At 35.3% G+C, this 57,671-nt stretch carries 58 protein-coding genes, 2 pseudogenes and 1 other annotated feature (2 of these 61 cut by a window edge); of the genes and pseudogenes, 17 read left to right on the forward strand and 43 right to left on the reverse strand.

Features of this window, described 5'->3' with window-relative positions; translation table 11 throughout:
• The 6 genes from ABH966_RS07575 to ABH966_RS07600 all read right to left on the reverse strand — a co-directional run.
• Nucleotides 1-479: the 5' portion of a flavin reductase family protein gene (locus ABH966_RS07575; RefSeq protein WP_370077260.1), read on the reverse strand. The gene continues 130 nt to the left of window position 1, outside the view; only the first 479 of its 609 coding nucleotides appear in the window; the start codon lies at nt 477-479; its stop codon lies beyond the left edge, outside the window.
• Between the two features lie 14 nt (nt 480-493).
• Entirely contained in the window at nt 494-1,432 is a 939-nt protein-coding gene (locus tag ABH966_RS07580; protein WP_370077262.1) for a ring-cleaving dioxygenase, read from the reverse strand.
• 79 nt (nt 1,433-1,511) lie between these two features.
• Nucleotides 1,512-2,105 (reverse strand): NADPH-dependent FMN reductase, encoded by a 594-nt coding sequence (locus ABH966_RS07585; protein WP_370077263.1) that lies wholly within the window; start codon nt 2,103-2,105, stop codon nt 1,512-1,514.
• Between the two features lie 369 nt (nt 2,106-2,474).
• A complete protein-coding gene (locus tag ABH966_RS07590; RefSeq protein WP_370077265.1) occupies nt 2,475-2,999 on the reverse strand; it encodes a GNAT family N-acetyltransferase in 525 nt (174 codons plus the stop codon).
• Nucleotides 3,000-3,084: 85 nt separating this feature from the next.
• Nucleotides 3,085-3,588 (reverse strand): O-methyltransferase, encoded by a 504-nt coding sequence (locus ABH966_RS07595; protein WP_370077267.1) that lies wholly within the window; start codon nt 3,586-3,588, stop codon nt 3,085-3,087.
• Between the two features lie 167 nt (nt 3,589-3,755).
• Entirely contained in the window at nt 3,756-5,036 is a 1,281-nt protein-coding gene (locus ABH966_RS07600) for an MDR family MFS transporter (protein WP_370077269.1), read from the reverse strand.
• A 101-nt stretch (nt 5,037-5,137) separates the two neighbouring features.
• Here ABH966_RS07600 and ABH966_RS07605 point away from each other — a divergent pair, with 101 nt between their 5' ends.
• On the forward strand, nt 5,138-6,865 hold the full coding sequence (locus tag ABH966_RS07605) for an SgrR family transcriptional regulator (RefSeq protein WP_370077271.1): 1,728 nt from the start codon (nt 5,138-5,140) through the stop codon (nt 6,863-6,865).
• A gap of 275 nt (nt 6,866-7,140) precedes the next feature.
• Entirely contained in the window at nt 7,141-8,607 is a 1,467-nt protein-coding gene (locus ABH966_RS07610) for a serine hydrolase domain-containing protein (RefSeq protein WP_370077273.1), read from the forward strand.
• Between the two features lie 64 nt (nt 8,608-8,671).
• Here ABH966_RS07610 and ABH966_RS07615 read toward each other — a convergent pair whose 3' ends face one another.
• From ABH966_RS07615 to ABH966_RS07625, 3 genes are all read right to left on the reverse strand, one after another.
• The gene (locus ABH966_RS07615; RefSeq protein WP_370077275.1) at nt 8,672-9,235 is read right to left on the reverse strand and encodes a cupin domain-containing protein; all 564 of its coding nucleotides are present in this window, start codon (nt 9,233-9,235) and stop codon (nt 8,672-8,674) included.
• 100 nt (nt 9,236-9,335) lie between these two features.
• Entirely contained in the window at nt 9,336-9,557 is a 222-nt protein-coding gene (locus ABH966_RS07620; protein ID WP_370077277.1) for a helix-turn-helix domain-containing protein, read from the reverse strand.
• A 12-nt stretch (nt 9,558-9,569) separates the two neighbouring features.
• Nucleotides 9,570-10,208 carry a DUF2975 domain-containing protein gene (locus ABH966_RS07625; protein WP_370077279.1) on the reverse strand — a complete coding sequence of 213 codons (639 nt, stop codon included), beginning with the start codon at nt 10,206-10,208 and terminating at the stop codon, nt 9,570-9,572.
• A gap of 317 nt (nt 10,209-10,525) precedes the next feature.
• On the opposite strand from ABH966_RS07625, the gene ABH966_RS07630 reads away from it, so the two are divergent.
• Nucleotides 10,526-11,365 (forward strand): YitT family protein, encoded by an 840-nt coding sequence (locus tag ABH966_RS07630; RefSeq protein ID WP_370077281.1) that lies wholly within the window; start codon nt 10,526-10,528, stop codon nt 11,363-11,365.
• 196 nt (nt 11,366-11,561) lie between these two features.
• Here the strand turns inward: ABH966_RS07630 and ABH966_RS07635 are convergent, their stop codons facing one another.
• The 4 genes from ABH966_RS07635 to ABH966_RS07650 form a co-directional block, all read right to left on the reverse strand.
• A complete protein-coding gene (locus ABH966_RS07635; RefSeq protein ID WP_370077283.1) occupies nt 11,562-12,470 on the reverse strand; it encodes a D-alanine--D-alanine ligase in 909 nt (302 codons plus the stop codon).
• A 4-nt stretch (nt 12,471-12,474) separates the two neighbouring features.
• Nucleotides 12,475-13,923, reverse strand: coding sequence for a MocR-like pyridoxine biosynthesis transcription factor PdxR (gene pdxR / locus ABH966_RS07640; RefSeq protein WP_370077285.1), 1,449 nt, complete (start codon nt 13,921-13,923; stop codon nt 12,475-12,477).
• Between the two features lie 265 nt (nt 13,924-14,188).
• Entirely contained in the window at nt 14,189-14,692 is a 504-nt protein-coding gene (locus ABH966_RS07645) for a GrpB family protein (protein WP_370077357.1), read from the reverse strand.
• Between the two features lie 21 nt (nt 14,693-14,713).
• Nucleotides 14,714-15,415 (reverse strand): class I SAM-dependent methyltransferase, encoded by a 702-nt coding sequence (locus tag ABH966_RS07650; protein ID WP_370077287.1) that lies wholly within the window; start codon nt 15,413-15,415, stop codon nt 14,714-14,716.
• Between the two features lie 380 nt (nt 15,416-15,795).
• Between ABH966_RS07650 and ABH966_RS07655 the strand changes: the two genes are divergently transcribed.
• Both ABH966_RS07655 and ABH966_RS07660 read left to right on the forward strand, forming a co-directional pair.
• Entirely contained in the window at nt 15,796-16,701 is a 906-nt protein-coding gene (locus ABH966_RS07655) for a PucR family transcriptional regulator (protein WP_370077289.1), read from the forward strand.
• Between the two features lie 84 nt (nt 16,702-16,785).
• Complete coding sequence (locus ABH966_RS07660; RefSeq protein WP_370077291.1) at nt 16,786-17,883, forward strand: ABC transporter ATP-binding protein; 1,098 nt, start codon at nt 16,786-16,788, stop codon at nt 17,881-17,883.
• A gap of 446 nt (nt 17,884-18,329) precedes the next feature.
• Here ABH966_RS07660 and ABH966_RS07665 read toward each other — a convergent pair whose 3' ends face one another.
• From ABH966_RS07665 to ABH966_RS07715, 11 genes are all read right to left on the reverse strand, one after another.
• Nucleotides 18,330-19,205, reverse strand: a complete 876-nt coding sequence (locus ABH966_RS07665) for an ROK family protein (protein WP_370077293.1) — start codon at nt 19,203-19,205, stop codon at nt 18,330-18,332.
• A gap of 118 nt (nt 19,206-19,323) precedes the next feature.
• Nucleotides 19,324-20,337, reverse strand: coding sequence for an SIS domain-containing protein (locus tag ABH966_RS07670; protein WP_370077295.1), 1,014 nt, complete (start codon nt 20,335-20,337; stop codon nt 19,324-19,326).
• 11 nt (nt 20,338-20,348) lie between these two features.
• Nucleotides 20,349-21,287: a 1-phosphofructokinase gene (pfkB, locus tag ABH966_RS07675; RefSeq protein ID WP_370077297.1), complete on the reverse strand. Its 939-nt coding sequence runs from the start codon at nt 21,285-21,287 to the stop codon at nt 20,349-20,351.
• Nucleotides 21,284-22,126 carry a class II fructose-bisphosphate aldolase gene (locus tag ABH966_RS07680; RefSeq protein ID WP_370077298.1) on the reverse strand — a complete coding sequence of 281 codons (843 nt, stop codon included), beginning with the start codon at nt 22,124-22,126 and terminating at the stop codon, nt 21,284-21,286. Before ABH966_RS07680 ends, pfkB begins: the two co-directional genes overlap by 4 nt.
• A gap of 564 nt (nt 22,127-22,690) precedes the next feature.
• The gene (locus tag ABH966_RS07685; protein WP_370077300.1) at nt 22,691-23,422 is read right to left on the reverse strand and encodes a GntR family transcriptional regulator; all 732 of its coding nucleotides are present in this window, start codon (nt 23,420-23,422) and stop codon (nt 22,691-22,693) included.
• Nucleotides 23,423-23,492: 70 nt separating this feature from the next.
• On the reverse strand, nt 23,493-24,671 hold the full coding sequence (gene nagA, locus ABH966_RS07690) for an N-acetylglucosamine-6-phosphate deacetylase (RefSeq protein ID WP_370077302.1): 1,179 nt from the start codon (nt 24,669-24,671) through the stop codon (nt 23,493-23,495).
• Complete coding sequence (locus tag ABH966_RS07695) at nt 24,668-25,333, reverse strand: YesL family protein (protein ID WP_370077304.1); 666 nt, start codon at nt 25,331-25,333, stop codon at nt 24,668-24,670. The genes nagA and ABH966_RS07695 overlap by 4 nt, the downstream gene beginning before the upstream one ends.
• Before the next feature lie 256 nt (nt 25,334-25,589).
• Nucleotides 25,590-27,203, reverse strand: coding sequence for an extracellular solute-binding protein (locus ABH966_RS07700; protein ID WP_370077358.1), 1,614 nt, complete (start codon nt 27,201-27,203; stop codon nt 25,590-25,592).
• A gap of 24 nt (nt 27,204-27,227) precedes the next feature.
• Nucleotides 27,228-28,106 carry a carbohydrate ABC transporter permease gene (locus tag ABH966_RS07705; RefSeq protein ID WP_370077305.1) on the reverse strand — a complete coding sequence of 293 codons (879 nt, stop codon included), beginning with the start codon at nt 28,104-28,106 and terminating at the stop codon, nt 27,228-27,230.
• A 13-nt stretch (nt 28,107-28,119) separates the two neighbouring features.
• Nucleotides 28,120-29,112: an ABC transporter permease gene (locus ABH966_RS07710; protein ID WP_370077306.1), complete on the reverse strand. Its 993-nt coding sequence runs from the start codon at nt 29,110-29,112 to the stop codon at nt 28,120-28,122.
• 18 nt (nt 29,113-29,130) lie between these two features.
• On the reverse strand, nt 29,131-30,282 hold the full coding sequence (locus ABH966_RS07715) for a Gfo/Idh/MocA family protein (protein ID WP_370077307.1): 1,152 nt from the start codon (nt 30,280-30,282) through the stop codon (nt 29,131-29,133).
• Between the two features lie 602 nt (nt 30,283-30,884).
• On the opposite strand from ABH966_RS07715, the gene ABH966_RS07720 reads away from it, so the two are divergent.
• Together ABH966_RS07720 and ABH966_RS07725 are read left to right on the forward strand one after the other, a co-directional pair.
• A complete protein-coding gene (locus ABH966_RS07720; protein WP_370077308.1) occupies nt 30,885-31,661 on the forward strand; it encodes an ABC transporter ATP-binding protein in 777 nt (258 codons plus the stop codon).
• 2 nt (nt 31,662-31,663) lie between these two features.
• A complete protein-coding gene (locus ABH966_RS07725) occupies nt 31,664-33,298 on the forward strand; it encodes a hypothetical protein (RefSeq protein ID WP_370077309.1) in 1,635 nt (544 codons plus the stop codon).
• Nucleotides 33,299-33,316: 18 nt separating this feature from the next.
• Here the strand turns inward: ABH966_RS07725 and ABH966_RS07730 are convergent, their stop codons facing one another.
• The 13 genes from ABH966_RS07730 to ABH966_RS07790 all read right to left on the reverse strand — a co-directional run bounded on the left by ABH966_RS07730 (nt 33,317) and on the right by ABH966_RS07790 (nt 42,680).
• Nucleotides 33,317-33,928 carry an ABC-2 transporter permease gene (locus tag ABH966_RS07730; protein WP_370077310.1) on the reverse strand — a complete coding sequence of 204 codons (612 nt, stop codon included), beginning with the start codon at nt 33,926-33,928 and terminating at the stop codon, nt 33,317-33,319.
• Nucleotides 33,929-34,038: 110 nt separating this feature from the next.
• Nucleotides 34,039-34,416: a GntR family transcriptional regulator gene (locus ABH966_RS07735; RefSeq protein ID WP_370047444.1), complete on the reverse strand. Its 378-nt coding sequence runs from the start codon at nt 34,414-34,416 to the stop codon at nt 34,039-34,041.
• Between the two features lie 358 nt (nt 34,417-34,774).
• Nucleotides 34,775-35,392 carry an ABC-2 transporter permease gene (locus ABH966_RS07740; RefSeq protein ID WP_370077311.1) on the reverse strand — a complete coding sequence of 206 codons (618 nt, stop codon included), beginning with the start codon at nt 35,390-35,392 and terminating at the stop codon, nt 34,775-34,777.
• Between the two features lie 4 nt (nt 35,393-35,396).
• Nucleotides 35,397-36,254 (reverse strand): ABC transporter ATP-binding protein, encoded by an 858-nt coding sequence (locus tag ABH966_RS07745; RefSeq protein WP_370077312.1) that lies wholly within the window; start codon nt 36,252-36,254, stop codon nt 35,397-35,399.
• Between the two features lie 242 nt (nt 36,255-36,496).
• The gene (locus tag ABH966_RS07750; protein WP_370077313.1) at nt 36,497-36,802 is read right to left on the reverse strand and encodes a monooxygenase; all 306 of its coding nucleotides are present in this window, start codon (nt 36,800-36,802) and stop codon (nt 36,497-36,499) included.
• 253 nt (nt 36,803-37,055) lie between these two features.
• Nucleotides 37,056-38,006: an alpha/beta hydrolase gene (locus ABH966_RS07755; RefSeq protein WP_370077314.1), complete on the reverse strand. Its 951-nt coding sequence runs from the start codon at nt 38,004-38,006 to the stop codon at nt 37,056-37,058.
• Between the two features lie 66 nt (nt 38,007-38,072).
• Nucleotides 38,073-38,576, reverse strand: a complete 504-nt coding sequence (locus ABH966_RS07760; protein ID WP_370077315.1) for a GNAT family N-acetyltransferase — start codon at nt 38,574-38,576, stop codon at nt 38,073-38,075.
• Between the two features lie 151 nt (nt 38,577-38,727).
• On the reverse strand, nt 38,728-38,928 hold the full coding sequence (locus ABH966_RS07765) for a helix-turn-helix domain-containing protein (RefSeq protein WP_370077316.1): 201 nt from the start codon (nt 38,926-38,928) through the stop codon (nt 38,728-38,730).
• Between the two features lie 79 nt (nt 38,929-39,007).
• Nucleotides 39,008-39,472 carry a helix-turn-helix transcriptional regulator gene (locus ABH966_RS07770; RefSeq protein WP_370077317.1) on the reverse strand — a complete coding sequence of 155 codons (465 nt, stop codon included), beginning with the start codon at nt 39,470-39,472 and terminating at the stop codon, nt 39,008-39,010.
• Between the two features lie 175 nt (nt 39,473-39,647).
• A complete protein-coding gene (locus tag ABH966_RS07775) occupies nt 39,648-40,223 on the reverse strand; it encodes a GNAT family N-acetyltransferase (protein ID WP_370077318.1) in 576 nt (191 codons plus the stop codon).
• Nucleotides 40,224-40,383: 160 nt separating this feature from the next.
• The gene (locus ABH966_RS07780; RefSeq protein WP_370077319.1) at nt 40,384-40,665 is read right to left on the reverse strand and encodes a CD3324 family protein; all 282 of its coding nucleotides are present in this window, start codon (nt 40,663-40,665) and stop codon (nt 40,384-40,386) included.
• Nucleotides 40,666-41,151: 486 nt separating this feature from the next.
• On the reverse strand, nt 41,152-42,165 hold the full coding sequence (locus ABH966_RS07785; RefSeq protein ID WP_370077320.1) for a DUF4179 domain-containing protein: 1,014 nt from the start codon (nt 42,163-42,165) through the stop codon (nt 41,152-41,154).
• Entirely contained in the window at nt 42,162-42,680 is a 519-nt protein-coding gene (locus ABH966_RS07790; RefSeq protein ID WP_370077321.1) for an RNA polymerase sigma factor, read from the reverse strand. The genes ABH966_RS07785 and ABH966_RS07790 overlap by 4 nt, the downstream gene beginning before the upstream one ends.
• A 378-nt stretch (nt 42,681-43,058) precedes the next feature.
• Between ABH966_RS07790 and ABH966_RS07795 the strand changes: the two genes are divergently transcribed.
• Nucleotides 43,059-44,723 (forward strand): methyl-accepting chemotaxis protein, encoded by a 1,665-nt coding sequence (locus ABH966_RS07795; protein WP_370077322.1) that lies wholly within the window; start codon nt 43,059-43,061, stop codon nt 44,721-44,723.
• Nucleotides 44,724-44,771: 48 nt separating this feature from the next.
• Here the strand turns inward: ABH966_RS07795 and ABH966_RS07800 are convergent, their stop codons facing one another.
• Complete coding sequence (locus ABH966_RS07800) at nt 44,772-46,544, reverse strand: oleate hydratase (protein WP_370077323.1); 1,773 nt, start codon at nt 46,542-46,544, stop codon at nt 44,772-44,774.
• 686 nt (nt 46,545-47,230) lie between these two features.
• On the opposite strand from ABH966_RS07800, the gene ABH966_RS07805 reads away from it, so the two are divergent.
• From ABH966_RS07805 to ABH966_RS07820, 4 genes are all read left to right on the forward strand, one after another.
• Nucleotides 47,231-48,286: a FecCD family ABC transporter permease gene (locus ABH966_RS07805; protein ID WP_370077324.1), complete on the forward strand. Its 1,056-nt coding sequence runs from the start codon at nt 47,231-47,233 to the stop codon at nt 48,284-48,286.
• Complete coding sequence (locus ABH966_RS07810; protein WP_370077325.1) at nt 48,283-49,299, forward strand: FecCD family ABC transporter permease; 1,017 nt, start codon at nt 48,283-48,285, stop codon at nt 49,297-49,299. Before ABH966_RS07805 ends, ABH966_RS07810 begins: the two co-directional genes overlap by 4 nt.
• 15 nt (nt 49,300-49,314) lie before the next feature.
• Nucleotides 49,315-50,127: an ABC transporter ATP-binding protein gene (locus ABH966_RS07815; protein ID WP_370077326.1), complete on the forward strand. Its 813-nt coding sequence runs from the start codon at nt 49,315-49,317 to the stop codon at nt 50,125-50,127.
• A 139-nt stretch (nt 50,128-50,266) separates the two neighbouring features.
• Nucleotides 50,267-51,208 (forward strand): ABC transporter substrate-binding protein, encoded by a 942-nt coding sequence (locus tag ABH966_RS07820; RefSeq protein WP_370077327.1) that lies wholly within the window; start codon nt 50,267-50,269, stop codon nt 51,206-51,208.
• A 110-nt stretch (nt 51,209-51,318) separates the two neighbouring features.
• Here ABH966_RS07820 and ABH966_RS07825 read toward each other — a convergent pair whose 3' ends face one another.
• Both ABH966_RS07825 and ABH966_RS07830 read right to left on the reverse strand, forming a co-directional pair.
• Nucleotides 51,319-51,633: a hypothetical protein gene (locus tag ABH966_RS07825; RefSeq protein WP_370077328.1), complete on the reverse strand. Its 315-nt coding sequence runs from the start codon at nt 51,631-51,633 to the stop codon at nt 51,319-51,321.
• A gap of 261 nt (nt 51,634-51,894) precedes the next feature.
• Nucleotides 51,895-52,136, reverse strand: a binding site (T-box leader).
• Nucleotides 52,137-52,361: 225 nt separating this feature from the next.
• Entirely contained in the window at nt 52,362-52,901 is a 540-nt protein-coding gene (locus tag ABH966_RS07830) for a GNAT family N-acetyltransferase (protein WP_370077329.1), read from the reverse strand.
• A gap of 272 nt (nt 52,902-53,173) precedes the next feature.
• Here ABH966_RS07830 and ABH966_RS07835 point away from each other — a divergent pair, with 272 nt between their 5' ends.
• Nucleotides 53,174-53,686, forward strand: coding sequence for a DUF6609 family protein (locus ABH966_RS07835; RefSeq protein WP_370077330.1), 513 nt, complete (start codon nt 53,174-53,176; stop codon nt 53,684-53,686).
• Between the two features lie 150 nt (nt 53,687-53,836).
• Here ABH966_RS07835 and ABH966_RS07840 read toward each other — a convergent pair.
• Together ABH966_RS07840 and ABH966_RS07845 are read right to left on the reverse strand one after the other, a co-directional pair.
• Nucleotides 53,837-53,965 (reverse strand): annotated as a pseudogene (locus ABH966_RS07840) (ATP-binding protein); the annotation flags it as partial.
• Nucleotides 53,961-54,061: pseudogene (locus ABH966_RS07845) on the reverse strand (response regulator transcription factor); the annotation flags it as partial. The pseudogenes ABH966_RS07840 and ABH966_RS07845, both read right to left, overlap by 5 nt.
• Before the next feature lie 96 nt (nt 54,062-54,157).
• Here ABH966_RS07845 and ABH966_RS07850 point away from each other — a divergent pair.
• From ABH966_RS07850 to ABH966_RS07860, 3 genes are read left to right on the forward strand one after another with little or no spacing between them, the layout of a single operon-like run.
• Entirely contained in the window at nt 54,158-54,751 is a 594-nt protein-coding gene (locus ABH966_RS07850; RefSeq protein ID WP_370077331.1) for a TetR/AcrR family transcriptional regulator, read from the forward strand.
• A gap of 35 nt (nt 54,752-54,786) precedes the next feature.
• A complete protein-coding gene (locus tag ABH966_RS07855; protein WP_370077332.1) occupies nt 54,787-55,023 on the forward strand; it encodes a hypothetical protein in 237 nt (78 codons plus the stop codon).
• Between the two features lie 20 nt (nt 55,024-55,043).
• Nucleotides 55,044-55,292 (forward strand): hypothetical protein, encoded by a 249-nt coding sequence (locus tag ABH966_RS07860; RefSeq protein ID WP_370077333.1) that lies wholly within the window; start codon nt 55,044-55,046, stop codon nt 55,290-55,292.
• A 142-nt stretch (nt 55,293-55,434) separates the two neighbouring features.
• Here ABH966_RS07860 and ABH966_RS07865 read toward each other — a convergent pair whose 3' ends face one another.
• Entirely contained in the window at nt 55,435-56,874 is a 1,440-nt protein-coding gene (locus tag ABH966_RS07865) for an MDR family MFS transporter (RefSeq protein ID WP_370077334.1), read from the reverse strand.
• A gap of 765 nt (nt 56,875-57,639) precedes the next feature.
• Here ABH966_RS07865 and ABH966_RS07870 point away from each other — a divergent pair.
• Nucleotides 57,640-57,671: the 5' end (the start) of a M13-type metalloendopeptidase gene (locus ABH966_RS07870; RefSeq protein ID WP_370077335.1), read on the forward strand. The gene runs 2,323 nt beyond the window's last position; 32 of the gene's 2,355 nt are visible here — the first part of the coding sequence; it begins with the start codon at nt 57,640-57,642; its stop codon lies beyond the right edge, outside the window.

Raw genomic sequence — 57,671 nt, forward strand, 5'->3', positions numbered from 1 at the left:
TGTACGACTTCACCAATAAACAAATCACCTGTCTGTTCGTCACCATTCATTAAAGGAATCGTCTGTACTAAACGGCATTCCATTCGAATCTTTGCCTCTTGAATACCTGGTACAGATATAAGCTCACTATCGGTTAATGTAAATTGAACTCGATCAATTTCACTTTCAGTTACAGGTAATGAAGCTGCCGTTTCATTCACCTGCTTAACATTATCCTCATCTACAATATGCACAACAAATTGCTGATGATGATGGATATGGCGAGCGGTATCTTTTAAGCGCCCATTTGGTCTTTGAACGGCCAGAGAAATCATCGGTGGATTGGAAGACACGATATTAAAAAAACTAAAAGGTGCACCATTGATGACCCCTTGCTCTGACTTTGTCGTAACAAAGGCAATAGGTCTCGGAATAATACTGCCAATCAATAACTTATAATTCTCACGTTCCGTATTTTTCTTAGGATCAATTGAAATCAAACGTCCCATCTCCTTTAATCAAGCGCACGCACTTTGATTGGAATTAATGTTCTTTCCAATTGTTCACGATGCTGTTCGTATTGAGATGGTAACATTAATTGGCTACCCATTGTCTCAGGTGTTTCATCATGAGCGAATCCAGGTGGATCTGTCGCAATTTCAAATAAAATCTCACCGGGTTCACGGAAATAAATCGCATTAAAATAATTACGATCTTTCACTTCAGTTACATGTTGTCCATGATTCATTACATACTCTTGCCATTCTAGATGATCCGCATTATCCTGGGCTCTCCAGGCAATATGATGAACTGTTCCGACTCCCATTTGACCACGCATACCAGGAACAACTTTTAAATCTACCGTATTGCCGATATCTGCAATGGATTTATAACGAGTATACTCGCCTTCCGTTGCTACTTTCTCAAGCCCCATAACTTCGGTTAAGACTTTTGCTGTTTCTTCTGGGTGACTTGAATAAAGTGTTGCACCACCAAATCCTTTAATCGCAACCTCAGGAGTTACCTCACCAAATGTCCATTCATTCAATTCGCCTTCTGTACGTGCAACTAATTCAACATGAAGTCCGTGTGGATCATCAAATTGTATTACTTGTTCACCAAAGCGTTCAGCTTTTTGGAATGGAATACTGAATTTTGCAAGACGATTAATCCAAAAAGGTAGTGCTCCTTCTGGTACAACATAAGTAGTTACGCCAACTTGACCATCACCAATACGTCCTTGATAAGCATTTGCCCATGGAAAGAATGTAATAATTGTACCAGGTTTACCACCTTTGTTACCAAAATAAAGATGATATGTGCCCGGGTCATCGAAATTTACCGTTTGTTTAACTAAACGTAGGCCAAATACACCAGCATAAAAATCAATATTTTCTTGTGGATGCCCAACAATGGCTGTGATATGGTGAATACCCGCAGTATGTTTTTTCATGTTAACAGTCCCTTTCATGATAAATGTCTTTCTCACCTATACTTTATCCAATAACGTTCTACCTCAATCTTTGAACATATTATCGAATTGTATATAAAGCTTTTGACCAAGGAATTAATTGGTCTAACATTTGGTTAACAGAATCTGATTGCACTGCTTTTGGTTTGAAATCAGTACCATTTTCAAAGTCTGTGAATAGTGACAATGCTGGATGCACACGGACATCTGCAATTAAAAGCTCACCCATAATACCACGTAAATGTTCAGCTGCACGTGCACCACCTACAGAACCATACGATACAATACCTGCAGCTTTGTTATTCCATTCTACACGTAAATAATCTAGTGCATTTTTAAGAGCTCCTGTAATAGAGTGATTGTACTCTTGTACGATAAATACAAATCCATCTTGTTTTGCAACGATTTCTGACCAAGCTTGAGCGCCTGAAGCGTCTTGCCCTGGTTCACCTAGTAAAGGTAATTTGTAATCTGCGATATCAATAATTGTATAGTTTGCATCTCCTCGTTGATCTGCGATTTCTTTTACCCATTGTGCTACTTGTGGACTTACACGACCTTCGCGTGTTGATCCGATAATAATTCCGATATTTAATTCTGCCATTGTTTTTTCCTCCTCTTTTTTTGAAGCAAATAATTTATTTAAAAAACCCATATGATTACCTCCTTATGATGAAAAGTAAAACTTTACTTTCTACATGGATTAAAAGGTTCGAATTCATTTATCTTGAATTTATTTATCTTGAATTCGAGATAATAATAACACGATGGTTCAATTTACGTCAACATGTTTGTTTAATGTTTTAAAAAAGCAGAGATGTTATGGTATCAACATCTCTGCTTTTCTTAATTAATATGGCTCATCACTATAACGAGTGGTTGATTTCCGTTCCGACTGGGCGCTTTGTAGCTGACGCTTTGCTTTCGCTACAGAAAACATTTGTTGCTGACGCTTCGCTTTCGCACAGATAAAACACTTGCCGCTGTCGCTTCGCTTTCGCGCAGATAAAACAAACCTATAGTTTTAAAATGGTATGTCATCGATTTTAATGGGCGTTGTGCTACCTAAAATCCAATCATCTTTGATTGCACCATAAACGATACTATCTGTTACAGTACCATCTGCATTTCCCCAAGCATTTCTTAAATAGCCCTCTTTTACAAAACTAGCTTTCGCAAAACATTTCCTCATACCAATATTATCAACTCTCGTATAACCCTCGATACGAATCTTACCTTTTTCTCCAAACAGGTAATCTTGTAACCAAAGAAGTGTTTTTACTCCGTATCCTCTTCCTCTATAACGCGTATCTAAACGGATATCGAATAACGGGATCGTATCGCTTATGTCATGAATTGTAATAATCCCGACCTTTTCTTCATTATCAATTATCCAATGCGTCTCGCGATCGCTGTGATAGTATCCTTCTGCAAATGCTTTTCGAACGGATTCCTCTTTTAGATTTTGGTCGGTATGATAAATCCACTTGTTTTGAGTTAATAATTCCACTAAATCTTCAATTTCATCTTCGAATAGTTTAAAGTTCATTCATATTATCCTCCATCATAAAATTGGGCTCATCACCATAGCGTATGGTTGATTCCCGCTCACAGTTATTTATGAGTATAGCTTCTTACTTCACAACCCTCAAAACAAAACCATCATATCCTTTGCTCCCAACTGTTTGAATGGCTGTAGCATCTATCTGTGATTCCTCAGATAATAAATCTATAAATTGACGAATTCCCTGAACATTTAAATCCTCACTGTCGTCGTCAATAACATGTCCTTGACGAACTACATTATCCCCAATAATAACTGTCCCTGGTCTTGAAAGTTCTATCATCCATTTCAAATAATGGGGATTGTTTTGTTTATCTGCATCGATAAACATAAAATCAAAATAAGTAAAGCCCTTTTCTTTTAGGGTCGGTAATATTTCCAGTGCAGGTCCCACCATTACTTTAATTTTCTTTTCTAAACCGGCCCTTTTTATGTTCTCTTCAGCTACTTTTGCGTGCTTTGCATCAAATTCAAGTGTTATTAGATGTCCATCATCGGGTAATGCTCTCCCTAGCCAAATGCTACTGTATCCGCCAAGGGTTCCGATTTCTAAAATGTTTTTTGCTCCCTTCATTTTAGCAAGCACGTACAACAGCTTACCTTGGTTCGGAGCTACATCAAAGCAGGCAAATCCGCTTCTAAATTCGCTTATAATACTGAATCCATAACATCATCAGAACTATGAAGTTTAGTGCTAAAATAATGATCTATCTCATTCCATTTCTTTGTCTTCATATACCTTCACCTCGAAATTACTTTAGTAGTTAGAATTACTTTACGCTTACTATCACGCTTCATCAGGGCCCATCGAGAAAAGAACATGCCAAGAAAAGCGAAAAGTACACAGACAATCCCAATTCCAATTCCGTTCAATACTTCTCCTACCATGATCCCGAGAACACCAAATATTTTGCCTATTTGAAAGACAAATCCATTAAAAGCCATATAAGCACCTCGACGGGAATCATCTACAATTTCCGCCAGCAAGGATTGCCTTGTAGGTACATACATTAACTCTCCGACTGAAAGCACAACAACACCAATAAATAAAAGCGTTAAATTATTTGAAAAGGCAAGAATTGAATAGCCTAACCCGAATAATAAAAATCCAAAATACATAACTTTTTGAACCGATTTTCCTTTAATCCATTTTGTGAAAACTACTGTAAACAACACAATTATCAATGTATTCTCCACTGTTAATAGACTTAAAAGCTTTACACCGTCCAGTGTAATATTTAAATCCCCTAATAATGTCACAACCCGTGTAAGAAATTCCTTTTCCAATCTTATTGCAATGAAATTGTTACGTTGAAATTCAATTGAAAGAATAGCAATACCTCCGAGCGTAAATAACACAAAGGGCACATTGGTAATAACAGTGCGATAGCTTTGTATAATAGATCTTATGCCATAGGAATCTTCACTTCTTTTTTCCTCACCAGCTGTGACACTGAAAGTTTCTTGGATCAACGACTTCGTCATCCACAATGTTACAAAGGAAATAATCAGCAATGAGATTAACAGTTGAAAAAAGTGCGTTTGGAAAAACCAACCGCCAATAATTAATCCAAGCATCATGGATAAGTTTACAGCCCAGTAATTGATGGAGTACATTAAAGCCCTGTTTTCTTTTGTGCTGACATCAATCAGCATTGCTTCAGCAGCAGGGTTAATAAAGCCAGTAGATATACTCATTACTAACAGCATTAAAAAAGTTACCCAAGCAGATGTAAAGGCTGGTGAATTGGCAACAATCATCCCCGCAAATGCTAGGACTTTCATCCATTCACCAATGACCATCATTTTTTTCCTGCCTATTGAGTCAGCTAAGTAACCCCCATATAAACTTGCGATAAATTGAACAATCAATTGGATTAAAAGAAGAATTCCTGCATAGATAGCATTCAGCTCTTTTGTAAAATAAATAGCCATGAATGGAAAAACCATTGAACCAACAACTCGGCTCATAAAAGATGTATAAATTCTTATTTGAATGTTACGATGTAAATTTTTGAACATTACTTCCACCCCCAGCTCATTATGCTTTGTTCAATAGTGGAAAAAAAGGGTATAATCCAATCATAAATGTCCCCTTTTAAGTGGATAAGGAGAGATTGATGATGAAGAATTATTCTTATTTCCAGATGAGGGCTTTTTTATATCCTAGAGAAGAACAACAGACTGCTGAATGCAAACTTTATGAATTGGAGAGCTTATGGTTTTGTACACAAAAAAGTGTTAAACGTAGGCTAAAACAGTTCGGAGAGGCAGGCAAACTAATCTATGCTCCGGGTAAAGGTAGAGGAAATCCTTCACAAATTGTGTTTTATAAACCCTTTCAACAAGAAATTGAGGATGCCGTAAAACAGCTAGTTCAACGCGATCAATTGGAGGAAGTTATTTTACTATTGCAATTGCCTATTCCAAAAACTTGGATCGCCAATGTATCGCAAGAAATTCAAAGTTTATTCGGCATTCAATCATCCGGGCAACCAAGGGACGTGTTACGAACTGCTCGAACTAGAGAATTAACGACACTGGATCCATTACATACCTCTATTACCTTTGAGACCTTTATTATTTATCAACTAGGAGATACACTCGTAACCTATAATCAAGAACAAGACACAGTAATCCCTCACATAGCACACAACTGGGAAAGTGACAATGAAGGGAAAACATGGACTTTTTACTTAAGAAAAGGAGTCCGCTTTCATAATCAGCACTTATTAACAAGTGAAGATGTGCGCTATACGCTTGATCGTTTTAAAACAAGTTCTTCACCACATTCTTGGCTTGTGGAAGATATAGACCAAATAGAGTGTCTTTCTCCTTTTACAATTCGCTTTAAGCTTTTTAAACCAAATGCACTTTTCCCTAGATTTCTGAGCTTCCACAATCTCGTTATATTGCCTGTCAATGAGCCATTCGACGAAAATAAGTGGATAGGAACAGGTCCTTTTCAAATTAAAAAACGGACGGATAACTTACTCGTCCTCCAAGCGTTCGACAATTACTTTCTTACTAGACCAATATTAGATGAGATTGAAATTTATCGGGTACCAATTGAAACAACTCACTCTGCTATGTATGAAGTGCAAAATCACAATGAAACGATTACAACTTACCAACATAAACAAGACATTGAAGTGGGATTTCGCTTTTTGTCATTTAATTTCAAACGCAATACTATTGTTCATAATGCTGCGTTTCGAGAGGCTATTTATCATCTTATGGATGTACGGAAATTGTGGAAGGATTTAGGTCGAAGTAATCTTCAAGAAGCGTCCAGCTATTTCTTTTGGAAATCTAAGCACCAAACAAAGGATATTCAGCGCGTTCAATCTTTACTAGAAGAGGCCGGATATCAAGGAGAATTAATAACTGTATATACGCTGGACAAACAAAACTGTGTTGAGGAAGCCGAGTGGGTCAAACAAGAAGCTCGTAAATTCGGTCTTCACTTAGATGTTAAAGTCTACTCAATATCAGATTACTACGATCCTTCTCTTGAAGAAGCCGATTTATTAATGATGGGTGAAGTTGCTTCGATGGATCATCACTTATCTTTTTTAGGTGCATTTTTAAATAAAGCACTTATTTTTAATCGTTTTTTATCTAATGCTCACTTAGAAAATTTGAATGTCTATTTTGAAAAAATAAAGCAAGCAACGGATTGGCAGACAAGAGAATGTTGGATTAACGAGGTTGAATGTTATATACGACAAGAGAATTTATTTTTATATTTAAATCATCCTATTAAAAGCCGTATCTTCCATCCTATGATTAAGGATATCCAATTTGATTCGTTCGGCTTCGTAGATTTTCGAAAGCTTTGGATTAAGTAGTTTAAATTCTCCCGAATAGTATTCACAACAAATATCATATACTTTAAAGAAGTGTATATTTTTGGATAATCACTAAAAATTAGGAACGGAATTTGTTAATACGTAATGTGAGCGAAGCGGCTCATTGGACGCCCCAGAAAAGCGCTCAGTCGGAACGGAAATCAACCACGCGTTTGGTAATGAGCCATATTTTTTTGAAATTTACTTAATAGATTAAAGGTCGTGACTATGAAATTATGAAGGAAAAATTTTCGGGGGAATAGGTGAAAACAACAATGAAAAAAATCTCTGTATATAAAACAATAGTAGTATGTTTATTATTTATTCCATTCTATCTATTTCAACCAGTCTCACAAATCTCTGCAGATTCTGGGGAACAAGACATTAAGCGTACTATAAATAAGTATGTTGAAAACTTTTTAGAAGAGCAGCGAATTCCAGGGGCATCTATTGCTATTGTTCATAAAAATGATATTTTTCATTCTAAATCGTGGGGCGTAACGGGAGAATCCGAAGAAAAGGTAACTGCTGAAACTCCATTTGTAGTTGGTTCTATTAGTAAATCATTAACAGGTTTAGCCATCATGAGATTGGTTGATGCAGGCATTATTCAATTAGATGATCCAGTTCAAAAGTATATGCCATGGTTTACCCTAAAAGATAAACAAGCCTCTTCTCAAATAACGATTAAACAGTTACTTACGCAAACAAGTGGGATAAGCACTTATTCTGGCTTAGCTATATCGGACAAAGAATCTAAAGATTTAAGTGCTATAAAGGAAAATGCAGAAAGTTTATCGAATGTGAAGCTGACTGCTGCTCCTGGAGAAAAACATCAGTATAGTAATGCTAACTTTTCTATTCTTGGAGCTCTCATCGAAGAAGTGACCAATCTACCATTTTCTGAATATATGGAGGAACAAGTTTTTTCTCCATTAGGGATGAAAAGTGCAGCCGCTAATAGTAGCATGGCCTATGAAAAAGGATACTTATCTGGCTATCAATCATGGCTTGGTCACCCTGTCAAAAGCACAGTCACATTTGATAATGGAGGGACACCCTACGGATATATAACGGCAAGTGCAACAGATATGGTGCAGTACATTAAGCTACTTAGTCACCATGAGCATAACGATTTTTTAAGTAAAAATGCGTTGAACCTTTATATATCGCCATTTGTTCAAACTAGTAAATATCGATATTACGGCCTTGGTGTACGAATCTCATATCCAGAATCCAAAGAAGAAATGATATGGCATTCTGGTTCAAATCCTGACGCACGCTCAGAAGTATTTTATCTACCAGAAACTGATTGGGGCGGGGTAATTCTCACTAACAAAAGTCATATATTAGAGGAAAAATCACTTCTTTACTTGAAAGAAGGGATTATTAATATTTTAAATGGGAAAGAGCCCGTTGACACACCTAAATATAAACCTACATTTCAAGTCATAACAATTGCTATATTATGTTTACTTTTTGTGATGTTTATTTATCTTCTATTAAAGGTTAAAACTAATAAAGGAAGAGTGTCGGGTATATTCGGTTTTATACTTTTAGTTTTGGCCATTATCTCCATTCCATTATTAAGCTATAATACAGGAACACCTTGGCACACTATTAGATATTTTGCTCCCGATATTGCATTTTTGGCCATAGCACTGGTTACCCTTTTAACATTGAATGGCTTATTATCTATCTATATTGCATTTAAACGACGACAAAAAAGACAACTTCTCTAAGTAGGAGTTGTCTTTTTTAGTTATGCTTGTATTATCAAGGAAAAAGCTTCATATCTAAAATTGATTATTCATTCCCTTGACCGTAGCCTGCTTCCGAGGCCATAGCGTCTGCTTTCGTAACATGTACCGTACCAAATGGATGGTTAGGAGGAGCGTATATTGAATAAAGCTTTAATGGCACATTCCCTATATTCGTGACGTTATGCCACGTTCCAGCAGGCACTACTACGGCATAATTTTCGTAGACTTTTCTTTCATAATTTAAATTGTTTTTACTAGGGCCCATTTGAGCAAATCCCTCACCCTGTTCAATATATAAAATTTGATCAACATTTGGGTGTATTTCCAAGCCAATATTATCACCAACATTAATACTCATTAAAGTAATCTGTGAGTTCTTTCCCGTCCACAGAGTAGTACGATACGTATCGTTTTGCTTAGCTGCATCTTTAAGATTGATGACAAGTGGCTGAGGTCCATAATCTTTTAATACAATACTTCCACCATTGGAAAAACGAGAAGGTTCAGCACTGTTCGCATACCCTACCTGATAAGGAGGTGTCCAATAAACAAGCTGATCTCTATAGCTATACATAGGCATGTTTCCGTAATAAGGAATGTAGTACATTTTCTCAATCCCCTCACACATTATAAGGTTATCCTATGCGACTTGTTCTAGAAATGTACTTATACGTATTTCCATCCTATAGTACAACTTAAAAATTTATTTACTCAAAGGTATCCTCATCCTCAGCATACTCTAAAATATCCCCCGGTTGACAATTCAATACTTTACAAATTGCATTTAACGTTGAAAAACGTATTGCCTTTACCTTCCCCGTTTTTAAATTCGATAAATTGACAATCGATATGTCTACTGCTTCTGCAAGCTCACTTAATTGCATTTTTCTATCAGCTAATACACGATCCAATCTTACGATAATCGTCAATTTCTTCACTTCCTATACTGTTGCATCATACTCTTCTTGTAAAAAAGAGCCATATCTAAATATCCTACCAATTGTCCAAACTATAAAACTACATAGTAGTATGCTCCAATTTATATCAAAAAATCTAAAAGAAACGGATTGAATCCATTCAATATTGTCTAATTCATTATTGTTTAAAAACATATGTAATAATGTTGAAACTATATATGCTTGAACCGTATTACTTAAAAAACTTAAAATTAATAAACTATATGCTACTAGCTCTATTCTTTTACTATTTCTAAGAGTAAATACATCCCCAACAATGACTGATTTAACAAATTTCCATAATAAAATAAAAATTGACATAACAATCAAAGTAAAGATCATCGAGAGTAAAATTAATACGATTGTTTCACTTTTATCATAAACAAAATTACTCATTATATCTTTATTAAAAAAAACAGTTAATCCATTAAATTTAAAAGAAATGTCAATGTTAGAATCTAAAACTAGTTTATTAATCTTCTCACCAGAGACTGTTAAAGCTACAACTAATAACCCAAAGAGTAATAAGATACATGATGCAATGATTACTATAGTAGCTATTAATAATATATTTAATATTCTCAAACTCATTTTAATATTACGAATTGCTAACGATTGATCCATAACTGCCTCTAACACTCCTTATTATTTGTTCTTTATTTATATTCCTTCCCCCAATTATTGTAGGATATATTATTTCACACCTCCGTTTTGTAGATACTTAAAGCTCGGATATAGTATATATTATAAGCTGATTTCACATCGATGTTTAATAACAGCTTCATGAACTATTTTTTTCAATTCGACTTTTTCTCCAATAAAGGACATACTAACATGAATAAGATTTATCATAAACGAACATTCCAAAAAGTATATGAAATGTCTGGAACTTGATATAGTATGTATTTAGGAAAAAATCAATTTGTTTTGGTGGTGTATATATGAAGAAGTTCATTATGGATTTTTTAATGATTGCAATCGGGGCGATGCTTTTTGCACTGGCTGTAAACTTATTTGTTATACCTAATGATTTAGGTGAAGGTGGCGTAACAGGTTTAACAATCATCGCCTATTATTTGTTTGGATGGTCGCCAAGTATTGTGAGCTTTGCGCTAAACGCAGCTTTATTAGTAGTTGGCTATAAGTTTTTAAGTAGGCAAATGACTATTTATACGATTATTGCAGTATCCCTTCATTCACTGTTTTTACATTTAACAGAATCGTGGTCGATTTCTTCAAATGAAATTATTGTGAATGCTATTTTTGGCGGGGTGTTTGCTGGAGTTGGTATAGGCTTAATTATAAGAGTTGGTGGAACAACAGCAGGGTCAACAATCTTAGCTAGAATGACGAACAAATATTTAGGCTGGAGTATTAGTTACGGTTTATTGTTTTTTGATTTAATTGTAGCTTTTTCATCTTACTTTATTATCGGAGCAGAAGCATTAATGCTTACTGTCATTATGCTTTATGTCGGAACAAAGGTGATGGAGTTTGTTATTGAAGGTGTAAACCCGAAAAAGGCAGTTACGATTATTTCGAATAAGCCAGAAGAGATTGCCAGTCATGTGAGTGGTTTTATGAATCGAGGCGTGACAGTTCTATCAGGCCATGGCTATTACACGAAGGAACAAAAAGAGATTCTGTACATTGTTATTAGTAAACAGGAAGTTGTGAAGTTAAAGAAAATTGTCAAAGAAATAGACACGGATGCTTTTATTGCTATTCATGATGTACGAGATGTTTTTGGACATGGATTTATTGAATTATCTAAGGCGTAATTAAGAAACTAAGAAAACACCTTTTGTTGAAAATGGGGATTATCCCTTTAAAAATCAACATAGAGGTGTTTTTTCTATTGAACAATCTTTCACTATTCATACTAATCCCTACGGAGTCGCCCAGCCTCTACTCCAATCAACTTATATACATAGTATACGTTTTACAAATGCATCTAAAATTTCGGCGATGAAGCCTTTATTCCTCAACCTGTAAGGAAATTTCAATAATCCTATCTAAAAGTTGCGTATAAGTAATTCCGGCCGAGGATGCGCTTTTTGGGAGTAGGCTGTTTTTTGTCATCCCTGGCAATGTGTTAACCTCCATGACGTATGGGATTCCATCCTTGATCATCATATCGATTCTGGCATAAACACTACACTTTAATGCGCTATAGCAGGCTTTTGCGGCTTCAGCAACACGTTCATGTATGGCAGGTGGAAGTTCTACAACTTCCTCTATCGTAGTGGCATCCTCATATTTCGCTTTATAGTCAAAGAACTGCGCTGTATGGCGAATTGAAATAATCGGTAATAGCTCCCCGTTTAAAATGGAGCATGTTATTTCTTCACCTTCTATATATTTTTCAATAATGATTTCAGGATCCCATTTGAATACTTCCTCAACCGAGGTGAGTAAAGCATCTTTATCATTAACTATTTTTACCCCTACACTGGAGCCACCCGAATTAGGTTTAACTACTAACGGATAGCCCATCTTATCTAATTCATCAAACTGAAGCTCCTCGATATTCGAATGATGGAGCCAATCCGGTGTTTCAATGCCTTCATAACGTAGAATTTTTTTCGAAATATTTTTATCCATACACATACTACTTGAAAGTATACCACTACCCGTATACTTAACGCCCATAGCCTCTAGTACACCTTGAATCGTACCATCCTCTCCAAATTTACCATGTAATGCTATTAAAGCAACATCAAAATCTCTCACCTTTTCAATAAGCTCTGACGTGTTATTTTCATTTAGTGCAATAGCTACCACTTCGTATTTACTCTTATCTAAATGAGCGATCATTTCTTCCCCTGTCATGATAGAGACCTGCTTTTCTGAGGAAACGCCCCCCATAATAACGCCAACTTTCATATGTTCAACTCCCTATTTCATTTTTCAAAGTATCACCAATAATCTTAATGCCACGCACAATATCCTCTTCTTTTAGCCGAGAAAATCCTAATCGAAATGTGTTACTGCCTTCGCCATTGCTATAAAAAACGTCTCCAGGATAAAAAACAACTCCCCTTTGATAGCACTTCTTCAATAGTGTACGAGCATCCATTCCTTTTTCTAGCTCAATAAAGAGATGAAGTCCACCATCTCCTGTCAGTCTTTTAAAAGGAATGTATTGATGGCAAGCTTGACGGGCTAATTCATATTTTTTCTTATATACGAACTTTGCCTTTTTTAAAAATTTTTCAAAATAACCATCCTGTAAATATTGATAAAGCACAGCCTGATCTAATGTCGATGTATGAATAGTACGTGCTCTTTTCATACTTTCCAGACAGTGGATGAGTTCCTTATCAGCTAATATCCATCCCACACGTAAGCCCGGAAAAAGAATTTTAGAAAAGCTACTAATATAAATAACATTGTTGCCCTCACCGATAAAAGTCATTAGCGGTGCTAAATGCGAGCCTGAATAACGTAATTCCTCATTAAAGCCATCCTCCACAATCGGAATTTGATATTGCGAAAAAAGCCTAATAATTTCAGCTCTTTTTTCAGAAGATGTCACAATACCTGTCGGATTATGATAGGACGGGATTAAGTAAGCAAAATCAAATTCCTTTTCCGATAAGCTTTTCTTAACTTGTTCAATATCGATACCATCATCCTTCATGTCGATTCCGTGGATGTCAAATCCGTGTAAGCGAAAAAGCTTTAATGCCGCATGGTGAGTAGGGTTTTCGCAAATAACACGTCCGGATTTTTTACTTAAAGAAGATAATAAAATATCCAAGCCCTCGGTAAAGCCATTCGTAATTAAAATATCTTTATTGGAAATATCTACACCCTTCATTTCCATATAGTGAAGAAGGTACTCGATTAAAGGTTTATAGCCTTTTGCGTATCCGTAATTCAACACGACATCTCCTTCAAGGGACATACGGGTCAAAAAGGCTCTTTTAAAATTTTCAACATCAAAAAGCTTTTCTTCAGGGGCAACACTATTGAAGGAAATCATCCCTTTTTCTCCATGAATATCTTGCTTCATTAAATCTAATTCATCAGCTAACAAAGTAACGTTATTTAGCCTCTCCTTCCAATTAAATTCGACAGATGAAGCTTTCAACGTTTCGACTTTCCCTACAAAATTACCTTTTCCTTTCACAGCATAGATCATGCCCTCTTGCTCTAAATCTGCATATGCATTCAGTACCGTATTTCTACTGATCGATAATAATTTACTAAGTTCACGGGTAGATGGAAGCTTTTGATGCTCCAGCAAGTGTCCCTTCACAATCTTTTCTTTCAAATAATCTTTTAATTGAATATAAACCGGACGATCATCGTTAAGCTTAAAATCATTAAACACTTCCTGTACCCCCTTGCTTTATTTTCACATAACTGTATCCAACTCAAAAGGTCCACAGTATAGGGATTTTTCCTTCCTTGTGGTACGATTTCTAGCTCGTAAAAAATGCAATCCTTCAAAATGAAGAATTGCACCTATTATAGGCTAATTATAATTGAGGATAAAAATACATTTTGAAGTCCTTTCTATCATCCCGTTCTTTAAGCAATTAATCACAATTATTTCCCAGGAATAATTGGAAGGACCTAATCTCAAAGCCTTTTATTCACAACATCTTAGCCTTTTGAAGAATCATTTGGATAAACGGCTCTTTTTCCTTTGTATATGTCGATCGATCAAATTGATATTTAGACGCTAATTGATTTTTTAATACCGCATATTCATTTGCTGCTTGTGGATGTGATCTAAGATAATCACGGAAAAGTAATTTTTCAGCCCATTCATTACCGTTATATTCACAAATATGTAAATGGATTGTTCCCTGCCCCCACAATCCCTTTCTAAAAAATCTTCTATCCTTAAACTGTAGTTTCGGTACATATTCATAGTCAATTTTACTTAAAGCGTCTATGAAGCTCGGCACTTCATCTAAACTCCGAACACCAACAAGAATATCAATAATCGGTTTCGCTTTTAGTCCCTTTATCGATGTACTTCCAATATGCTCAATACGAATAGCACTATCACCTAAAGCTTTTCCAATTTCGTTTTGTTCAAATGCATATTGTTGCTCCCAATGTGGATTATATTCGGAAAGCTGAACTTTAATTTTCCGTACAAGCTTACCTCCTCATGGATTCTTTTTAAATAAACCTACTAAAAATCCTTCTAGACCGAAATATTGATCTTCATCAGATAGGGCTATCATCTTCCGTATTTCAATTTCTTCTAATGATTGAAATATTTCTTTTAGTTGATTTTTGGTATACCCTAATCCTCCTTCTAAGCTACGTTTTATATATACTTCTTCATCTGAGATGGCTGAACCGCCATATGCACCATGTTCCTCAAATGAGCATAAAGCGAAGTAACCATTAGGCTTTAATAATTTATGAATCAATTCAATATACGTCACACGACGATGAGGTGCTATATGATGAAAACAACCTGAATCATAAATAAAATCAAAGCTCTCTTCTTGTAGATTCAGTTCAAAAATATTAGCGCAAATGAAATCTACATTTACGTCTGCTTCATCAACCCTTTTTTGCGCCCATTGCAATGCATGATCCGATAAGTCGACACCAACAACTGAACAGCCTTGTTTTGCTAAGTAAATGGCATTTCGTCCAGCTCCACAGCCTAACTCTAAAACTTTATCTGGCTGAATCACCTTTTTTTCAAAATAGCTTACTAGATTTTCATCAGGTTTATTAACAAAAAAAGGTACCTTTTTAAATATTTGATCATAAAATCCATCCCAAAATCCCTGCGGTTCACGTAATAAATTATCTAATACAACTAGCAATTGTTCATTTGATTTGATTAGCATTTTACGCCTCCAATTTGCATCTATCTAAAAACTAAATATTCTATCTCTTTATTATATGGTATATTCCTCCAAGAATGTTATCAATCTTTCTTCCGAATATAGATAACTATCTCTCCTTCTATTAGTTTTGACACTTCTTAATGTTCATTGAAATACAAAATGTTACACTGAAATGGCTAGCATTTCTCACACTGCTTATCGTAAATGTCTCCACCGCACGTCAACAACAAAAATAAGAACATTCCAAAAAAGAGCTAAACGGCTTAAGCCATTGGACTACATGGCTCAAACCGCTTAAAATCTGTTTATTATTTCCACTGTCTGCTTGTAAGGGAGCAATTCATATTTGGTTACAGAATATCAAAGGAAGGAGTTATCTAATGAACTTAAATCTCAAAGCATTGTTTTCTACTTACCGTCATTATCGAACAAAGCCAACTGAGTTAATGTATGACTTTTTTTATTTCTACCATCAACAAGCAAATGAATGGTTTTCTGTTTCCAAGCAAGAGATTTCACAGCGTGACTACCAATGGCTCACTATTTTTTATACTGAGATCACTTCCACAATATCTCAACCATCGGAAATCTGGTATGAATTTTTATATTTGAACGGTGACATACCATCTAGGCTATCATATAGCAAAGCTCGCGTTATTCAGCTCATCTTTTTAAATGATAATCCTCCTGCTGAAGAATTAAAAGAAGCTACTTTGAACTTTTTCCAGCAAGATACGGTAGTACTTCAGGTTGCAACAAATCGCTTTCTATTAATTGAGGCTATGGATAGTTCGATTAATAAAAAGGAAGATTTCATTGCACTTATTCGCACAATTGAAACAGATTTTTTCGTTCAAATTCATTTGTATCAAGGCGAAGCTTATGAAATAAATAAGCAATTCCCAAGTAAGTTCCAACGAGAAGCTCAATGGTTCGAGGAATGCTTACATTATAAAAATGCTGAACAATTTTATTCATTTGAAACGATATTCCCTATTTTATTAACGCAACAAATGCCTACTTCCATATTGAAATTTATAGAGGAACAAATTTTAATACCTTTGCAGTCTGATATGGAGTTGCTTGACACAGTCAAGACATTTTACGAATGTGGTTTAAATATTTCTTTGACATCAAAAAAACTACATATTCATCGAAATACTCTTAATTACCGTTTAGCAAAATTTCAAGAAACAACAAATATTTCTACAAAAAATCTAGACGGCGCTATACTCGTCTATATTGCTAGCTTTCTTCGATCAAAATTACAAAATGCACAAAAATAATGACTGAAAATTATGCATTTTAAATATTTAGTTTTCCCCTACATTTTTTATACACTTAAAAAAACAAACAAAGGGGCTATAAACATGGAAAAAATCATACTTAAAAATATTATTAAAACATATGATGGCGGTGTAACAGCTGTATCTGACTTTAATTTAGCGGTTCAAGATCGGGAGTTTATTGCACTTGTTGGGCCTTCCGGTTGTGGGAAATCGACAACATTACGAATGATTGCCGGCTTAGAGGAAATTTCGTCTGGTGATTTTTTAATAGATGGCAAGAAAATGAACAATGTACCTTCTAAGGATCGAGATATCGCGATGGTTTTCCAAAACTACGCACTATATCCGCATATGACAGTATACGATAATATGGCATTTGGCTTAAAGCTTCGCAAGTTTTCTAAGCAGGAAATAAAAGAGCGTGTCCACAATGCAGCTGCAATTCTCGATTTAGAAAAGTATTTAGATCGCAAGCCGAAAGCTCTATCAGGTGGGCAGCGTCAACGTGTAGCACTCGGTCGAGCAATCGTCCGCGATGCAAATATTTTCTTAATGGACGAGCCTCTGTCCAATTTAGATGCAAAGCTTCGCGTACAAATGCGCGCTGAAATTACAAAGCTTCACCAACGATTAAAAACGACTACTATTTATGTAACACACGATCAGACAGAAGCGATGACAATGGCCACTCGTCTCGTTGTAATGAAGGATGGTATAGTTCAACAAATCGGGACACCTGAAGAAGTATATGGAACACCAGAGAACAAATTTGTTGGTGGCTTTATCGGCTCACCATCAATGAACTTCTTTAAAGGAGTATTCCAAGAAAACGGGATTCAGATTGATGATATTACACTAACTATTCCAGCAGAAAAAAGTAAATTATTAAAAGAACGAGGTTATTTACAAAAAGAACTGTTTCTTGGCATTCGACCAGAGCATATTTATGAAAAATCTTCCGTAAATCCCGAACCGTTCTTCACAGCAATTGACGCAAATATTGAAGTATCAGAATTAACAGGTGCTGAGCTGATGCTACATGCACAATTAAATGGTCAGCCTTATATCGCGCGGGTGAACTCCGATACAAAAATTACACAAGGTCAGGTCGCACATCTACTATTTGACATGTCACGCGTTCATTTCTTTGACTTAGAAACAGAGAAACGCATTCGTTAAGGTTAAAGCCTCTGGCGGATGCTACGGAAATCGTAAAGGTGTTCATATAGGATGTTAGCCGTTATCGCATCCATGCGATAACGACTAACCGACCTGCATCGGTAAAAACGCCACGTCCTGTGGCATTACCGAAATGACCGACATCGTGTCGGCCCTCATGTTGTTGCTGTCGCTTCGCTTTCGCACAGACAAAAACATGTTGTTGCTGTCGCTTCGCTTTCGCACAGACAAAAACATGTTGTTGCCGCTACGTTAGCACTGCGCTTTCGCACAAAAGACATCTGCAGGCCTAAGCATACAGTCGATTCCGGACACAAGTATGCCGAGGCATACTTGATAAATCCGCCCCTTCCCGTAGAAACCTGCGTAAATTTCACCTTCGTATCCTTTAACATTATTAATAGAAAAAGGCAGCAAACAAACTTTCATTTGTTTACTGCCTTTTGTTATTTTATCGCTGCTCCGTAAAGACCCGCTTCACCTTTATGAATGCTGCTTTCAATGATTTGCTCTTTCCCTGCAAAAGGTGTCCCTACAAAATGCTGCTGAATCGCTTCTTTAATATAGTCAATGATTTTAGGATGATGATTAAAAAAGCCTCCTCCTAAAACGATACAATGTGGATCAAGCAGAAAAATTATTTGCTGCAACTGTTTCTCTACGGATTGGACTAATGGCTCCAAAATCTTATCGACGATCGGATTTCCATTGTAGTAAAGTTCCATAATATCCTTCAATAATATCTCAGAATCACCGAGTAGCTTTCTCCCTAATTTTTCAATTGCTGGTCCAGCTACACTTTCTTCTAGTGTAGTTCCGTCATTATCGACAATACTAAAGCCAATTTCACCAGCTAATCCGGTTCCCCTTAAAAATTCACCATTGACAACCGTACAGCAAGAAATACCGGTGCTTAATGTAACATATACCATCGTTTCTTTGGAGAACTCTCTAGCTCGATATTCTCCCCATGTTGCTATATACACATCGTTGTCCATTTTAATATGAGCATGTGGGAACACTTCAGTTAAACGCGTACAAATCGGAAAGTTCTCCCAAGGTATATTATTTTGATAAACCGCGATACCTTTTTCAATATCAACGATACCAGGCACACCAATAGATACCTTTGAAATTTCATTAAAAGTAACTTCCTTTTCTGCACATAGCTGTGCAAAGCTATCAATCAAACAAGCAAATAAAGCTTCTCGATTTGTTTTATCACTAGCCACTTCTCTTGTGCTCAACAATTGCTGATGTATATCAAATAAAGCCGCTGCTAATTTTGTTCCACCTACGTCTGCTACTAAAATGTAACTCATCTTTTCACCGCCAATTTTCTTATCCCACATTAACGACCAGTAGTGTCTGATTGATTCGGGATAACTGGACGTTAATTACACAATAACTTTTACCTATTCACTGAATGAAGTGTTTCATTTAAAGGCTTACCACTTGCGTTAAATTACGTGGTTTATCTGGATCATAGCCTTTGAATATTGCGCGTTGATACGCTAACAACTGGAAATATGGAACTACTTCAACAAGTCGATTCAAGTCATCTATTTCTTCTGAAAGTCTAATGATTAAATCTGCTTCCAAGTCTGCTGATGCTATACCAATTACAGCAACAAAACCACCAAGCTTTTGAATATCTTTTATTAACGCTTGATCGAAGTCCTTGGTTTCGTTTTGTGTAAATAAAATAACAACCGTTTCTTTATCGACAATAGAAATTGGGCCGTGGCGGAATTCTAAATTAGAATAGCTTTCACATTCTGTTTGTGTCATTTCCTTTAGCTTTAACGTTGCCTCTTTAGCTAATCCGTTATAAGCACCTGACCCTAAAAAGATAAAGCGTTTTTTCGTTAAATCCTCTGTCACTAGCTTTAACTGCTCTCCATTGCCTAATGCTGTTTTAACAAGTGCAGGGATTTTTTCTAATTGTTTCATCAATTCAGCACGTTGACTAATCTTTGCCGCGTATAGTTGAAGCGCATATAACATATTAGAAAATGATTGCGTCATTACAACACTTTTTTCTGAAATATCGTTTAAGGCAATCACTTCATCTGCTACTTCAGCCAATGGTGTATCACCATTACACGTAACTGCCATTGTACGTATATTCTCTACTCCGTTCAAATGCTCCAATGCCATAATAATTTCAGAAGTTGTTCCTGAGCGTGAAATACCGATAATATTATACTTTTTATTTGATAGAATATGGGTATCCGTGTGTAAAAATAACTCAGATGCTGGGACTGCTACCGCTACTTCTCCTGTAGCCGATTGGTAATAACGTGCTGCTGCAATTGCTAAATAGAATGATGTTCCACATCCTGTGAAAAGAACTATGTCTACAGGATCTTCATTGAGTGTAAGCGACTGAACAATCTCTTTTGTTTTACCTAATTGTTGAGCTTGTTTCATAATCTCATTATACGTGTGCATAAATAAAACCCCTATCTCTCTTTAATTTTAGTTATTTGTAGCTCTTTGATGAGACTTTGAACAGTCCCCTTTTGTACTTTCGCAATTTCTTTTTCGCCTGCATTTGCAGAGCCACATGCAACAGCCCATTTATATGCCTCTGTACAGTCCACACCTTCTGAAAGCTTATAGACTAGCCCTCCTAAAAACGCATCACCGCTACCAACTGTATTTACGACATTAATTTTCGGTGCATTTACTTGGTAAACCCCTGAACGATTAACAAATAAAGCGCCTTTTTCGCCCAACGAAAAACATACATGCTCAATTCCTAAATCCTGTATTTTTTCACCAGCTTGAATTAAGTCATCTTGCGATACAGCCTGCTTCCCGATTAATTGAACAATTTCATCCTCATTAGGTTTAATGATAAAAGGAATTGCTTCAACGCCTTGCTTCAAAGCTTCTCCGCTCGTATCGAGAGCAACCCGAACACCTTTTTGTTTTAACAATCGAATAATCATTGCATAAGCAGCCATCGGTACACCCTTAGGTAGACTTCCTGAGAGCACGAAATATTCAGAACACTCCGTTTGGGTTTCAATCCAATTCAGCATTTCTTGCCATTCATGCTGGTGAATCGTTGGTCCGTCTTCTAAAAGCTCGGTCATTTCCTTCATTTGCTTATTTGAAACGGTTAAACAAATTCGACTTTCTCCCTTTATTTGAATAAACCCTGTTTGCATTTTCTCTTCCTTTAAAAGTGCCTTTATTTTTTCCCCATTTAGTCCACCAACGAAACCACCAATGAACACATCACCACCTAGCGTTTGAATGACGCGTCCGACATTAATGCCTTTTCCTCCACCTTGCTGCAGCTTCTGCAATACACGATTTGTCTCACCAAGCATTAAAGAATTCATTTCATATACTTGATCGATGGCTGCATTTAAAGTTATCGTCGTAATCATTTTTGTAACATCACAATCTTTTGCTCTACTAACTCAATTAATGCCTCTCGTGCAGGAAGGAAATACTTTCTAGGATCATTTTCTGCCGGATTTTCTATAAAGAAGGCTCTTAATTGCTCGGCAAATAAATCTTTTAGCTCTGTTGAAAAATTCACTTTCGCAATACCGCAATTTAAAGATTTACGTACGCTTTCTTCTGGTACACCTGATGCACCATGCATTACTAATGGCACATTTGTAGCACGGTGAATTTCCTGCAGTAGTTCGAATTGTAGCTGTGGTTCTTGCTTATACTTACCGTGTGCTGTGCCAAAAGCTGGCGCGAACGATTGGATACCTGTTTCATTCACAAAGCGTTCAGCTAGTTTAGGATCCGTGAAAAAGGCCATTTTTTCGTCAACCGTTACATCATCTTCTACACCACCAATTGTTCCAAGCTCTGCTTCGACAGGTACATTAATTGCACTTGCAGCATCTACAACTCTTTTCACAAGATTAATATTTTCCTCAAAAGGCAATGTAGAACCATCAATCATCACCGACGTATAGCCTGCTCGTAAACATTCCATTACAACTTTATATGACTCACCGTGATCTAAATGTAGGGCTACTGGTACTTTTGCTTGTTCAGCAGCTGTTTTGGCAAGCGCAATCATATAATGCATTTCTACGTATTTATAAGTGCTTGAAGTCGTTTGTAAAATAACAGGTGCACCTACTTTCTCTGCTCCTGCAATAACCGCTTTAATAATTTCCAAATTATGCGCCCCGAAAGCACCAATTGCATAATTATTTCTATAAGCGTCTTCTAACATTTCTTTCGTCGTTACTAGTGGCATAATCGAGTTCCTCCCTCAATGGGTTGTTGGTATGATTTATAGTATAAAAATTCAGATAACTTATGTGACATTATTAAAAACAATTATGTCAATGAGCTTAAGATGCCTATAAAGTATGAACTCACCGACAAAACAAATGGGTTGATTTCCGTTCCGACTGAGCACTTTCCAGAGTCGCCAGATTAGCAGTTTAGGCCAAAAGGATGTTAGGTACGAAGGCGTTATCACAGGACACGATACTTTTAGCCTTCGTTCCTCTAGAAGTTTGAAGCAGAATCATCTCTGTGATTGCCAAGGAGTCGCTCAGTCTTGCACTCCAATCAAACACTACACTTAGCATGTATCTTTTAGCATGATATTCCATTTTTATAACGATAAACGGAACTTCTTCACGTCTGTGCGAAAGCAAAGTGTCAGAAGCAACGTAAGCGGAAAAAGCACTCGCCCCTCAGCGAGTAGTCAAAGAAACAGAAATAACCCACATTTTAAATACCAGCATTCACAAAGATTCCTTGGACTTTTTATTCTTTAACACTATAAAACTCATAGAGAGGAACTATGAGTTTAATTTAATTCTGTATAAAACCGGCAGCGATCGCCTCTTACTATTGAAATGCAAAATTCAACTGGCTTTCCTGAAGTATCAAATGCAGTACGTTCTAGTAATAAAGCGGGTTTTCCTGCCTCCGTTTTCAACAAATGCGCCTCATCTCTACTAATGAGAACAGGTTCGAAAGCTTCTTTTGCCCTCACAACGATAATGTCAAAACGTTGTGCTAATAGGCTATACAAGGAAGAGGAACTAACCTCATGTAATATTTCACTATCCTTGATGATACTTTTAGGTAAAAATGACGATTCTAAAACAATTGGTTCATTATCTGCAAAACGTAAGCGTTTCATTTCAATGACTTGTTCATCTTCACCTAATTCAAGACTGTGTCTAACCTTTGTTGAAGGGAATACTTCCTGAATCTCAAGTACTTCATCTCTTGGGTTTAGACCTTTTTCTTGAAGCACACGACTAAAACTATAAAAACCACCCAGCGATTGTTCAAACCTTGGCTTCGCAACAAAAGTTCCTTTCCCTTGAATGCGGTATAATTTTCCTTCTTGTACTAATTCTTCTATTGCTTTCTTTGCAGTATTTCGACTGACGCGAAACATCTCCATCAATTGATTTTCAGAATCAATTTTATCCTCTGGCTTCCACTCACCCGATTGAATCTTAGCAGATAATCTTTGTTTCAATTGATGATATAGCGGGATTACACTAGCTTGATCTAACGGTTTCATCTTCTACTCATCCTTCTCCTAGGTTTTGTTATCAATATATCATCTAATCAAAAAGATGCCTATCGATATATCAATTCTTTTCAAAGGCAAGATTCCCTAAGCAAAAGGTTTTCTCTATTTCTCCCTCAGCATTAAGCCAAACAACATCTGCATCTTTCCCTACAGCGAGAGAGCCTTTACGATCAGAAACTTCTAAATGGATTGCTTGATTTAGAGAAACGAGACGAACTTGTTCGATTAGTGAAAGTGTCAGCCACTCTTCTATGTTTTTTCTTGCTGTATTCATATTCAACACACTTCCTGCTAAGGAGCCTGTTTTACGTTGAATACAGCGATTATCAAACACTTCTACTTCTTCGCCACCTAATGTATAAATACCGTCTGGCATTCCCTTTGCACGCATACCATCAGTAATGACAAGCATGCGATTCAAACCTTTCATTTTACGAATCATCAACAGCAAATCTTTATGAAAATGTATATTATCTGGAATCAGTTCAACATAGACATCATCTTCTAATAGCACTGCCCCTACAACACCTGGTTCGCGATGATGAATGCCTCTCATTCCATTAAATAGATGGGTTGCATGTGTAATACCTGCTCTTATGGCACAGATAGTCATATCATAGTTAGCATCGGAGTGACCAATAGATGCGATCACATCTTTACTTTTCAATGCCCGAAGTAATTCAAAATTCACATCTTCCTCTGGTGCAAATGTAACCAAGCGAATTAATTGATTTGACTTGTCGTATAAATCATTAAATTGCCTAGCATTTGGTTTTAAAATTGATTCCTCTGGCTGCGCTCCCTTTTTTGATCGATTGATAAATGGACCTTCCAGGTGAATTCCTAACATTTCAGCTACCGCAGTAGGCTGTTCTTTGTTATAAAACGCAAGTGCTTCGATAGCAGCTTCAATTTCTGACATAGGGCTTGTCGTCGTTGTTGCTAAAAAGGCTGTTACACCTTCGCTTGCTAAATATTTTGCAATTTTTGCATAATCAGCAGGGGCGCCATCCATAAAGTCATGCCCTAAAGCACCATGTACATGTATATCGATCATCCCGGGAATAATATAGCCTTGTTGCTGACAATCAATAATATTGTCAGACGATATCAATGGAGGGCAATTATTCATTTGATCGATTACTGCAATTTCCCCATCTACCATTTGTAAAAAACCATTCGCTAAAATGCCATCTTCCATCACAATATTGGCATGAATGATCCATGTCTTGTTCATGAAGTCACCCCTTCATTGGGATAATGCTCTGATTTTATTTGTGCTTCAGCTTCCGTTTTCTTTTTGAAAATATGCGATGACATCCAAGATAAAAATAAAGCTGTTAAACTAACGCCGAAAAACGGCAATAATCCTGGAATCCAACTAAAAATGCGATATAATACGGCAATCCCTGCAATAGAGCCGATCATTTGAAGTGGGTATGCTACGCTAAATAATATCGAAACAGCAAAGTAACGGATGGATGGTAGCTCATAATGAGCGTAAATTTGAAAAATATTCAATACCATAATGCAAAATAGAATACTAATCGTTACAAATAAGGTAAGCAATAGTAAACCTATCATCCCATGAAACGACGAAATTATCTGGAAATTAATTGTTAAAAAGTAGCCGATACCTAAAATAACAATACCTATTTTATTCGATGAAATAAACTCTATTTTATATGTCTTCCAATATGTTTTGACAAGTAGTTTTAAATCGTCCTCCCCTTGCAACCTTTTACGTAATGTTGTAAACATCGCAACAGTTGCGGGAGTAATTCCGAATAAAATAAGTCCAAGTAAGGTTAAGCCAATCCACATTAACTGTAACACTGCTAACAATGTTATTAACTCAACTGTCCAGTATAATTTCCCTTTCCATCCTTCAAATTTCATTTACTTTGCCTCCCTACAATAGAAATCCATGCACGACTAAATTCGCCGCGTATGTCTCATTCTTATCCCACATTAACCGGCAGTCAGGCATCTGCATCAAAAGAATAAATAAATTGAAGCTCAACTGCCAGTAAATGTTCGATTAGTTCCAGACAATAGGTTGTTGGTCACACAAGCGTTTTCATAGGAAGTGAGAGTTTTAGCTTGTGTTCTTTTATCATTCAATGAGATGACACCGACTGTATGAAGCTACACTTTATTTTTTTGTACGATCATATGCTGCTTGAGCTACTTCCATATATTTCTCTAAGCCCATCTTCTCAATTGTTTTCTTATAGTCATCCCAATTGTCGAAGCTTGTCTTACCTGTAATAAAGCTTGCTGTCATCTCATCCACATATGTTTGAATGTCTGTTAAAATAGCTGACACTTGATCATTTTCCTCTAATGTGAAGTTCAAACCTGGAATAATGTCTTCATCTTTCAATGCATATGGCATTACTTGCTTAGCATTGTTAATTGAATTTTCTTTAGCTTCTGCCCCTTGGAAATACTTTTGTGTAACGATTCCAGGGTAGTAACCACCTGGCCATGTTAGGTAGTCACTTATTGCTTGATCTAAGTTTTTACCATCAGGGTTGTTAGTAAGGTTATCTACATACTTTACATTACCAGCTGCATCTTCCTCGTAAGTTACACCATTAAAGCCCATGAAGAACATTTTTGTTCCCTCATCACCGTATAAATGGTCAATCCAACGTACCATCGCTTCAGGGTTTTTCGCTTTATCTGTGACAACAAACATTCCTAAATTACCAAGACCGTTAGACATCGCTGTATATTGACGATCTCCATTAGGGCCTTCTAATACATGCGCACCCACATAACCATCTAATTTGAACAATTCTTTCGGATCTACTTCACTTAGCATACCGAAAGTCCCTTTACCTGCTTCAGCAGCGAATTTTTGAGGCTCTGTTGTGAAAACATCTTTATTGATTAAATCCTCGCTATATAATTTGTTTAAAAATTCAAGCAATTGTTTATATTCGTCTGTTGTTGGAACGAAGCGGAATTCTTCAGTTCCTTCTTTAAAGTCTAAATTAGGATTCATCGTTCCTTGTTTGTTCAAGCCGAATGAACCTCTTAAATAATCAATAAATTGCTTAATTCCATAACCAGATCCCCACCCTTGCTCGTCCTGTTGACCGTTACCGTTTGGATCGTTTTCTTTAAATGCTTTAAGCACTTTATATAAATCTTCTGTCGTTTCAGGTGATTGTAAGCCTAGTTTATCTAGCCATTGCTGATTGATCCATGGTGCTCCTACACGAAGCGACTCAAACTTTGGATCATAGATTGTTGGGAAACCGTAAATATTTCCATCTGCCATCGTAATACCTTGCTTTACAGTCGGGTATTCTTCTAAAAGCTTTTTGAAATTCGGTGCATATTTATCAATATAATCATTTAATGGTAGGAATACGCCTTGCTGACCATACTTGATTAAATCAGTTCTTGAGAATGCCGATGCAAAGAAAATTTCAGGATAGTTCCCTGCTGCTAAAAGTAAGTTCTTTTTATCTGCTAATACTTCTGTTTGAACTGTTGTCCAATTAATATGGATGTTAGACATTTTTTCATATTCTTTCCATAGCATTAAGCTATTCCAATCTTGTGAAGCAAAAAACTTAGCTGCAAATCCATCTACTTCAATTTTTTCTTTAGCAATGGGCATCCCCGTAGCATTCACATTGTCGGCGTTGCCACTTGTACTTGCTTTATTTTCTTTATTATCTGAACAAGCTCCTAAAATACTAGCTGCTAACATCATAGTTGCTATCAAACCATATACACGTTTCTTTTTCATCGCCATTTAAATCGCTCCTATTCTTTAACCTTTTAATGAACCAATCATGACACCTTTTACAAAATATCTTTGTAAGAACGGATAAAGCATTAGCATTGGTAGGTTGGCAATGATTAAAACAGCATATTTCAACCCTTCAACGCTAAGTTTTTGAGCTAGAAAGCTTTCTGAAGTTGCTTGAATCATATCATCGGCTTGTCCTTGAATTAAGATTTGTCTAAGTATAAGTTGGAGCGGAAACTTGCTTTGGTCTTGTAAATAAATTAAAGCTTGAAAATACGAGTTCCAATGGCCTACTGCGTAGAATAAAACCATTACTGCCATAACAGGGAATGATAGCGGCAGTACAATACTCCATAAAATTCGAAAGTTTCCTGCTCCATCAATCGTTGCGGATTCCTCTAATTCATGAGGAATCGATTGGAAGAATGTCCGCATAATAATAATGTTCCATACAGCAACAGCATTCGGAATAATCATGACCCAAAATGTATTAATCATGCCTAAGTCACGAATTAATAAGTATGTTGGTATTAACCCTCCACTGAAGAACATCGTGAATACCATAAATGCCATAATGAAACCTTTTCCTTTCAAATCTCTACGTGAAAGAGGATAGGCTGCACAAATTGTCATCACAACATTCAATACCGTTCCGAAAAATGTGTACTTCAATGTATTGATAAATCCATTAATAATATCTGGATTTTGAAATACCTTTTTGTATGCTTCGACAGTAAATTCCCTCGGCCATAACCACATATCACCTGAGATAACATACTGCGGATTACTTAATGAAGCACTTAATACAAAAAGCAATGGGTAAAGAACGATAATCGCAACAATTGCTAAAAAAATATAATTAAAGATTGTAAACGCTTGATCGCCTTTCGATTCTTTCAATTTCACCACTCCTTTACCATAGGCTTGTATCACTTACTTTTTTCGCTATTTGGTTTACCATAATGAGAAGGATAAAGTTAATGATAGAGTTGAATAAACCTACAGCCGCTGAAAAGCTATACTGCGCTTCTATAATCCCGCTTCGATAAACAAAGGTTGAAATGACGTCCGAAGTCGATATATTTAAATCATTTTGCAATAAAAATACTTTTTCAAATCCAATTGCCATAACTGATCCTACGTTCAAGATAAATAAGATAACGATTGTTGGCATAATCGCCGGGATGTTAATATGAATAATTCTCTGAAATTTTGATGCCCCATCCATCATTGCTGCTTCATGCTGCGCTGGATCTACCGCCGATAACGCTGCAATATATATAATGGAACTCCACCCCATTGTTTGCCATACGTCTGATAGTACATAGATTGACTTAAACCATGCTGGCTCCGAAATAAAATCAATCGGCGTACCACCAAACAACGTAATAACTTGGTTAATCATCCCGTCTGACTTTAAGAAAAGTAACAACATACCTACTACAACTACTGTTGATAGAAAATGCGGTGCATAAATAATTGTCTGTATAAACTTTTTAAACCGAAGACTTTTCACTTCATTTAACAGTAATGCAATAATAATCGGTACAGGGAAAGATACTAGTAACGTAAATACACCAATTCCTATTGTATTTTTAATTAATCTCCAAAAATAATAACTATCAAAGAAGCGTTCAAAATGCTTAAAACCTACCCATGGGCTACCAGTAATCCCCTTTGTAGCAATAAAGTCCTTAAAGGCAATTTGCAAGCCGTATAACGGATAATAATGGAAAATCAAAAAGTAAAGGATGACAGGGACTAATAATAAATAAAGCTCCCAATTTTTCCTGATAGATTTCTTCCACTCTACCCAGTGATTCCTCTTTACTTTTGATTGCTTTTTGAACAAACGCTTTGTTTTAAATGGCTTTTCTTCAACAGTTGTTTCATCCAAAAGCGTCATACATACACCCCCTATTTATCAATGCTGTAGAATAGTAGATTCCTGTGAAATTTCAACAACTCTTCCCCCATTACGGAGTGATTCCGTTGCTGCACAGCCAACTGCTACGCTCATACGACCAGCAAATGGAGTTGTTAAAGGCTCTTTATTGTAAAGTATTAGCTCTACGAAATCTTGCGCAATTTTAGGATCTGCTCCCCCATGGCTTCCTTCCTCGGGTTTCATTTCATAAACAACATCACTAAGCTCTTCCCAGGAATTAGATTTACGCGTCTTCAAATAAATTTTATTGTTTACATCATCATTTTCGATACGCCCTTTCGTACCGATAAATGTATAATTTCGTGAATAATCTGGGGTGAAGTGACATTGTAAATAGGAAGCTTTTATACCACCCTCTAATTCCATAATGAGCATGTTATTATCCTCAACATCAATTTCTTCTCGGAACGCACATTCCGTGAATGTATGTGGGACGTATTCTGGACATGTTTTTTTCTGATCACATGTCGGACATGTTAACGTATTTGGTTTATCTCCACCGTAATAATCTAAGCTACCAAATGCAGATACTTTCGTCGCATGTTTTCCAGAAATCCAATGAATCACATCTAAATCATGTGAGCCTTTTTGCAGTAATAGAGATGTTGTATTTTTGGAATTACCGTGCCAATCATGATAATAGAAGTAACCGCCAAAGCCAACAAAGTGGCGGACCCAAATGGCTTTTAATTCTCCAATAGCACCTGAATCGATTAAGCCTTTCATCGTTTGATACATCCCCATATATCGCATATTAAAACCGACCATTAGATGCTTCCCTGATTTTTTCCATATATCTAAAATTCGATCGCAACCCTCCACTGTAATCGCTAAAGGTTTTTCAGCATATACGTGCTTTCCTGCTTCTAAACAAGTAATAATATGTTCTTCATGTAAATAATCCGGTGATAAAACTGCAATAGCATCAATATCGTCTCTTGTTAGTAATTCCTTATAATCCTTCGTTAAAAATAAAGGTGTTTCAAATTTTTCTTGAAATTTATCTAAACGTTCTTGAGAAATATCAGCCAAAGCAACAATTTCTGATTCTCCATCAGGCTTATGCCAATATTGAGCTAAACCTCCTCTTAATCCAGCTCCAATTACTCCAATGCGTACTTTCTTCATTGATTTTCCCCCTTTAAAAATCTTGCATTCAATTGTATTAAGTAAACGTTTACATTTGATACTGATTTTAAAAATCATCCACAACAACACAACTACATGTCAACACGTTGTAGGTACAAGTTAGATCGAAATAGTATAGTGAATATTCCAAAAATTACGCTGAAATAAATATATAATTCTAACCATAAATATGTCAATACCCCAAATTTAGTCATATTATATAATTTTTTTGCTATTAATCTCTTCGAAAAAAGTTGACTCATCTGCGAATACAGAATATTCAATACATCTCTAAAAGCTCAACCCTCTCAGTATAAAAGATATAATTCCCTCACAATAAACCAAAATTTCTAACTTATAATGGTCAACAATAGATTATATAATATAACAACAGGGATATTATCCCACTTATTATACATTACATAATATTTGTGGATATTTTATCTAAATCGATTACACTAAACATAAGATAAAGTGAAACTCTAATTGGTGGCGTTTCTTCATCCTCCACCGATTATTAGTCTTCACCAATCGAGATTTTCCAGACGGTACCAGAAAAATTACTGCCCATTAATATAGGATCAACCGAAAGGAGTTGCAACATGGAAGAAATCTTGACGATTACGAATTTGACGAAGCGTTATGGTAGTAAGGAAATATTAAAAGGAATCGACTTGCACGTCTCGCGAGGTGAAATAATTGGTTATATCGGTCCGAACGGTGCAGGTAAAAGTACTACTGTCAAAATCATCTTGGGGATCGAAGGCGATTACGGTGGAGAAATTAAGCTTTTCGGGGAGAATAATGGAAAAGACAGCATAGAATATAGACGGCGTATTGGCTATGTACCAGAAATAGCAGATGTTTATGATAATTTATCTGGTTACGAGTATTTAACCTTCATCGGCCAGCTTTATGGCCTTGAATTAGAAGTCGTTGCGGATAAATCAAAATCCTTAATGGAATTGTTTGGTGTTGGTGAAGCGTATCATTCAAGGATATCTTCTTATTCAAAAGGGATGCGGCAAAAGCTATTAATTATCGCTAGCCTTATACATAATCCCGATTTGTTATTTTTAGATGAACCGATCAATGGATTAGATGCGAATAGTGTGATGATCTTTAAAGAGATTTTGATTCAACTGGCTGCCCAAGGAAAAACAATATTTTATTCTTCTCATATTATGGATGTTGTCGAAAAAATCAGTAGTCGCATCATCCTGCTGAATGATGGGAAAATCGCTGCCGATGGGACATTTGCCCAACTACAGGCAGACAATACCGAAGGAACTCTGGAAAAGATTTTCAACCAATTGACAGGCTTCCATGATCATCAGGAAATTGGTGAGAAATTCGTTTCTATTGTGCAAGAGGTATGATCATGAAAGATTTCAAAACGCTTCAGCTACTTGATAAGATTCAATTTGTTTTTGTGAAAATGGGCATCGATTACGAGATCATGAGAAAGATCCTCCATATTAAACTAACAATGGATGAGCGTAAAGTACCGACCATATTTAACCAATCATCAAATAAAAACAACAAAAAGCAAAAGAATGGCTACATCAAATCTTTATGGATTTATGTTTTAATGGGACTCATGTTGGTTCCTTTTATGGGATTTGGTCAAAACTATCTTTTCCAGATGAGTATTGCTTATGCAATGATTATTTTTATCATCATGACAACATTGATTTCTGATTTTTCTTCAGTACTCTTGGATGTACGGGACAGAAGTATCCTATCAACCAAGCCTATCTCTGCTAAAACGATCAATGCGGCAAAATTTATGCATATTTTCATTTACTTGACGTATTTAACTATTGCATTCACTGCCATTCCCCTTATGGTGGGCCTATTTAATCAAGGGATTGTATTCTTCATTTTAACTGTGCTCTTACTCGTTTTAATTAATGTTTTTATTGTTGTATTAACCGCTATTTTATATATTGCTATTTTAAGATTCTTTGATGGAGAAAAGCTGAAAGACATCATCAATTATGTACAAATCGGCTTATCATTAATGATGATGATTGGCTATCAAGTTCTTATTAGATCCTTTGAATTCGTTAATTTTGATATGGCGGTAGTGTTTCATTGGTGGAGTATTTTTCTAATTCCTATGTGGTTTTCCGCTCCTTATGAACTACTGCTAAACGGTAACAACTCTTTATTTACAGTGGTGTTCAGTATATTTGCTGTTGTCATGCCAATCATCTCGATATGGCTTTATCTAAAGCTGGTTCCAACCTTTGAACGTAATCTACAAAAACTATTAAACACAAGCAAATCGAAAAAAGAGAAGAACAATCGATTTAAGACCCTTTTGTTAACAATCATTTGTAGAACTCATGAAGAAAGAGCTTTCTACCGTTTCGCTTCTCTTATGATGAAACAAGAGCGAGAGTTTAAACTGAAAGTATATCCATCTTTAGGATTTTCTTTTGTCATTCCATTTATTTTTATGTTTTCTTTTTCAAGGTCCGAAACTGTTGATTATGCCGTTAGCATGGGCTATTTAAATATTTATTTCAGCATGCTAATTATTCCGTCAGCTGTGCTTTTGCTTGGACATTCAGGAAAATATAAAGCGGCTTGGATCTATAAAGTCTTTCCAATTATAGATTATACAAACTTGAAAAAAGGTACCTTAAAAGCCTTTTTGATTAAGTTGTATATTCCATTGTATATTTTTCTAAGCATCATTTTCTGCTTCATTTATGGTACGAGAATTATCCCAGATTTATTAATTGTTTTAGTAGCAAGCTGCATGTTCACCGTTATTTGCTACATCGGCATGGGAAGCGTAATTCCTTTCACAAAGCCTTATAATGAAGTTGGCGATGCCCAGAGCTGGAAAACCCTTATATTGCTTATCCCATTAGGTGTTCTGGCGGCACTGCATTACTTCCTGACTACTCATACTACTTATGGAGCAATCATTTACTTATTCATGCTTGTCATCACGAATTTCGTTCTATGGAAGCTTGCTTTTAAGCGTACGAAAACGGCTTGAGCCTGAGCTCAAGCCGTTTTAAAAAGCTTTTCTCTCATATATACGAATAGATAATAGCCACGACCCAATATATAAAATAGCAACCGTAATGCTAGCTACAAAATACATTTGCGTTTCTTGTAGAGTCAAGAACTTTCGTGTTAGTTCTCTTAATATATCATTTATAGGAACTAGTAAACTAATTGTTAACATATAAATACCAAATAAAACACCTGAAGCAATCAATAAATATTGCGTTTTAAATTTATAGGAGATTGGAAACATGAATGATATAGCGACCATAACTAGACCAATAATAAGCAACATTTCTTTCCAAATAAAAAGATCACCTTTTCCATTTATGAGGAAATCCCCCACATAAATCATGAAAACAAATAATGTTGTAAATATCAGTGAACCTATATATTTTGAACTGACAATTTCCTTTCTCGTATATGGCAGAGAATTGAGCAAAATATTAGCATTGTCTTTTTCATCGTAAGCGAAAGCATTTAGTATATATATTACACTATAAAGAAATCCCAAAAATATTAGGGGTACACCTGCCAATAAGTAGATTATTATAGTAGCAATGTAAAATAAAATTAATTTCTTTTGTATTAAAACATCCTTAAGTATAAGGTTAATCATCCAATTACCTTCCTTTTTTCGTATATTACATACTATCTTCGAGGGTAGACCTTTTCACCATAACCGCATCTCTAAATATATTCATCACACGAATTTAGCAGCTGTCTCCATCACTCATCCTCTGAATACAATAGTGTGAGCATTTCTTTGAGCTCTGCTAAGCCAATGTTCATTTCTTTAGCATTTTGAATGGCAATCAATAGATTTTCTTCGATTACTTTTACTTTTCTTTCTCTCATCATTTCCTTATTTTGTTCTGAGATGAACGAACCTTTCCCCACAATAGAATAAATAAATCCGTTTTTCTCTAGCTCTTCATAAGCGCGTTTTGTTGTAATAACGCTAATTTCTAAATCCTTTGCAAGCTGTCGCATAGACGGCAATGACTGCCCCTCTTGCAATTCACCTGATAAAATTAGCTTTTTGATTTGAGTATAAATTTGCTCATAAATCGGTTCTTTTGAACTGTTGGAAATAATAATTTGCATGCAAATACCTCTTCTTTATTTTTATGTGATCAGCACAGAAGACGATGGTTATTCCGTTAGCATGAGCAGTTTTTATTTCAGCATGCTTTCGTCAGTTGTACTTATGCTTGGACATTCAGGGAAATATAAAACAATTTAGATTTATAATGTCTTTCCACATAAAGATTACATTGTCTATTGTTTAGAGTATAATTTTCTGCCTCACGAAAATAATGTTTAGCCCATTTGTACACTTTTATTTGTTACATCGACATCGGAAGTCAAGGTCGACGATACTCAGATTTTATTATATGGGACTTTTTGTTTAAGCGTACTTAAATAGCTTGAGCCTACATCAACGGGCTCAAGCTGTTTTATTTCAAAAAGCCTTTCTCGTATATATACGAATAGATAGTAGCCACGATCCAATATATAAAATAATGATCGTAAGGATAGTTACGAAATACATTTGTGTTTCTTGTAAGGTCAGAAACTTTTGAGTCAGCTCTCTTATTTCACCAAATAAATTAGGAATAAAAAAAGTAGTTATTAGCAGCAAGATACCGACTAAAGCACTTGCAACAATTGGCAAATTTTTCATTTTAAATTTATAAGAAATTGGAAACATAAATGAAATAGCGACCATTACAAGACCAATAATAAGCAGGATTTCTTTCCATAAAAACATTATCGCTTTTCCATTTAAGAGGAAGTTGCTACTATAAATGATGAATATAAACGCTAGTGTAAATACAAGAGAACCTATATATTTTGAACTGACAATTTCCTTTCTCGTGTAAGGTAGCGAATTAAAAAGGATATTAGCATTATCTTTTTCATCATAAGAGAAACTAGTCATTATAAATGATATACTAAATATAAACCCGAAATACAACGGGGAACTCATACTTCCCAATAAAAGGATTATTATAATAGGAATGTACAGTAAAATTATTTTCTTTTGTATTAAAACATCCTTTATTATTAGATTAACCATCCCATTACCACCCTTTTTTCGTATAGTACATAATATCTTCAAGCGTTGGTTTTTCCATAATAACAGAATCCCCAAATATGTTTGCCACACGATTTTTATCCGCTGTCAATGCCTCAAAGCCTGTGTTCGTTTTTCGAATTGCAACAAACTCTCTTTCCGTTTCCTGATCCAATAAATTCAACGTCCCTTTGACAATGGCATATTCCTCTTCAATCTTATAAAATTCCTTCGTGAATATATGTTCACCGTTATGAACAAAGGTAATATAATCCGCAATTCGGTCTAAATCTGTTGTTATATGTGTCGAGAAGAAAATCGTTTTATCTTCATCTTGCATCAATTCATGTAGAATATTTAGTAACTCTCTACGAAATATCGGATCGAGCCCCGCAGTTGGCTCATCCATAATAATTAATTCTGCATGATGAGCTAGAGCTATAGCTAACGAAGCTTTCATCTTCATCCCCTTTGAAAAGGTCTTCATATTTTTGTTCAGTGGTAGTTCGAACTGAGTAACATAACGTTGAAAAGCATCATCATCCCAGTTTTTATAGGCTGGTTTAATAATCCTTTTCATATCCTTTAACGTTACATTTTCATAAAAGACATTTTCATCATAGACAAACCCAATACGTTCCTTTATTTCTTTTTCATGCTTCTTATAATCCATCCCAAACACTGAAACAGTACCACTATCCTGCTGTAGCAAGTTCATAATCAATTTGATTGTTGTAGATTTCCCTGCACCATTTCCCCCGATAAATCCGGTTACGAAGCCCTTTTTTACGTTAATAGAGAAATCCTTTATCTGAAATCCCTTAAAAGATTTATGAACATGCTGTAATTCAATGACATTTTCCATCATCCATCCTCCGTTTGCAATAATGTAAGCATTTCCTTGAACTCTTTAAGGTAACACTCTAAATAATGTATATATACTTTATATACAATATATACACAGCGGATATATTTTGCAAGTAATAAATTATTATTAAAAATAAAAAACGAAAACATGAGATTGTTAAATCACAATCTCATGTTTTCTGTTTTTAATTATTTAGCTGATAATACTGCCATTTATGACCCCTAATTAGCTTTAGCTAACTATTTAATTGGAGCATTATTAATCGTTGATAATACTTCATTCACCTCGAAGATTTTCCCACGAATATCGGTAATGCCGAAACTTGTTAATCGTTCTGAATGCATATTTAAATATTTCTCAGCATCTGTTTTAGTTTTAAATAAATATATTCCACCGGATTCTTTAGTCGCAGCATTCTCAGTCCAAATCTTCCAAATCATACCTGACTCTTCGTTAATACTTTTCGCTAAATCTGCAAATGCTTCGGACATTTCTTCACCGAATGGCCCGTCCATTGGAAAATCAACTTGTAATAAATATTTCATGATTAAAACCCCCACTTTGATTTTTTCTATAACAATTAGTAATTTTTATGGCCTTTCACCATGATGTGTGGTGTTGATTTCCGTTCCGACTGGGCGCTTTCCTGGGGGCGTCCGATGAGCCGCTTCACTCGCGTTGCTCGCTCCAGGGTCTCATCTGTGACGCTAATCCCCAAGGAGTCGCCCAGTCTCCACTCCAATCAACTTATATATGGGCATACGTTTTAAATGGCATACACAACTTTTGATGATGAACCTAATGATTTAAACTCTCTATATATTTTTCTGACTCATCCGCTATTCGCTTAAATTCAATATCATGAATATAGTGTGAGCAATCAAATTTTATTAATGTGCCATTTTTATGTTTACTGATGAACTCCTTTTGAAATTCATTCCACTCATCTTCATTCCACCCTGTCCCTTGACCGTTTGAAGTGAACAAAAGCATTGGAACATTTGAGATTTCAGCCGCTCCTACCTTTTCGGCATTTTCCTTAATATGATTAATTTCATTCACCATATTTTTAGTTACTGTTCTACGATAAAAAATTACTTTATACAATTCTTTTTCCTCATCTGTCAAAGTCCCATATTTGATGGCATCACTTTCAGAAAGGCCCGGAATCCATCTAGTAATACCAATATTATCAGCAAAGGCACTTAAATGAACTAAAGGCATATTTATATCATAATCTTTATATGCAGCAGGAACAGCCATATCCAACCCTATAATTGCTTTAACTTCATTCTGATAGACTTGAGCCCAATACAATGCCTCAATACCAGACATAGAATGAGGAAATAAAATATATGGTCCTTCAACATCTGATTTTAATAGAGCTTCTCTTGTTTCTTGTAAAATAGTATCAATCTCACGCTCAGAATCTGTAATGTCACTAAAGCCATAACCTGCCTTTTCAACGACAACGATTTTATATTTATCGCTTAACAATGAATATAATGATTTAAAATCTAAAACAGGTGAGCTTGTGCCTCCCCCAGACATAAATACAAGCGTTTCTTCTCCATTTCCTTCTACGTACACATGCATTTGATGTCCATTAACTTCTACCATTTTTCCTGTTGGCGTAAATAATTTTTCTTCCTTTGATAATTTTATTTGATGAATAATATAACTTGTCGTAATGATCAAGAAAAGTATCGCTGTAATAATTGAAAAAAGCATCATGATTCGTTTAAACACTGTCTTTCAACCACCCCTCTTAAGATTTTTACTATCCATCAAAACTAACAGAAGGCATCATGGCTTTTAAAGTTCCAAAAGGTACTCGATAAACTGCAACTTTTGCCCATTCATTTCGAACGCATTATCATCTATACACACTTGTTTAAAGCCATTCTTTTCAAGAACCCTTTGAGATGCAATATTATTTGTTGTTGTTTTTGCTTTAATCTTTTTGACACGGATTTCAGTTTCTAATAGTAGCTTTAAGGCTCTAGCCCCTATTCCTCTTCCTCCATATTCTTGTCCCACTCTGTAACCGACTTCTGCTATATCATTCGTTGTATCTATATCTACTAAATTAATTCTTCCGATAATATTGCCCGAGTTATCTCTTATTAAGTAGAATTTTGATTTTTCTTCCTGTTGTTCTGCTAAAAGCTCTTTATGTCTTATTTTAAACGTTTCAAAATTATAATAATCTTCTCCACGACTAGGTACCATTTGTTCAAAGAATTGTCTATTGTTCTTTTCGAACTGATACAATTCTTCTGCGTCACATTCTTGTAAGCTATTAATTGATATTTCCAAGCAACTCAACCCCTCGTTCTGAATAATATGTATTGTAATCCATATTTAAGAAAACAAACTCTTTATGATATCCTACCGAAAAGTTTGTTTATAATCTATCGGAATCCCAAGATGAAGAAATATGTATAACGACTCGAATAAAGAGAAAAAATCACCCCTCTAAATCTTTCAATCGTCTTCGAATAGTAGCTTCCGAAACGCGAAGAATTCGTGCAATTTCTCGATTACTTTTGCCAGCATCCTTTAAATGCTGCAATTGTAATTCATTTATAGCTACTTTAGGTCGTCCATTTGAATTTCCTCCACGCCATTCCTTATTTTTCTTTTTACTTCTCAAAAATTTCCCCAGCATTTTCTCACCTTCTCATGCGTCATAACTCTAAATTATCAGTTATAAAGCTTTATTGTAAAAAAAGAAAGCAGATTTATATCTACTCTCTTGATTGTTTAGGAAAAATATAAAAATAAAAAACAAAACCAATGATAATTGCGGGTGGTAAAGCAATTCCTATATTTTGTACAAATGCACTTGCAAGTAGTTTTAAAATCTCAATAATATCTTTAGATAAAATGTTTTGATACTGTTCTGCACCTGTCAAACCTTTGATCATTAAAGTTACAGCAAAAATAATGATATAACTAATTAAGCTATAATTAATACTTAACTTTATTTTTTCTTTATCATCGTTCTTTTCCTCTAATAGCAATGTTTCCACACTGATATCTAGAACCTCCGATATTTTCAGCATATTTCTCTTACTCGGATAACCATTCCCAAGTTCCCATTTGGATATAGACTTATCACTTACTTCTAAAATCTCAGCTAGTTCTTGTTGGGTGATTCCTTTCTCTTCTCGATATCTTTTTAGTTTTAAACTTAAAATATTTTTCTCCATTTTACCATCCTCCCATTACCTTAATTTATGGTTATTATCACATACTGGAATTTCTATTAACAGGAATTTTCAAAAATAGAGAAAAATAGACCACAATATAAAAATGCGACAAAACTCATTAAATAGGTTTTTGTCGCATTTTTTATTGGAAATCCATCTGAAATTACCATAAAACTTATATATTCTTTTTCGAAAACTCAGTATGCAACAAACTATAGATCAACATATCTTTACATTCTCCAGTAACACTATGGCATTCAAATTGTCTTAAGCAACCTTCTTCCTTAAAGTTGAATTTCGACAATAGTTTCTTTGAAGCTATATTTTCCTCTGTAACAATTGCCTGTATTCTTACTAAACCTAACTGATCAAATCCTATTGATAATACTGCTTTAACAGCTTCCGACATAATACCTCGATGCCAATATTCTTCAGATAATTCATAACCAATTTCAGCTCGTTTGCCTTCAAATTCACTTAAAAAAATAGTACCAATAATTTCATCGGTTTCTTTGTTAGCAATAGCAAAACGAATAATCCAACCTTCATCATAGCCTTTGTTCCAAAAATTAATTACTTCATAACTTCTTTCTAGAGTTTCTGGTCCATTCCAATCAAGATAACGATATACATTTTCATTTGAATAATAATTGAATAACGTAGGAGCATCCTCCAACTTCAACTTTCTTAATTTAATGCGCTCAGTTTGTACTGATGGAAAAGAGGTCCCTAATACTTTGGTAAAATTCATTTTTTTCTCTCCTTTTTTGAATGAATATCAAAATAAACTAAAGATGGAAATTCACAAGAAGCTGATTAAATTATACCCAGCCTAGATTGCCTGAAAAAACCTCATACATATTTCATAAAAGAAAATAAGCCAATGTGGTCAAAAACCACACTGGCTTATACTATTCTATTCTTCTTCTTTTCTCTTTTAATACAATTCTTTGGATACTCTTCGAAGACAAATAATATTTTTCACCTAAAGTAGCCGTGTCCGCTCCCGTTAGATAATCGTTATAAATATTACAGTCTCTTACACCCAATTCTTTTCTTGTAGCAGTATTGGATCCCCAGTCTTTTTTATGTTCTGCTCTCCGCGGTATATAAATATATTCACCATCAACATATTCTTGTATTAACTCTAGCAACTCAGCTGGTAGAATATGCTTTGCTTTTTTATAGCTCATAATTGCACTCCTAAATTTAATATTTTTTTAGGAAGAGCAAAGGCTATTTAATTTATCCTATATTGCAATAGCCTTTGCTATGCAAAAAAAGTATACCTTCTCATCAAACAATCCCCCCTTGTATTTCTGTAATTTTATCAATACTATACCATATAAGGTTCATCACCAAAACGTGTGGTTGATTTCCGTTCCGGCTGGGCGCTTTCCTGGGGGCGTCCGATGAGCCGCTTCACTCGCTTTGCTCGCTCCAGGGTCTCATCTGTGACGCTAATCCCCAAGGAGTCGCCCAGCCTCCACTCCAATCAACTTATATACATAGCATACGTTTTAACTAATGTCACTCACTATTTTTGGTGACAATTCCCATATTATCCAAAAATACAAAGAGATTTTATAGATTCCCGTTCGCTTTATTATTGATAAACAAATGAAAAAGTACATTAGCGATATAGCTGCCAATGTACTCCTAAATATTTAAATTATCTATTAGTCTTTACTTTTTAATTTTAATTCTTCATAGCCCTTAATATTTAAGCTTAATTGTTTTTCTTTATTCCAAATACTATAAGGGTAAACTAAATTAACAAAAGTTTTCCCATCTTTCAATTCTATATTGGCTCCTCGTGCATAAAAGGACTCTCCCTTTTCATTTGTTAACGCCCATTCAAAAAATTGATTTTCATCCTCGGAAACGTCAACTATTAAAGATACATGCATAGAGCCATTCGTAAGGGTTGCTGATTGTAGTTGAATACCCTCAACAGCCTTTTCCGCTTCAAATGATTGTGTTACAACCTTCGTTGGTGTCAATGTAAATGGCCATTCTCCATTAATATGAACAATCCCTTTCTTTTCTGTAAAGAAATGAATTGTTTCAATTACTAATTGAGCGTTATCTAGAGAAGGCCATGCCTGGTCATTCGACTGTAATATTTGTTCTAAAATTATGGATTGGTCGGTTCCTTTCAGCATTCGCTCCTCAGTATTACCCGCTAAACCTTTTGAAGTAAGAGGCTTTGTATCTGAAACATGGGCATCAATTTCTTTTCCTTTAGAATCATATATACGATATTCAATACTTATATGCTGAATATCTCTTATATCCATGCTCTTTGGTAAAATCTTGAACTGTAGCCCTACACGATAGGCATCAGCAAATGTATTTTCAAGTGTGACCGTAACATCTTGTGAACTTTGCGATACCCCAGAGTATTGTACTTCTCCATTTTGACTAGCAAGTTCAATCCCAGCATCCTCCTGGAAACCTAGAAATGCTTTTAGTTTAGCCATCGCTGTATCATTAGACAAAATCACACCCGAAGCGAGAACTGCACATGCAGCCGCAGCTGAAATAGGCTTCAACCAACGTTTTTTTGTCTTTTTCTTTGATTTAGAGCGAATCTCTGTATAGGAACGATCAAAAGCTTTTTGCACAACTTCTGGTATTTCTTGTTCTCTATTCATTTCTTCATGTAAACGGTCGTCTAATGATTTTTTCATAGCAATTGTGCCCCCTCAACATAATAATTATTTTTCAGATATTGCTTCGCTCTAGAAATTCTCGACTTAATCGTCCCTTCTGATTCATGAAGAAATTCGCTTATTTCCTTTGTCGTGAGCCCATTCACATAATAAAGCGTTAAAGCAATGCGATAGCTCTCATCTAGACTTTCTAATGCCTCATCAAGCTCAAGTGAAATTTGATCTTGGTGTCGCAGTTCATGCAATGTCGTCACATCCAGTGGTACAGTACGTTGATCCTGCTTCATAAAGCGATAACAGTTATTTAAAAGTATTCGACAAATCCATGTATTAAAATATTTTGCTTCTTTTAGAGAATCTATTTTTTCAAACGCTGTCAGTATTGTATCCTGTAAAAGATCTGCAATGTCCTCATCTTTCAAGCCTAGTCGTTTTGCTGTCCGGTAAAGCGTTATTTCATATTGACGGATTAATTGTATAAACGCTTCTCCATCTCCCTTCTTTGCTTTTTTTACAAGAAACTCGGATCGCATATAATCACCTCTTTTTCTCTTTACATACCGTTAGAGCATTTTGATTGATAGTTAGTTGCATCGATTTTTATTTTATTACACTAAAAAAGCAACCGGCGAAATAACAGTCGGTCGCTACCTACTAATATAAATTTTAAATGAGAGGCTATTTAAAACAACTAACACTGTTTACACTCCGAAAATAGGTATTTCCGATCTGTTCTAACATCCACAAGGTTATCGAAAAACAAAAGGACTTTTATACTCTAATCTGTCACTTTTTAAGTAATAAGACTCTCAATTCATTATTGACATTCCTGCTTCAGTACATAATACTATACTTAAAATTTGAGTTTTCATAGGCATAAAGTTCCAATAAAACTCAGAGGAGGAAACTATTTGAAAAACAAAAGCATTAAGCGACGATTATTGTTTTTTACATTAAGTTTGCTGTTATTGTCATCTGTCATTAATTCCGTATTAGGTGTTTGGATTGTGGGCAAAAATAGTAAAGAAGTTTTAATTGAAAAAGCCAATGAACAGGTCTATGAAATCGCCAAGCAAGTTGAAACTATATTAAATTCTGAGAATGATCCCATCTCATCTTTACAAGATTTTGTGGAGTCAAAAGAAAAACAAGAGAATGTAACTTATGCTATTGTCATTGATACCAATGCAAAAGCAGTGGCGCATAGTGATAAAGGGAAATTAGGAAAAACATATGAGGATGCATACACAATCGATGGTGCCAAGCACGGAAAAAAGCAATTTACGAGATGGTATGCTGAAGTTCAAGGTATTTGGACATATGACATCATGGAACCTATATATAAAGATGGCAAGCTTTATGGCGTAATTGATATTGGGGTGCCTGAAAGCGGTATTCAATCTATTACAAACTCTGTACTAGGCTATCAGATTATTACAGGCATAGTGAGTTTTATCGTTATAGGTGCTTTAATGTGGTGGATTATTGGTCGCATTGTTACTGCCATTAAGAATCTTGAAAATATCATTCATCAAACTACTAGCTTAGACTTTACCGAAAATCCAGAATTAGAGAAGCTATTACATCATCAAGATGAAATTGGTCTTATGGCAAAAGGCATCTCTGGCATGCAATCGGCATTAAAGAATGTTACCGTCAATATACATAAAACTAGCTCCGAGCTATCAGATTCCTCAAAGATTCTTATTCAAATAGCAGAAGATACGGTACGTACGACTGATGAAATTAGCTCAGCCATTAATGAAGTAGCAAAGGCTACAGAAGAGCAAGCTCATGATACAGAAAAAAGTGCTGAACAATTAAATCAACTATCTGGAAACATTGATCGTGTTATTGAGCACACAGAGAAGATTGCTTCTATGACAGAGGATATTGATCATTTAAGTAATCAAGGTGTAGAAACCATCAATCAACTCTCTATTTGGTCAGAGAAAAATCGAGAATCTTCTCAACAGGTAAGCAACATTGTTCAAGAAGTAGATAAAACTTCATCTGATATATCAAGTATTGTTAATACAATTACAGACATCGCAACTCAAACTAATTTATTGGCTCTAAACGCTTCCATTGAGTCAGCTCGCGTCGGTGAAGCCGGTAAAGGTTTCGCAGTTGTCGCGGATGAAATCCGAAAATTATCGGAACAGACATCTAATGCTACTGAGGATATTAAGAATAAAATCTCTGCCATTCAGGATATTTCTAAAAGTGCTGTGCAGGAAATCAGTACGAGCCTTAGCATTGTCGAACAAAATGCAAAAGCTACAAAGGATACTAGCGAAATCTTTAATACAATAAAGGTAGCTCTAGACCAAACGAGTGGAGTGGCACAAGATGTGAAACATTTATCTCATGAGATGGATGAACGCAAGGAGCAAATCATTAGTGCCGTACAAAACATATCTGCTTCTGCAGTAGAAACCTCTGCTGGAACAGAACAAGTTTCCGCTTCCGCAAATGAACAGCTTAAAAGCATCGAGACTGTCTCTGAAAAAGCTAAAGACCTAAATGCTATTGCTGATGCTTTAAGAGACGAAATGAAAAAATTTACTATTTAATGTAAAAAAGCTGATTCAATTATGAATCAGCTTTTTTAGCACATATCTCTATATCAATTCACTTTCTTTGAGTAAATCATAGATGATTGTGTCTTTCGTTTTATGAATACCAAATTTACCTATTTGTTTTAAGATAAATGGAGCATCTACATCTGTTAATTTTTTACCATCAAGTAAGCGAGCAGTTGAAGATAATAAAGTACGAATGTCAAAAGTAGATGCAAATACTTCTGGAACGCCTCGATCAATATCTAATAATTGATAAACAGCTTCCATCGCTGTTCTTACTGAATATTCAGTTGTGAATACAGTATCTCTTTCTGTTTCACTAAAGTTCCCAATGAAGGCTAAGTTAGTAGATCCATTAGGGACAACTAAAGGACGATCTCCCATTGCTCTAGGCATGAAGTAAGATGTTATATAAGGCATGTAACATGGAATAGTATTACAAGAATTTTGCGCAATATCCGGTATTTCATCTACAGGTACACCCATATGGTACAACCACTCTTGCGCGATCTCAATTCCAGAACATTCCGTGATACTCTTTTTAATAAAATCACCTGGTTTATTTGATAGTAAACCATAAATCCAAACTACTAATTGGTCTTTTGGTTGATTTTTAAAATGCGGTTGTCGGTTCAACGTATAGCTTAGCATCCAATTAGAATCTGTAGCAGTTACAATACCACCCGTAACTACCTTGCCTGCATACGGATCTCTTTTACTGATTTTTTCAATATACGGAGCAACTCGATCATCCAATGTAGTAAGCGTTGCTGAAACAAACCAACTTTCTTCTGGAAGGTTATCGCAGAATTTTTCTGGTTTACCAAAATCAGAATCTTGGGAAGCGATGTTTTTCCAAAGTGACCAGCTTCCGCCTAAATCAGTACTTATAGGGGCCGGCGTATTATTGTCACCATAAGTTGTACTCTCCGTGATACTACCATTTGTTACAAACACTAATTCATTTTCTGTTAGCTCAATATTCTTTTTCACACCATTTTGTTTTAACACTAAAGTATGGGCTACTTTTTTATCGCCAACTTTATCAACTAAAACATTCTCTACAACAGTATTAAATTGGAAATCAACATTATAACTTTCCAAATATTTAATCATAGGAAGTACTAAAGATTCGTACTGATTATATTTTGTAAATTTCAAAGCAGATAAATCAGGTAGACCCCCAACATGATGAATGAAACGCATAATATAACGACGCATTTCCATTGCAGAATGCCATTTTTCAAAAGCAAACATCGTAGACCAATATAGCCAGAAATTCGATTCAAAGAACTCTTCAGAGAAAACATCTGTAATTTTTACATCCTCTAATTTCTCTTCAGGAATAAAGAATAATTTAATCATTTCCTCAGATGCTTTATCAGATAATGTAAACTTGCCATCATCCTCAAGTCTTTGTCCTCTATTTTCAATCAATCTACATTTCGAATAGTTAGGATCCTCTTTATTTAACCAATAAAATTCATCTAAAACAGAAGCGTTTTCTACTTCTAATGATGGGATTGAACGGAATAGATCCCATAGGCATTCAAAATGATCTTCCATTTCTCGACCACCGCGAATAATAAAGCCTCTTGTCGGATTTAAAATGCCATCAAGGCTACCACCTGAGATATCTAGTTCTTCGAGAATATGAATATTCTCTCCCTTCATTTGACCATCACGAATTAAAAAACATGCGGCTGAAAGTGAAGCTAGCCCCGAACCAACAAGATACGCTGATTTCTCATCAACACCCACTGGTTTTTTAGGACGTGCAAAAGCCTCATAATTACCATTACTGTAATACATAGTACCGCCTCCATAAACTATTATCGTGATATAGCATACCATTATTTTGCAAGGTAATGGTAAAATGAGAGAGAAATTAACAAATAATTCAATTTTAAAGTTAAACTCTAAATATACTATACCCTATTATTTGACATAACAATTCATTGCATTTTTATAAATTATTCATCAATATCTTTATATAAAAGGGTTTATGCAATACTTAAAAATTAGATTACCTTTGTTGCGATAACCTATAAAGGACTTGGATTATTGTATGATTTCCTTCTATAAGATTAATTATAAAGCTGTTAAAGTATAGAACCTTTTGAGGACAGCCATGCATAATTATTATAGTAAGAAAACAAAAAACGATGCTTCAAGGGCCACATTTTACAAGCACACTTTTGGTTTTTATTTTGATAGTCTCTATTCGAATTTATTATTATTTAAATAATTTAACTATCCACACTCCCCTCCTGAAATCCGCTTAATGGAAGCCTTATAAGCATATTCAAATATGTAAAAATAAACAAAATTAATATATTTTAAAAATAATGTTTGACAATCTTTTAGGGTGCTATGTAGAATAGGACAAGTGATTATGAGAATCATTATCAATTAAGGCGAACCTTTATTTTTTTTGCCTATAATTGAGAATGAATCTCACTTTAACGAATATATGTTGTTAGTTAGGATGGTAACGGATGGAAGCAAGCGCGAGGAGCATAGAACAACAAGAAACGAATATGAAAAAGATTAAGAGCAGACCGCTTATTGCTTCTATTATTTTAATAGTAGGTACGATTTTATTAGCTTTAAGTATGGGCATGTCCATTTCATTTGGGGCGGCAGATATTAGCTTAACGACTGTTTGGCAAGCTGTTTTTCAATTCGATGATTTACTTACACATCATAATGTCATCTGGGAGCTTCGTATTCCAAGAGCAATTGGAGGAGTAGTCGCTGGTGCGTTTCTAGCGGTATCCGGAGCAATTATGCAAGGTATGACACGAAACCCCCTTGCCTCGCCTTCTTTAATGGGTATTACAGATGGTGCGGTATTTGGAATTGCAATTACGTATGCATTTTTCCCTAATTCCCCTTACATAATGTTTGTTCTTGCTTCATTCATTGGTGCCGCATTTGGTGCAAGTATTGTATATGGTGTGGGTGCATCCTCACCTGGAGGGCTCACACCTGTGAAGTTAGCGTTAGCTGGTGCAGCGATTAGTGCACTGCTTGGGGCCATATCTTCTAGTATTGCACTTTATTTCAATCTTGCTCAAGAAGTGAGCATGTGGAATGCAGGAGGCGTTTCAGGTGTGAAATGGGTAAGTATTGATATGTTGCTACCGATAGGACTTGTTTGTCTTGTTATAGCGATTTTAATGTCGAGATACATTACCATCTTAAGTTTCGGCGAAGAAATTGCGATTGGGCTTGGACAAAATACAACCTTCATTAAATTTATTGGAACTGTACTTGTGCTCGTTTTAACGGGGTCAGCCGTATCTATGGCAGGTTCTGTCGGATTCGTTGGACTTGTTATCCCACATATGACGCGTTTTCTCGTCGGGTCCGATTATAGATGGGTCATTCCATGTTCAGCAGTATTAGGTGGTTTGTTAATAGAATGTGCAGATATGTTATCTCGTGTTATCAATCCTCCATTTGAAACGCCAATTGGTGCAATTACAGCTTTAATAGGTGTTCCATTCTTCCTTTACTTAGCTCGTAATGAAGGGAGAGGGAAAATATGAAGCAAAGAATCTTAACAAAAAAGAATATTTCAGTTTTAGCCATTTTAGCTTGCCTAATTGTGTCGGTATTCTTAATTAGCTTAAATACAGGGACGTTTAAAATACCACCAATAGATGTATTGAAATCGTTAATTGGGTTAGGAGCCGAAGATCAATCTGTCATTTTATTCGAATTTCGTATGCCTCGAATGGTTATCGCGATTTTAGTTGGTTCAGCGCTAGCGATATCAGGAGCTATCATGCAAGGCTTATCTAGAAATCCACTTGCTGACCCTGGAATTATCGGTATAAATGCTGGTGCTGGATTAACAGTTGTTGTTTTCGTCTATTTTTTCTTCGGGAAAGTTGGGACCGGTACGCTAATATCAGTTTTCATTCTTCCATTATTTGCGCTAGTTGGTGCTTTATTAGCAGCGGTTATTATTTATACGCTAGCTTGGAAGAACGGCGTTTCATCCACTCGTTTAATTCTTGTCGGTATTGCAGTTGCAGCAGGATTTAGTGCTGTTAGTTTAATCTTCTCGATGAAAATGACTTCAAATGATTTTCGCTTTGCAACTATTTGGTTAGCAGGGAGTTTATGGGGAACCGATTGGAAGTTTGTATTAAGCGTACTACCTTGGATGCTCATATTTCTACCCATTGCATTTTGCAAGGCACATGTATTGAATGTAATGAATTTAGGAGATGTAGCAGCGGTTGGCCTTGGTGTAAATGTAGAGAAGGAAAGACGTAAATTATTATTTATCGCCGTTTGTTTGGCTGGTGCATCGGTAGCTGTTGCCGGTGGCATTGGATTTATCGGATTAATGGCACCCCACCTGGCAAGACGTCTTGTTGGAGGAAAACATCAAATTATGTTACCTACAGCAGCATTGATTGGCACTTTTTTATTACTATTTGCAGATTTAATTTCAAGAAGTGTACTAACAACTTCAGAAATACCAGTCGGTCTTGTTATTTCTATTATTGGTGCACCCTATTTTATTTATTTACTTATGAGGACAAAGTAAAAGGAGTCTTTTTTGATGGTAACTTTAGCAGTTGATTCGGTATCCGTTGGCTATAATGAAGGATTAATAATAGATGGATTATCAGTGGCGATTCCCGAAGGAAAGATAACAACGATTATTGGACCAAATGGATGTGGGAAATCTACATTGTTAAAAACAACTTCTCGTATTTTAAAGGCAAAACAAGGGACTGTTTATCTTGATGGAAAGGCAATTGAAAAACAGTCAACAAAAGAAATTGCAAAGAAAATGGCGATTTTACCCCAGACTGCAGAAGTTCCAATGGGTCTTACTGTGTTTGAACTTGTTTCATATGGCCGCTTTCCACACCAAAATGGATTTGGAACACTGAAGGAAGAAGATTATCGCTACATCCATTGGGCACTTGAAGTGACAGGGATGACAGAGTTTTCCAACCGTTCAGCAGAAGCTTTATCAGGTGGCCAACGTCAACGAGTATGGATTGCAATGGCACTTGCTCAAGGAACGGACCTACTTGTATTAGATGAACCAACAACATACTTAGATATGGCTCACCAACTAGAAATTTTAAAGTTATTAAAAAAATTAAATGAAGAAGAAGGCCGTACGATCGTTATGGTCATTCATGATTTAAATCATGCTTCTCGTTTTTCTGATCATATGATTGCTTTAAAGGATGGTAAACTGATTCACCAAGGAACTCCAGATGAAGTAATGACAAGTGAGACACTTCGGAATGTGTTCGAAATTGAAGCACTAATCGTTTCATGCCCTGTAAACAGTAAGCCAATTTGTTTAACTTACGATTTGACAATAATTAATAATCTAGAACAGATAAAAGCATAAAAGAAGGAGCACTCTTCCTCTCTTAAATAGATAGAGAGAGCATTCTAATGGGCGTTGAGCTTCTCATTTTAGCTTGAGATGTTGAACACCCATTAGAATGCAGTGGGTCGCAAACAATTTATCCGGGAGGAACAAAAATATGAAGAAATTTAAACTAACATTACTAACAATGGTATTAGTTATTACATCTATACTATTTGCAGCTTGCTCTTCTGATAAAAAAGAAGAAAAACAAACAGACGCTAAAACAGAAGAACGTACAGTAGAACATGCCAAGGGGGAAATTAAAATCCCTGCTAATCCAAAGAAAATTGCTGACCTTAGTGGTTCAACAGAAGAGTTATTAATCTTTGGCATGAAACCAATCATTACTGCAAATACGTCTCAAGAAGAAATTGATCCACATATTGAAGATCAATTAAAAGATGTAAAACCGGTCGGCTCTGCTTGGGGTGACAAAATTAACATCGAAGCGGTGGCTGCTGCAAAACCAGATTTAATTCTTATAAATGATCGTCAAGAAAAAATTTATGATCAACTATCTAAAATTGCACCGACTGTTATGTTAAAAACTCCATTAGATCAATGGCGTCCAAAGTTTGAGGAACTAGGTAAAATCTTCGATAAAGAAAAAGAAACAAAAGAATGGTTCAAACAATATGACGAAAAGGCAAGCAAGTTACACGATAAAATCGTTGCTAAAACTGGTGATGCGAAGTTCATGAAAATGGCTGCATATCCAAATGCATTCCGTATATATGGTGACTATGGTTACGGTAGCGTACTCTTTAAAGATTTAAAATTACCAGCAGTTCCAGGTACACCAATGGATGAACCACTAGTACAAGTACAAAAAGAAGCTTTAATTGACTACAATCCAGATTACCTATTCGTATTTACAACAGGTGACGGTTCTCAACGCTTAAAAGAGTTCCAAGAAGAAACAATTTGGAAAAACATGAATGCTGTTAAGAACAACCACGTATTTATTATTAAAAATGATGCGGTCAATAAAGGCTACTTCCCTCTAGGTAAAGAAATGATTTTAGATGAAATTGCTGAATTTGTTCTAGGGAAATAATAACAATGAGAATCACCTTCGTAATATCGAAGGTGATTTTTTTAAAACTCGTTTAAGGATCTGATATAGTTGTTTAGTTATCGATTGGCGAATAATTCAACTTAGTTCCCTTATTTTATGAATCGTATAAATTGTTGCTCCCCAATTTGTAAAATCTCATCATTCATTAATATTATGTCAGTATCATCTTCCACAAGCTTTTCCCCATTTAAAGAAACGCCATTTTGTTTCATTAATCGCATAAACTCACTTTTACTTTTAATATATTCTTCAGCAATTAATGATGGAATAATATCTAGTACAGACTCTTTCCCTATTTCAATTAACATTGTGGGGATTTTATCAGGCAAAACCCCTCCTTCATTAACGCTCTTACCTACCCCCTTTTGAATCATCTTTAATTGTTCTTCTAGTTTTAAAAACATACAATACAACTCCTTTAATATTGAATTAATATTGCAAGTTCTATAAGAGTAAAAATCAATTTCGCCCTGGCGTAATTGCCGCTGACGCTTCGCTTTCGCGCAGAAAACATTTGCCGCTGACGCTTTGCTTTCGCTACAGATAAATTGCCACAGGATGTGACGTTCTTAGACTGGGCTCCTCTATAAAAGGAGTCACATCACGTTCATCTTACCACCCGCTTCTGCTGAATGAAGATAAAAAAACGCCCTTTAGGAATAAACCTAAAGGACGTGTTATGAACGTGTTACCACCTTAATTTAAGAGCTACTCACATAACTCTTCTCAATAGGTACGGCTAAATGCGATACCTTTGCATTGATTACGGATGCAAACCCGTCGTAGCCTACTAAAGTTCGGTACGCAGCTCCAAGATGAATTCATTTTAACTTTCCTTGCGCCTCTCATCAACCGGCTACTTTCTGTCAGTTCCATTAAAACTACTAGTTCTCTTCAACACTTTTACTCTTATACTCCAAATTGTTATCAACAATTTTTCGTTATGCAAATCTTGATAATTATTATAGTATATTTGTTTGAATTGTCAATAAATTATTTTTAACCTTTTAACCATAACGTGGGGTTGATTTCCGTTTCAGATGAGCACTTTCCAGGGGGGCGTCCAGCAGGGACGGAAATCAACTTATATTCACGGTATACGTTTTTAACATTTCATACCTTAATAAATTTGTTATATCGGAAGGCGAATCCTCAAAGTGTCGTCTGTTTCTAGATACAATTTATACTGCATAAGAGGTGTATCCTTGTTTAAATAAATTTCACTGCCGTTTCTACTAACTTCCTCAAACCCTAACTTTTCCATCATTCTTCTTGAACGAAAATTAGTTTCATGTGTTTCACCATAAAATGTTGTAATACCAAATTTCTCGAACGCATACTTTATGAACATGTGAGTTACGGTAGTTCCTATACCCTTCCCCCATAACTGACTTTCACCAATAGCAATACCTATTTCAGCACTGTCGCTTTGAATCTCTGCTAGATCTGCATAACCAATTAATCTGTCCTTATATTCAATTCCTAAGCGAATAAAATCCTTACGATTCAAATTCACACTGTACTGCCACCAACTAAATAATTCTTCTTCGTCTAAATTTTTTCTCCACCCATTGGCTTCGCAAAATTTCTCGTCCTTACTCCAACGAAGAACGAAATGATAATCATCATTTTTTAAAGTTCTAAAAATTAATTTTTTAGCATCCTCAAACATATTCGATTTTAACTCCTGCCCTTTTTTACACTCTATGATTTTGAAATATTCATGCTCTTATTATACAAAGAAAAAAATAAAATATGGTATATAAATCCAATTATTACCGTCTTTTTAAATGCTTTTAGTATTTATAAGGTTTAAAACAATGCAACTTAATTTGGACCTATACACATCGACAAATTATGACAAAAAAATATAATTCAGTTTGATATATTATTTTAGAAATCTATTATTCGAGGAAGTAGAAAATTAAGAATGGAGAATAGAACATGGAAACACAAGCTTACAAATACCCCAGACAAAAGATTAATGGGATATGGCTAATAATTGCTGGCATAGCAATGTTCTTATTATTAATAAAATATAACGGCTATCCAAATATTTGGCCATTTGCCATCGTTTATATACTAGGTATGGTTTGGCAATTAAGCCCTAAAACTCGAGAGAAATTAGCAGTCGGTCCTGGTACAGGCGGCCAAAAAAGGTGGTCTAATTTTTCAATTTTTTTATTAGCAATTTTAGTTTTTATTAGTTTTCAATTTTTCGCCGATGATTATAGAACTTGCTGGTTATTAATTATTTTAGCTGTTGGTGTTCATTTCTTACCTTTTATTCCGGTACATGGTAAATTAATGCTTTTTCTATCAATCAGTTTAATCATCAATGCGTTCATAGGATTAATGATTACTAACGTTAATCTAGATATCTTTTTTGTAATAGATGGTCTAATAAAGATTTTATTTGGTAGTATTTTTATTAAGCTCAGTCCTATTAATTTTTAAAAGAATTGAGGATTCTGTTTCACAGTGATCCTTCCAACAAATAAAAGAATCCATTTTGAAAAGAAGACTAATCAAAATGGATTCTTTTCTAATGTTTATGTAATCTTTCCTACATATAAACCCCCGTTTTTATTTGGTCTTCGCGTATTTTTATAGCTTTTGATTCTTTGGAAAAATAATTTCAAAACATGTTCCCACTCCAACTTCGCTCTGTACTTTTACTTTGCCATGATGTTTGTCAATAATCCAATTTGCAATAGCAAGCCCTAGACCAGCTCCCGCTACTTCTCAATAACGCCCAAAATGCGCTTGCAATTCTTGTGCTTGAAAAGGCTTAGTCAGGTAATCGTCTCCTCCAAAGTTGATGAAATTTACGAAATTAATCCCTTGTTATGAATTCGTGTTGATGATACTATATGAATATACAACATGAATATTCATATAAATAATTCATAAAGGAGGTATTCACCTTTGGCAAGAGGAAAAAAAGTTTTTTCAGAAGAAGATAAAATTATGATTAAAAGTAAATTGAAAGATGAGTGTATGGCTTTTTGGATTTCTCAAGGTTATAAAGAAACAAGTATTGGTGAATTATGCAAAAAAACAGCAATATCAACGGGTACTTTTTATAATTTTTATTCAAGTAAGGAAGAACTTTTTTTTGAAGTTTTGTACGACATTCAAGAAACTATTTATGGGAATTTTATTAAACGAATTGAACAATGCCCTGAAAAGTCCGGCTTTGAAACAGCAATAATCCAACTTTACTATGAATACGAAAGCAAACCATTTCTTTATGAAGTAAAAACAATCGATTTCACAGCATTTTATAGTAAGCTTTCGGAGGAAATGAAAGAAAAACTAATATTTGATAGTAGTAATCTTTTTCGTACTGCAATCAAACAAGCAAATCTTAAATTAAAAGTTCCGGAAAAGTTAGCATTTTCAACTTTCACCGTACTTCTTTCTAGTATTGCAAGTAAAGACGGAATATCAAAGAACTGTGACCATTTTGCTGCATTTCAATTTATGACTAAGCAGTTGGTAGCAAGTATCTTTGAGTAGAAGCTCTATTTCAAATATAAAATAGGAGGAGAGCAATGAGTTTATTTTGGAATATTATAGATTTTCTTAAAGAATCAACACCGTTCTTCATCGTGTTTAATATCATTGTAGCAATCGTCCTGCTCATCTCAGGGTTTATTTTATTATCCAAAAAGAATAGAGAACAGAGGACGAAAAAAGTTATCGGTATGGTTTGTTTATCAATTTCATCGTTATCTTTTTTGGGTGCCCTTTCCAATGCTATTTTTTCTTTCATTGTATTTAAAAATTAAGAGGAAAGAGGGATAAAAAGATGTTAGATAAATTACTTAACATTATGGATGCGGCTTGTAAATGGGGAAATAAAAATCTGGGGACCTCTATTCAATTCCCTAAACCAACAAACAAATCCATGGTATCCAGTGCTTTTTCAAGTGGAATTATTAGTAGCGCAATTCTGGTCTATGGGCTTATTTTCAACAAAAAATGGATTTTGTTATTTGGTGGACTTGGGATAATTAGTAGTGTTTTCATTTATCGACAAAGTGTAAAGAACGATTAAATAGTATGTATTAAAAAAGCACGAGAAATCAATTTTAGAAACATTGATTTCTCGCGCTTTTTTAATATGAAATTATATTATTGCTTTTCTAAAATAATTAAAAACATTTTATCTACTGCCATATTTTTAAGTAAAAGTGTTTTTATTGCTCACTAGGTTGTGTGGATGGCTTTAATAAGAACCAAACAATTACTAAAGTTACTAGTGCTAATATAAAAGTACTCATATAAATGAAATGTACACTTGAAGCTAATGCCTCTTGTGATTTGGTTACTATGTTTGCTGTAGTTCCTCCATGTCCACCAGAAGATACGAGATCAAGGTTTTTAATCCCCTGTGCATGAATCATCGTATTGAAAATTGCCCCGAAAACTGCAGCACCTAATGTTTGACTAAACGTATTGATAAATGTGTTTAAGCCAATTGCCGTCCCTCGCGTATGGGCTGGAACAGCTGATTGAATTGTTACCATATAAATAGGTACAATAAGCCCCATTCCTAAGCCGAATAATCCAACTGCAACATAAATAAGGAATGCTGGTGAATTTGTTGACAAAGTAAATAGTGAAAAGGCAGCAATTGAAAGAATACTAGCTCCAAGTAGAATGATTTGTTTCGTTTTTAAGTAATCAATTAATTTCCCAGAAAAAATAGTGCCAAATGTCCACATAACAGGAAGCGGCATTAAAACGAGTCCGGCCTCTGTCGCATTTTTTCCTAATACACCTTGGCTCCAAATCGGAAGATACATTGTAATACTAATAATCATTGCACCAGAAATAAGAGTTAATATGTTTATAATAGATAATGTACGATTAGAGAAAAGTGCTAGCGGAATTAATGGTTCCGGAGATTTTCTCTCAATGAATAAGAAAATAATGAATGCAACAGCTGCAAAGATTAAGAGGCTAACAATTGTAATGTCCCCCCAGTTTTGCTGACTGCTACCTGTTAATAACGCGTATAGTAGCGCGATTGTACTTAATGAAAATACCGTCGCTCCAAGATAGTCGATATGGTGCTTAGCAGGTTTAATAGATTCTTTATAATAAATTACAATCATTAAGCAAGCGATAATTCCAAATGGAACGTTTAAGAAGAAGATGTAGCGCCAAGAGAGAGAATCAACTAAAAATCCTCCAACTAATGGTCCGATTACACCAGAGACGCCCCAAACAGCACTAATCCAACCCTGTGCTTTTGCACGGTCTTTCACTTCGCTATATAAGTCACCCATGATTGTCATTGTTATTGGCAAAATAGCGCCAGCACCTAGACCTTGAAGGGCACGAAAGACGATGAGCTGTTCCATCGATGTAACAACACCGCAAAGTGCAGAGCCGACTAAAAATATTGTAGCTCCAATCAGTAAAACTTTTTTACGACCGAATAAATCAGCCAGTTTCCCGTATATTGGAGTCGAAACGGCTGTGGCTAGCATATAAATTGCATATACCCAACTAACAAGTTCGACGCCTGACAAATCACTCGTTATACGGGGGATTGCTGTACTAATAATTGTTCCTTCTACAGCAGAAAGAAATGTCATTAACATTAATGATAAAATAACTTTTTTTCTCATATTTTTCCCCTTTACTTCTATACAGATCAATTATGCTTCGTCATAATTGCGTCTGGAATTGGCTTTGGGCCAATAAATGTTTTTTGTGCGAAAGCGAAGCGGCAGCAACAAGTGTTTTTTGTGCGAAAGCGAAGCGGCAGCAACAAGTGTTTTTTGTGCGAAAGCGAAGCGGCAGCAACAAAAAATTTGTCTGTGCGAAAGAAGTTAAAATTATTCACTATATAGCTAAGTATATTTTTTTATTATCTATAAACAATATAGATAATCAATAAAGTACCTTTATTGCACTAACCTTCTTCGTTAGTTCAAGTACATTTTTTCACAAGATAAACATCAATTTTAACATAAATATACATTAAAAATCACCTCCAAGAATAACTAAAGAGGTGATTTTTATCAAACGTTATTACCAATTATCATTCTTTATTATTAACGAGCACACATGTTGCTTTGAAATCAATTGTCTCGGCATAATTGCGTCCGGAATCGATTTTGTGCTTACCTTTCAATCCTTAAATACTCGCCACATTTCCTCATATTTAACTTTAGCAGAGGTGGATTTTATTTAACCAAAAAGTGATCTTACTAGTGGTACCGCTCTAGCTTAAAAGCGCTAGACTAGACAATGCTCTCTTGAAAATGAAAAATCTCCTTACATATTTTCAAACTGAAATAAATCAACTATAATGGTATTCAAATGGTAGAAATACTAAATTACACCCATTTATCTTTATTTATACAAATCTACTATAAAGGAGAATGAAGATGAAAAAGAAGGTTTTATCCTTACTCATGGC

The sequence above is a fragment of the Lysinibacillus sp. RC46 genome, from assembly GCF_041262385.1.
GTDB lineage: Bacteria > Bacillota > Bacilli > Bacillales_A > Planococcaceae > Lysinibacillus.

Coding starts and splice junctions, on each gene's coding strand:
- ABH966_RS07580 (WP_370077262.1), bottom strand. CDS start 1,432: ATGAAAAAACATACTGCGGGTATTCACCATATCACAGCCATTGTTGGG.
- ABH966_RS07585 (WP_370077263.1), bottom strand. CDS start 2,105: ATGGGTTTTTTAAATAAATTATTTGCTTCAAAAAAAGAGGAGGAAAAA.
- ABH966_RS07590 (WP_370077265.1), bottom strand. CDS start 2,999: ATGAACTTTAAACTATTCGAAGATGAAATTGAAGATTTAGTGGAATTA.
- ABH966_RS07595 (WP_370077267.1), bottom strand. CDS start 3,588: ATGAAGGGAGCAAAAAACATTTTAGAAATCGGAACCCTTGGCGGATAC.
- ABH966_RS07600 (WP_370077269.1), bottom strand. CDS start 5,036: ATGTTCAAAAATTTACATCGTAACATTCAAATAAGAATTTATACATCT.
- ABH966_RS07605 (WP_370077271.1), top strand. CDS start 5,138: ATGAAGAATTATTCTTATTTCCAGATGAGGGCTTTTTTATATCCTAGA.
- ABH966_RS07610 (WP_370077273.1), top strand. CDS start 7,141: ATGAAAAAAATCTCTGTATATAAAACAATAGTAGTATGTTTATTATTT.
- ABH966_RS07615 (WP_370077275.1), bottom strand. CDS start 9,235: ATGTACTACATTCCTTATTACGGAAACATGCCTATGTATAGCTATAGA.
- ABH966_RS07625 (WP_370077279.1), bottom strand. CDS start 10,208: ATGGATCAATCGTTAGCAATTCGTAATATTAAAATGAGTTTGAGAATA.
- ABH966_RS07630 (WP_370077281.1), top strand. CDS start 10,526: ATGAAGAAGTTCATTATGGATTTTTTAATGATTGCAATCGGGGCGATG.
- ABH966_RS07635 (WP_370077283.1), bottom strand. CDS start 12,470: ATGAAAGTTGGCGTTATTATGGGGGGCGTTTCCTCAGAAAAGCAGGTC.
- ABH966_RS07650 (WP_370077287.1), bottom strand. CDS start 15,415: ATGCTAATCAAATCAAATGAACAATTGCTAGTTGTATTAGATAATTTA.
- ABH966_RS07655 (WP_370077289.1), top strand. CDS start 15,796: ATGAACTTAAATCTCAAAGCATTGTTTTCTACTTACCGTCATTATCGA.
- ABH966_RS07660 (WP_370077291.1), top strand. CDS start 16,786: ATGGAAAAAATCATACTTAAAAATATTATTAAAACATATGATGGCGGT.
- ABH966_RS07665 (WP_370077293.1), bottom strand. CDS start 19,205: ATGAGTTACATTTTAGTAGCAGACGTAGGTGGAACAAAATTAGCAGCG.
- ABH966_RS07670 (WP_370077295.1), bottom strand. CDS start 20,337: ATGCACACGTATAATGAGATTATGAAACAAGCTCAACAATTAGGTAAA.
- pfkB (WP_370077297.1), bottom strand. CDS start 21,287: ATGATTACGACGATAACTTTAAATGCAGCCATCGATCAAGTATATGAA.
- ABH966_RS07680 (WP_370077298.1), bottom strand. CDS start 22,126: ATGCCACTAGTAACGACGAAAGAAATGTTAGAAGACGCTTATAGAAAT.
- ABH966_RS07685 (WP_370077300.1), bottom strand. CDS start 23,422: ATGAAACCGTTAGATCAAGCTAGTGTAATCCCGCTATATCATCAATTG.
- nagA (WP_370077302.1), bottom strand. CDS start 24,671: ATGAACAAGACATGGATCATTCATGCCAATATTGTGATGGAAGATGGC.
- ABH966_RS07695 (WP_370077304.1), bottom strand. CDS start 25,333: ATGAAATTTGAAGGATGGAAAGGGAAATTATACTGGACAGTTGAGTTA.
- ABH966_RS07700 (WP_370077358.1), bottom strand. CDS start 27,203: ATGAAAAAGAAACGTGTATATGGTTTGATAGCAACTATGATGTTAGCA.
- ABH966_RS07710 (WP_370077306.1), bottom strand. CDS start 29,112: ATGACGCTTTTGGATGAAACAACTGTTGAAGAAAAGCCATTTAAAACA.
- ABH966_RS07715 (WP_370077307.1), bottom strand. CDS start 30,282: ATGAAGAAAGTACGCATTGGAGTAATTGGAGCTGGATTAAGAGGAGGT.
- ABH966_RS07720 (WP_370077308.1), top strand. CDS start 30,885: ATGGAAGAAATCTTGACGATTACGAATTTGACGAAGCGTTATGGTAGT.
- ABH966_RS07725 (WP_370077309.1), top strand. CDS start 31,664: ATGAAAGATTTCAAAACGCTTCAGCTACTTGATAAGATTCAATTTGTT.
- ABH966_RS07730 (WP_370077310.1), bottom strand. CDS start 33,928: ATGATTAACCTTATACTTAAGGATGTTTTAATACAAAAGAAATTAATT.
- ABH966_RS07735 (WP_370047444.1), bottom strand. CDS start 34,416: ATGCAAATTATTATTTCCAACAGTTCAAAAGAACCGATTTATGAGCAA.
- ABH966_RS07740 (WP_370077311.1), bottom strand. CDS start 35,392: ATGGTTAATCTAATAATAAAGGATGTTTTAATACAAAAGAAAATAATT.
- ABH966_RS07745 (WP_370077312.1), bottom strand. CDS start 36,254: ATGGAAAATGTCATTGAATTACAGCATGTTCATAAATCTTTTAAGGGA.
- ABH966_RS07750 (WP_370077313.1), bottom strand. CDS start 36,802: ATGAAATATTTATTACAAGTTGATTTTCCAATGGACGGGCCATTCGGT.
- ABH966_RS07765 (WP_370077316.1), bottom strand. CDS start 38,928: ATGCTGGGGAAATTTTTGAGAAGTAAAAAGAAAAATAAGGAATGGCGT.
- ABH966_RS07770 (WP_370077317.1), bottom strand. CDS start 39,472: ATGGAGAAAAATATTTTAAGTTTAAAACTAAAAAGATATCGAGAAGAG.
- ABH966_RS07775 (WP_370077318.1), bottom strand. CDS start 40,223: ATGAATTTTACCAAAGTATTAGGGACCTCTTTTCCATCAGTACAAACT.
- ABH966_RS07780 (WP_370077319.1), bottom strand. CDS start 40,665: ATGAGCTATAAAAAAGCAAAGCATATTCTACCAGCTGAGTTGCTAGAG.
- ABH966_RS07785 (WP_370077320.1), bottom strand. CDS start 42,165: ATGAAAAAATCATTAGACGACCGTTTACATGAAGAAATGAATAGAGAA.
- ABH966_RS07790 (WP_370077321.1), bottom strand. CDS start 42,680: ATGCGATCCGAGTTTCTTGTAAAAAAAGCAAAGAAGGGAGATGGAGAA.
- ABH966_RS07800 (WP_370077323.1), bottom strand. CDS start 46,544: ATGTATTACAGTAATGGTAATTATGAGGCTTTTGCACGTCCTAAAAAA.
- ABH966_RS07805 (WP_370077324.1), top strand. CDS start 47,231: ATGGAAGCAAGCGCGAGGAGCATAGAACAACAAGAAACGAATATGAAA.
- ABH966_RS07810 (WP_370077325.1), top strand. CDS start 48,283: ATGAAGCAAAGAATCTTAACAAAAAAGAATATTTCAGTTTTAGCCATT.
- ABH966_RS07815 (WP_370077326.1), top strand. CDS start 49,315: ATGGTAACTTTAGCAGTTGATTCGGTATCCGTTGGCTATAATGAAGGA.
- ABH966_RS07820 (WP_370077327.1), top strand. CDS start 50,267: ATGAAGAAATTTAAACTAACATTACTAACAATGGTATTAGTTATTACA.
- ABH966_RS07825 (WP_370077328.1), bottom strand. CDS start 51,633: ATGTTTTTAAAACTAGAAGAACAATTAAAGATGATTCAAAAGGGGGTA.
- ABH966_RS07830 (WP_370077329.1), bottom strand. CDS start 52,901: ATGTTTGAGGATGCTAAAAAATTAATTTTTAGAACTTTAAAAAATGAT.
- ABH966_RS07835 (WP_370077330.1), top strand. CDS start 53,174: ATGGAAACACAAGCTTACAAATACCCCAGACAAAAGATTAATGGGATA.
- ABH966_RS07855 (WP_370077332.1), top strand. CDS start 54,787: ATGAGTTTATTTTGGAATATTATAGATTTTCTTAAAGAATCAACACCG.
- ABH966_RS07860 (WP_370077333.1), top strand. CDS start 55,044: ATGTTAGATAAATTACTTAACATTATGGATGCGGCTTGTAAATGGGGA.
- ABH966_RS07865 (WP_370077334.1), bottom strand. CDS start 56,874: ATGAGAAAAAAAGTTATTTTATCATTAATGTTAATGACATTTCTTTCT.